Origin of the sequence: Faecalibacillus intestinalis (assembly GCF_003024685.1) — a bacterium.
GTDB lineage: Bacteria > Bacillota_I > Bacilli_A > Erysipelotrichales > Coprobacillaceae > Faecalibacillus > Faecalibacillus intestinalis.
The window spans coordinates 1-57,671 of sequence record NZ_PYLQ01000005.1 but is presented as its reverse complement, the minus strand read 5'-3'; the positions used below and the strand labels follow the sequence as shown (position 1 = coordinate 57,671).

Sequence of the window (57,671 nt, the reverse complement as noted above, 5' to 3'; positions counted from 1 at the left end):
CAGTATAATTATACATTTCACGAATTGCGTAAGCAATTAGAAAATCAAGTAGTCCAAATTCCATAAAATGAAATTTTAGGGCAAATTACAGACATTGGCTTGGCTGTAGTATTTTTAAACAACGTGTGTTAGACTACTGTTATACAAATCGAAATTTATAAAGGAGAATATTGATGAAACTGTTTTTATGTTCGCACTTTTCAAGTGTGGGAAGTCTGATAAAGGAAGAAATTGAAAATAAGAAAGTCGCATTTATTCCAACAGCTTCACTGCGTGAAGGCTACACCGGTTATGTCGGCTCGGCTCGAAAATTATTCAAAAAGTTGGGAGCAATCGTAATTGAAATTGATATTTCAACGGAGGCTTATTCAACGATACAGTCTGTTTTTGAAGAAGCAGATGTGATATATTTTACCGGCGGAAATTCTTTCTTTCTTATGGATCAGCTCCGTAAAACGGGAGCTGATGGGCTACTGAAAAAGGAATTGGCAAATGGAAAATTGATGATCGGCGAGTCGGCAGGCGCAATTATATGCGCTCCAAGCATCCAATATATCGAGCAAATGGATGAAAAGCCGGAGGACTACTCACAAGAAGATGATGCAGGGATTGATTTGATTGATTTCTATGTTCTTCCGCATTATCTTACAGCACCATTTAAGAAAGTTACCGAGAAAATAATGACTGAGTTTTCGGATTTGAATCTATGCCCAATTAACAACCGTCAGGGAATTGTAATTGATGGTGAAGATTCAAAGGTTATTTGCAAAGACTAATTTGAAAATTCCAATCTAATAAATTGCATGATAACTTAGAGTAAAAATGAATACCCATTAGCCGGAAATGAATAGAAAATGAATAAAAGAGTGGTGTTTCGTATAATTATGAGTTAGTATGCATCAGACACATTTTTGTAAAAAGGGAGTTAATTTATGTAAAAAAAATAATTTGGAATATATAGAAATAGATGTTCCGTCTTATCCAATAGCTATATCTTGTAAAGGAAACTATTATTTTAGAAGTGGGAGTACATCACAAAAGTTGGCAGGTATTGAATTAGAAAGTTTTATTTTACGTAAAAGAGGAGCAACTTGGGATAACGTTCCATACCCATTAGTAAAAATAGAAGATTTAGATCAAAACGCTATTCAAAAGTTTAAAGAACTTGCAATTCGTAAAAAAAGAATAGATGATACGATTTTAGAAGAAGATACGGAAACATTATTAGATAAACTTCATTTGATAAATAATGGTTATCTTACAAATGCTGCCTTACTTTTGTTTTCAAAAGATCCAGAGAGATATTTTACAGGTGCTTTTATAAAAGTAGGATTTTTTGAAACAGATGCTGATTTAATTTATCAAGATGAAGTAAGAGGATCACTTTTTGAACAAATTGATAAAGTTATAGAACTTATTTTCTTTAAATATATGAAAGCTAAGATTTCATATGATGGACTTCAAAGAGTTGAAGAATACTTTGTAAGTGAAGCTATATTAAATGCTATTGTTCATAAACAATATGAATCTGGTGTACCAATACAAATAAGTGTTTATAAAGATAAGCTCTATATTACAAATGTTGGAAAGCTTCCAGATCATTGGACAGAAGAAACTCTTTATCAAAAACATGGCTCTAAGTCCTATAATCCTAATATTGCGCATGTTTTCTATTTAGCAGGACATATTGAGTCATGGGGAAGAGGTATAGAAAAAATATTTGATTCCTGTATAGAAAATGATTTACCAATGCCAAAATATTATATTAATCCTACGGATATTATGATTGAATTTGATGCACCTCAAAGATTGGTGATTGATAACTTTTCAAAGATGACTAATAGGGTGAACGATACAATGAATAAGATACTAGAATCCCTATATGATGATCCTGGATATACAATTACCGAACTTGCAAATATTATGAAAATGAGTAGAAAGAGTATTTCAAATAATATTAAAAAGTTAAAGGATTTAGGAATTATTGAAAGAGTTGGAAATAACAAAAAAGGATATTGGAAAATAAAGAGATAGGAGAAGGTATGTTAAAAGTAAGTAATATTGCAGTTTCTTTAGATGAAAAAGATTACGCTAAAGTTATTGCGAATACATTAAATATAAGAAAATCACAAGTAAAGAATGTAAAGATTGCTAAAAAGGCAGTCGATGCAAGAAGAAAGAATAAAGTACATTTTAATATGGGCTTTACTTTTGAATATGTCGATGAAGATCAATTATTAAAAACACATAGTAAACAAGTAAGTAAAGTTAAAGAATATCATTATGACAAGTTAACACCAAATAATCAAACAATTATGGTTGTTGGAAGTGGGCCAGCAGGATTATTTTGTGCCTATAATTTAGCGCGTAGTGGGCAAAAGGTAATTTTGATTGAACAAGGTAAATGTGTTGATGAAAGAAAAAAAGATATCGATACTTATTTAGAAACAGGTAAGTTAAATACTCAAAGTAATGTTCAATTTGGAGAAGGAGGAGCAGGAACGTTCTCTGATGGAAAGTTGACGACAGGTATTAAGGATTATCGTAAACAATTTGTATTGAATACTTTTTATGAACATGGTGCAAGTGAAGATATTCTTTACTTAAATAAACCACATTTAGGAACAGATGTTTTAATTAATGTGGTTAAAAATATTAGAAAAGATATTGAAAAATGTGGAGATGTTCGTTTTGAAACAAAATTGGTAGATATTATTATTGAAGATAATCAATTAAAAGAAGTTGTTTTAGAAAATAATGAAGGAACATATAAAGAAAAAGTAGATCAACTGGTATTGGCTATTGGTCATAGTGCGAGAAAAACATATGAAATGCTTTATCAAAAACAATTAGAAATCTCTCAAAAAGCTTTTGCAGTGGGAATGCGTATTGAACATAGTCAAGAATTTATTAATAAAAACCAATATGGAAAATTCTATGATCATCCTGCATTAAAAGCGGCTGATTATAAATTGGCGGTGCATACAAGTCAAAAAAGAGGAGTCTATACTTTCTGTATGTGTCCTGGTGGTTATGTCATGAATGCAGCCAGTGAAGAAAAAAGACTGGTTGTTAACGGGATGTCTAATTATAAACGTGATAATAAATACGCTAATAGTGCTATCTTAGTCAATGTGACACCTAATGATTTTGGTAGTTCACATCCGCTTGCAGGGATGTATTTTCAAAGAAAATTAGAAGAAAAAGCTTTTGAACTAGGAGGAAGTGATTATTCAATTCCAGTTCAAAGAGTGGAAGATTATTTAGAAAATAAAGAAAGTAAAGAAAAAATAGAGACAAGTTTAAAAAGAGTTAAAAATGCTAATCTCAATGCATTACTTCCTGAAATCCTGAATATAAATTTAAAAGAAGGACTTCTTTTAATGAATAACAAGATTAATGGGTTTACAAGTGATGCCACATTACTCGGAGTAGAATCAAGAAGTTCAGCACCAATTCGTTTTTATCGTGATGACAATATGGAAAGTAATATTAAAGGGATTTATCCAATTGGTGAAGGTGCAGGATATGCAGGTGGTATTATGTCAAGTGCAATTGATGGTTTGAAATGTAGTGAGGTATTACTCAAAGGAGAGAGATAATGTGTCATTATTTGAACTTGTTGTTATTTCAATTTCATTAGCGATGGATGCTTTTACTGTTTCGATGATGTATGGTATTTCTATGCCAAAAGGAAACATCAAGAAACAAAGCTTCATTGCTTTTTATTTTGGCTTTTTTCAGGCATTGATGCCTTTTTTAGGATATCATTTAGGATGTGTATTTTCAAAAAAGATACAAGCCTATGATCATTATATCGCTTTTATCTTTTTAATGATTGTTGGTATCAATATGTTAAAAGATGCTTTTAGTGAAGAAGAAACAAATTATAATTTTAAATTATTAGATTTAACAATTCTTGCTTTTGCAACAAGTATTGATGCTTTTGCTATTGGTATGACTTTTGCTTTTTTAGAAGTTGCTATTTATCAAGCTTTATTGATTATAGGAATTATTACTTTTCTATTATGTTTGTTTGCTTTACAAATTGGACGTTATTTAAACAATAAGTTTCAAAATAAGGCACTTATTTTTGGGGGCGTTGTTTTGATTTTAATTGCTTTTAAAACATTGTTGGAGCATCTCTTTTGAAAAAAGTATATAATGAAATAGGTGACAAGTATGAAAGAAGAAGAAAAAATTATAAAAAATACTATAAAGAGAACAAAAGAATATGATCGAACACTTTCTCCCTATGCTTGTAAAACAAGTGAATGTCAAAAATTAAGAAAAGAAGAAAGTGAACATGAAGAGTTTGATATTCGTTGGCCTTTTGAAGAAGATATTGATCGTATTTTATATTGTAAATCTTATCAACGTTACACAGATAAAACACAGGCTCTTTCATTTTTTCAAAGTGCCCATATTTCTAAACGTTCAATCCATGTTCAATGGGTTTCACGTATTGCCAGACAAATAGGAAAAGGTTTGAATTTAAATTTAGATTTAATTGAAGCGGCTGCTTTAGGACATGATTTAGGACATGCTCCTTATGGTCATGTAGGAGAAAGAGCGTTGAATGAAAAACTACAAGAAAAAGGTTTTGGATATTTTTGTCATAATGCTAATAGTGTACGAAATATTCTTTATTTAGAAAGAAATGGGAAAGGCTATAATGTTTCTTTACAAGTCTTAGATGCTATTTTGTGTCATAATGGTGAAATGCTTTCTAAAAAATATGAACCAGACCGTAAAAAAACAAAAGAACAATTCTTACAAGAGTATCATGATTGTTGGCATAAAGAAAATGCCAGTCTTGAATTAAAACCAATGACTTTAGAAGGATGTGTGGTTCGTATTTCAGATGTTATTTCTTATATTGGAAAAGATATTGAAGATGCTATGAGTGTAGGTATCTTACAAAAGAAAGATCTTCCTGAAAATGTAGTAAAAGTATTAGGAGATAATAATAAATCAATTATGAATAAATTAATTGGTGATTTGATGATTCATAGTTATCAAAAACCATATTTACGTTTTTCTCATGAAGTCTTTGAAGCATTATCATCCCTACTCTTCTTTTTAGGAGAAAAAGTCCATCATCATCCAGTTTTAGAAAAAGAAAATGCTAAACTTTCAAGAATGGTTAAAGAACTCTTTGATGTTTATTTAGAAGAATTGGAAAATAATGATCAAGATTCGAATATTGTTAAGTTTAAAAATAAGATGGTAGAAAATTATCAAAAGACGCCCAATCCACTGATTGTCTCTGATTATTTATCAATGATGACAGATACTTATGTTTTAAATGATTATGAAAGAAAATTTTTACCAATTCTTCATGGCGAAAAACTTTAATAATTATTTTATTTGGTGTAAAATATAAATATACAGGAGGGATGGCTTATGAAATTAATTATTGCTATCGTAAATTCTGATGATAGTTCATCAGTACAAGCCGCACTTACAGAAGAAGGATACTTCGTTACAAAATTATCAACAACAGGTGGATTCTTAAAGAAAGGAAATACAACATTCTTTATTGGAACAAATGATGATAAAGTTGAACATGCTGTAGGTATTATTAAAGAAAATTCTAAAAAACGTGTAGAAAAAGAACCTACTGTTCCACCTACTGAAATGGGAGAATTTTTTACTCCAATCATGGTAGATGTACTTGTTGGTGGAGCAACAGTTTTTGTATTAGATATTGAACAATTTGAAAAATTTTAGAAAAAGGACATTGTCCTTTTTTTTTAATCCTTTATAATGTTTGTGGGTGAAATTATGTCTATCAAATTATTAAATGAAAAAAGAATGGATGAATTAATACAATTTATCCATCAAGAAGAAATAACAAAAGAATATTTAAAACAAAATCAAAAGATTATTTATGTCAATGAAAATCAAAATATCAATGGGGTTATTATTTTTGATGTTATCAAAAATGAAATAGAACTTTGTTTAGGAACTGATGAAATTAAACAACAATTAATAGCAGTCATTAAAAAAATAGCTCTAAAAGATATCATTTATCAAAATAAAATCATACAAATAAAAACAAAAAAACAATTTAAACACTATGAAGAAGTCTATGACTTTATTCATCAACAAAAAGATCGTGTCTATAGTTTAGATAACTTTAAAAAATATATGCAAGAATTTTATAATATCCAACATGCTTTAAAATGTATCCATGTTTGTGGAACAAATGGGAAAGGTTCGACTGTTAATTACATGAAAGAAGTTTTAAAAAAACAGGGATATACTGTAGGAACTTTTACTTCACCAGCACTTATTTCTAGGTTAGATGTCGTACGTATCAATGATGAATGGATCAAGGAACAATTTATTGTTGATGTTGCTAATAGATATGTGGATAATTGGTTAAAGTATGAGATTTCTTTATTTGAAATAGAAGTCTTTATTTCAATTCTTTACTTTATTTATCAAGGTGTTGACTATGCCATTTATGAGGTTGGATTAGGTGGAGAATTAGATGCAACGAATATTATTTTACCAATGGTTTGCGTCAATACGAATATTGGTTTAGATCATATGGATTATTTAGGTGATAGCTATGAAAGTATTGCTAGAGCGAAAGCGGGAATTATTAAAGAGCATGTTGATTTTATTACAGGAGAACATAAACAAGAATGTGTTGATATTTTTAGAGATACTTGTGAAAAGCATCATAGTCATTTGATTCGTTTAGATCGTATTCATGATTTACAAGATGGTGAAAATGTTAAATATACATATAAGGATTATAATGTTGTTTTAAATACACCAGCTCTTTATCAAATTGAAAATAGTGCTTTAGCATTAGAAACCTTATTATATTTAAAGGAACATCATTTTATTGAATTAGATGAATCTTCAATTGTTGAAGGTTTATTTGAAGCTAAGTGGGCAGGACGTTTTGAAATCATAAGTGAAAAACCACTGATTATTTTAGATGGGGCCCATAATCGAGAAGGTGTTGATGAACTCTATCGTTCTGCACGTAAATTACATAATTTAAAAATCATCTTTTCAGCATTAAGAGATAAAGATACGGACTATATGATTGAAAGATTATTAGATTTGACGTATGATATAACCGTCTGTGAATTTAAACATCCACGTAGTCAAAGTGCAAAATTATTAGCAGGGGACTATCCGGTAAAAATTGAACCGGACTTTAGAAAAGCTTTAGACGATATTTATTTACAAGAAGGAACATTTTTGATTACGGGATCATTGTATTTTATTTCTGAAGTAAGGAAATACTTATTACAAAAGATTCATAGCAAATAATAAAGAAGGAGGAGTCTACTTTTAGTAGCAATTGTGTACGGTTTTATATCGGAATTAACGCCCGTGGACTAGCAAGAGGACGAAGCGGGAAAGCATATGTACGGTTTTATATCGGAATTAACGCCCATGGACTAGAAAGAGGACGAAGTGGGAAAAAACATATGTACGGTTTCTTACCGGAATTAACGCCTGTGGACTTATAAGAGGACGAAGCAGGAACAATTGGTTTTTTTAAGTAGCAATCAAACGATGATTCAAATTATTTTAGGGGTTATTATTGTTTCGATTGGGATATTTGTTTTTTATAAATATCCAATGAAAAGCGATGTGCGACAAATGACATTGGGGGCTTTATTTGTCATTCTAGCTATTATTTTAAAAAGGTTAGCTGTGATGGTACCTTTTCTTGGCTTTCCAAGTTTAAAAATTACATTAGAGGTATTACCTTTAATCGTTGCTGGTTTAACATTACAACCAGGGTATTGTTTTATAGTTTCTATTGCCACAGATTTTCTAGGTCTTGTTCTAGCAAATGCTGGAGGATTTCCATTTTTAGGATTTACTTTAAATGCGGTTTTACAAACTGAAATACCATGTCTATTAAAGATTTATTTAAATGAAAAAAATGAAAGATTATTAGAAAGAATTGTAAAAATAGTAATGGTCATTATTTCGTTACTAGGATGTCTTTATGTTTTTAAAATCAATGAAGTTAATATTTCAGGATCTTCATATCAAGTAACATTACCAATTAAATTTACAATCTTTGTCATCATTGCAGCAATGCTTACTATTCTCTTTATTTTTATAAGATATTATAAAAATAAACTCAAAGAAAAAGATTTATGCTTATTTCATTTAAGTATTCTATCAGTTGTGGCTATTGAACTAACAGTAACGATGTTTTTAACACCATATTGGTTACAAACAATGTATGGAATACCATTCTTTGCATCACAATTTGTAAGAATTTTAAAATCATGTGTGATGATACCTGTAGGTATTATCATTGTATATACAATGAATCGAATGATTCAAAAAGTTATTAGATAAAGTTTTGGATATTGTCCAAAGCTTTTTATTTTGTACCAAAAATAAAAGATCAAATTAATAAAGAAAATTTGATAATTTTTGACAAATTTATAGCAAAAATTACAAAACGGGCAATTTGTTGTATTTAAAATTAAAAAACAGGACAATTGGTGTATTGTATAGATGGAGGTGTTGCTTTATGCATAGAAAAAGTTCGATTTCTATTAGAGAATGGCTTGAAAATTCTAATAAAGCACTTTTAGTAACGGGTATAAGACGTTGTGGGAAATCTATTTTGCTTAAGCAGATTATGGATGAAATGAAAGAGGATCAAGGTGTTACCGATGATCATATTATATATATGAACCTGGAAGATATGAAATACGCATTTATAAAGAATGCGATGGATTTGTATGGGTATGTGGAGAAACTTATCGTTGATGAAGAAAAGTATTACATTTTCTTAGATGAGATTCAGATGGTTGAAGAATTTGAACGGGCTATAAATTCTTTTCACGCAACAAAAAATGTAAGTATTTTTATCACGGGTTCCAATAGCTGGCTGTTGTCGGGAGAATTAGCAACATTGTTATCCGGAAGATACGTGAATTTTCGGGTGATGCCGTTTCGTTTTCAGGAAATGTTTGAGATGTTGGGAGTAAAGAAAGAAGAAGCGTCTGAAAAAGAATTTATGGGCTATATTACATGGGGCGTAATGCCACAGCGCTTTTATTTTAAAACCGAAGAAGAAACTAAAGTGTTTATGACAGATTTGTATGATTCTATTGTGTTGAAGGATATTTTCTGGCGAGGTCAGGTGAGGGATGTAGATGCACTGAACAGACTGTTGGAATACATTGTATTGAACTCTTCGCAGACATTTTCTCCAACATCGATTGCCAAGTATTTTGAAAGTGTAAATCGAAAAGTAGCACCGGATACTATAATAATTATATGGAAAAGATAGTTGCAGCGACGGTCATGAATAAAGCAATGCGCTATGCTATCCGAGGAAAAAGGGTATTGACCAGGTTTGATAAATATTATCTGACAGATGTAGGGTTTGGAAAAATCAAAAATACAGATTCAAGACAGAAATAGGTGGTCTTATAGAAAATGTTGTATATAATGAGTTTTTAGTTCGGGGATATGAAGTATATGTGGGAAAAACGACAAAGGGTGAGATTGATTTTGTAGCAGTGAAAGACGGAAAGAGTATTACCAGGTCGCATATTTGCTAGCAACGGAAGATGTCATAGAAAGAGAATTTGGGGCATATAAGGATATTCAAGATCATTATCCGAAATATGTACTTTCCATGGACAGATTTGATTTTTCAAGAGAAGGAATCATACATCAGAATATAATAGATTATTTGATGGAAAGGTAAAAAACCCGTTGACAGATTCGAAAGAATCGACTATATTAACTTTAATAAAAGGGAGTAACTGGCGCCTGTAAGTCTTGCAAAGTAGAAAATCAGGCGTTTGCGATGTCGTCAGTACGATGAGTGATCATCCGTATCGTAATGAAATGGTGAGACTTTTATTGCATATTTTTGGTGTGCAATAAAGGTCTCTATTTTTGTACACCAGATGAGCCATAATAGGAAAAAGGAGGTACAAATTATGTTGACAAATGAGCAGGCGAAGGAAAATCTAAAGAAATACGGACCGAATGAACTGGAAGAGGGAAAGAAAAAAAGCGTCTTTCAAATATTTTTAGAACAGTTCAAGGATTTTCTTGTAATTATTCTGATCATCTCCGCGGTGATCTCAGGATTTCTTGGAGATGTGGAGAGTGCGATTGTAATTTTTGTAGTTATTACGATGAATGCGATTCTTGGAACGGTGCAGACGGTGAAGGCAGAGCAGTCGCTGAATAGTTTGAAGCAGCTGTCGGCACCGGATGCGAAAGTTGTGCGTGACGGGCAGTTGATGCAGGTGCCGGCGAAAGAAGTGACCGTCGGTGATGAAGTGATTGTGGAGGCAGGAGATTTAATTCCGGCAGATGGAAAGTTACTTACAGTTGCAAGCCTTAAAGTGGACGAAAGTGCACTGACAGGTGAGAGTCTTCCAGTGGAGAAGTCTTTAGATGAAGTGCCGGAGGGCGCAGCACTCGGAGATCAGACAAATCGTGTATTTTCCGGAAGCTTCGTGACTTATGGGCGAGCATCTTTTGAAGTAACGGAAGTCGGAATGAGTACGGAGGTCGGTAAGATTGCCCGACTTCTGAAAAATGCATCAGAGAAGCAGACACCGCTTCAAAAGAATCTGGATGATTTTGGTAAGAAGTTGTCTATTACAATCCTTGTATTTTGCGGAATTTTATTTGCCATCAGCGTGATTCGCGGAGAATCGATTGTAAATGCATTTCTATTTGCGGTAGCGCTGGCGGTGGCAGCTATCCCAGAGGCGCTTAGTTCTATCGTGACCATCGTGCTTTCCTTTGGTACACAGAAGATGGCGAAGGAGCATGCAATCATCCGTAAGCTTCAGGCGGTTGAAGGACTTGGCAGTGTGTCAATCATCTGCTCTGATAAGACGGGAACTTTGACGCAGAATAAAATGACTGTGGAAAATTATTATGTAAATGGAGAGAGTGTCTGTTCCGAAGAGATTGATCTGAAGGATCCGGCACAGCGAGAGTTACTGATGTTCAGTATGCTTTGCAACGATTCTACAAATCACGATGGTCAGGAGATTGGGGATCCGACGGAGACAGCTCTTATTAATCTTGGCAGCCTTTTGGGAGAAGATTATGCACAAGTACGTGATGAACACCCAAGGCTTTCCGAGGTACCGTTCGACAGTGACAGAAAACTTATGTCCACGGAACATTTTATAGACGGACGGTACGTTATGGTCGTAAAAGGTGCGGTCGATGTGCTGCTTGATCGCATGAGTCACATTCAGGATGGAGATACTCTAAGAAAGATTACAGAAGAAGACCGCGTCAGAATTGAAGTGCAGAATAAACATTTTTCAGAAAACGGACTGCGAGTTCTTGCATTTGCATTTAAGACGATGGAACAGGAGCAAGGGCTTACATTAAATGATGAAAATAACCTGACATTCCTGGGACTGATTTCCATGATGGATCCGCCGAGAGTGGAGTCTAAAGATGCAGTCGCAGAATGCATCAAGGCTGGAATCAAACCGATCATGATTACAGGAGACCATAAAGTAACAGCAGCGGCTATTGCCAAACGAATCGGAATTCTGGAAAATATGTCGGAAGCCTGTGAAGGTGCGGTTATTGAGGATATGACTGATGAAGAACTTCAGGATTTCGTACCACAGATATCCGTCTATGCGAGGGTTTCACCGGAGCACAAGATCCGTATTGTGCGGGCATGGCAGGAGCGTGGAAATATCGTGGCAATGACGGGAGACGGAGTGAATGACGCTCCGGCACTGAAGCAGTCAGATATCGGAGTTGCCATGGGAATTACGGGAAGTGAAGTGGCGAAAGATGCGGCAGCTATGGTGCTGACGGATGATAACTTTGCAACGATTGTCAAGGCAGTGGAAAATGGACGAAACATTTTTCAAAATATTAAAAATGCGATTCAGTTCTTGCTTTCTGGAAATTTTGCAGCGATTCTTGCAGTTTTGTACGCATCACTTGCAAGTCTGCCGGTTCCATTTGCACCGGTACATCTGCTGTTCATCAACCTTCTGACAGACAGCCTGCCGGCGATCGCACTTGGACTGGAGCCGCACAATCCGGAAGTGATGAAAGAAAAACCGCGTGCCATGGGAGAGTCCATTTTGACAAAACCATTTCTTACAAGCATCGGAGTGGAAGGTCTGTGTATCGGAATCATGACCATGACAGCATTTATGATCGGATATCGCGATGGAAATGCAGTGCTGGCAAGTACGATGGCATTTGGAACACTTTGCAGTAGCCGTCTGGTTCACGGATTTAACTGTAAGGCAAACAAACCGATCATTTTTACGAAACGATTCTGGAATAACACTTATCTGATCGGAGCATTTGTACTTGGCTGGCTTTTGATTACAGGAGTACTGATGATCCCAGCACTTCAGGAAATGTTCAAAGTGCAGACACTGACGGTGGCACAGTTGATGACTGTATATGGACTGGCACTTTTGAATCTGCCGGTTATTCAGCTGCTGAAATGGATTAGAACACGAAAGAAATAGAGGATTTGACAGGATATTGAATAAAGGAAGGAATTGAATGGAACTGAATAAGGAAAATATGCGGAAAATCCGGAAGCTGATTTTGTTCACAGCACTGCTGATCGTGGTGCTGTGGAAATATGAAGAGGTGTTGGAGGTACTGGGATATGTGGGACATCTGATCTTTCCGTTTCTGCTTGGAGGAGCCATTGCGTTTGTATTGAATGTACCGATGAACTTTATCGAGCGGCACTTGTTTATGGAAAAAGTAAGAAAAAATAAAGTGTCAGATAAGCTTGCAAGACCGGTGAGTCTGTTGAGTGTACTTTGTATCGTAGTTGGCGTGTTGACGGTAGTAATCTTTGGTGTTGTACCTCAGCTTGTAAATACATTTGGAAATCTGGGGCAGAGTATTACCCAGTTCATCCCACATGCACAGGCGTGGGGGGAAAAGAGGTCTTTCATGGAAACAAGGAGGTTGTCGAACTGATCAACAGTGTACAGTTTGACTGGGACAAGATTGTGGAGACACTGATTGATTTCCTGAATAATGGTGCTGGAAATATGCTGAGTTCGACACTCACCGCTGCAAAAAGCATTATCAGCGGAGTTTCAACATTTGTCATAGCTTTTTTATTTGCAATTTATATTTTGCTGCAGAAGAAAAAGCTTGGGATACAGGCGAAAAAGGTACTGTTTGCATTCGTACGAAGAGGTCGTGCGGAGGCTGTGGTGGAAGTCTCTTCCCTTACTTACAGCACATTTTCAAGCTTCCTGACCGGACAGTGCCTGGAGGCTGTGATTCTCGGAAGCATGTTCGTATTGGCCATGACAATCTTCCGGCTGCCGTATGCACTGCTAGTGTGAATCTTTATCGCATTTACCGCACTGATACCGATCTTTGGAGCATTTCTTGGCTGTGCGGAGGGAGCATTTTTAATCTTCATGGTCGATCCGATGAAGGCACTTATGTTCATCGTGTTGTTTCTTGTGCTTCAGCAGATAGAAGGGAACCTGATTTATCCGCATGTGGTAGGTAATTCTGTAGGGTTGCCGTCCATCTGGGTGCTGGCAGCGGTCAGCATCGGAGGCAGCCTTATGGGAGTAGTTGGAATGCTGATATTTATACCGATTGTGTCGGTGGCATATGCATTGTTCCGGGAAATTGTGTATTTGAAGCTGAAAAAACAGGGTGTAGATCCGGCAGAGCTGGAGGTTTAATAAAGACAATTAAGTCAGACCATTGAAGTGCTTATGTGTAGAATAATGTAAAAAATTAAGAAAAGTTCGTGTAGTTTAGTGTAAAAAAACGATAAAAATACATTGATTTTTACACGAATAATTCATATACTACCTGACTTTAGAAGTTCAAGACAAAAAAATGGTGCTAACTCGTTAACCTAGCGAGCATGCATCATTTTTATTTGTCTATCTGCAAGATAGTAATTTGTAAGTGGCTGATTGAGTTTTTTGCCAAGTTCTGTTATGAATTCAGAAGCTCGAGTTATATTGATGTATTTTTTATCATTTACTTTGACTAGCCTAAAATTTCTATAGAATTCACATATTTTTGATGTGCTGTATTTATTATCCAGAACTTTGAACTGTAATATTCTTGTAAGTAAAATCGTAACATAACATATTAAGAAATGTCCCTTGATACTGTTTTCTTTTTGAAGATATACAGGACGTGCATCAAGTTCACTTTTCATTACTCTAAATGACTCTTCGATTCTCCACAAGTTATGATAGGCATCATATATTTCAACATCCTTCATTTTTATTTCAGAAGTAACAAGCATATTATATCCTGCAAGGTCTCTGTCTTTTTTTATTGCTTCTTCATTTAATGTTACTATAGGATGATCACCATCGTTTGATGTAATAGTTATATATTTTCCAGATTCTCCATATTCACTTTTTTTAGCGGAATATGTTTTTAAATTTCTTGCTTTTTCAACCATCTTATCGATTTCCATAAGTTTTTTTCTTGCAAGTTTTGGATTGTAGGTACAGACTCTTTTTTCTCTTATTGTTTTTTTGACAATCTTACCATCATCATCTTTATAAGAATAGTCAAAATCTTCAATACATGACTTGTATCTGTATACTGTATTTCCATATTCATCCTTTACATCTTTATAATCATTATTAAGAAGTACCCATACCTTTTCTTTTTCAGAAAGCTGTTTTACAGATTTTGAAAATATATATCCATCACTGTTATTGACTGCCTGTATTATATTTCTTGCGCAGTTCAGCCCTTTATCGGCTATCTGAATAGTTCTTCCAGAGATATTGTTTTGATTTTTCATATCCTGAATGATGTTTCTCAATATTGGTTTTTCAGATTCGTTTCCAGGATACATCTTCTTGCCGATAGGAATTATATTGGCATCAAGGAGGAGCCCCATACCAACAATAGAATCATTTTTATTCTCTTTGGATGGACCGCGTCTTTGAAAGTCATTTTCCTTATCGATTTCAAAGAAGAAGTTGGTACAGTCAAAAAAAGAATGAGAAGTATCCGTACCATAGTTTTCTTTGGTGGCTACAGTAAATATTTCAACCAGCTTTTCATATTCGCTGCCAACGAATTCTACAGCGTCAAGAAGCTGATCATAGGAATAGTTCATTTCCTTAAATAAAGAAGGAAGAACATCATGAAAAGTCTTGTATTTAGAACAGGGCGCAACAGCTCTGGCAAATACAAGTGATGAAAAAATGTCAAAGACATTGAACTGAAAATTCCTGTTGGACTGTAAGAAGCCAAAGTGCTGTTCAACATCCAGGTTATTAAGGATATTGGCCAGAGGGAAATAGACAAGATATTTTTCAGGAGAAATATCGGAAATAAGTTTTTCAGTTTTCTTTTGGACTTCTTTTTCCATTTTCTTTTCAGCATTTGGATTGTCTAATACAATTATTTCCATTTTATCTTTTAATTATGGAATGAAAGATAGAAAAAGAATAGATGAATGTATTAAGTTTGGTATTGTTGATACAATCATTGTTTCTTTAATGATTACTTTATTATTTGAACTTCTTGCTCATCCATTATCACAATTATTTGGATTATCAGGAAGTACACAAGAAATGATTGATATTTGTAGTACAGCTTTACATATAGCAAGTCTGGGATTTGTTTTTATGGGTATTTCTGTCGCGATTCAAGGTGTCTTACAATCTATTGGTTATGCCATTAGACCTTTAATTATTGCTTTACTTCGCTTGGTTATTTTTGTATTTCCAATAGCCTACTTCTTTACTTTAACAGAAAATGTAGCAACACTTGTTTGGTGGACATTTCCAATTTCTGAATTGTTGACAGTTATTGTTTCATTTATTATCTTGAAAAAATCATATAATGAAAGAATAAGTTCTATTAAAAATGAAATTATAACAAATAATTTAGTAATTGCTATTTCAAGAGAACATGGCACAAATGGAAAAGAAATTGCGAGACAAGTCGCTAAAGAATTAAACATTGAATTTTATGATAAAGAAAGAATCAAAGAATTTGCTCTTAAACATGGATTTGTAAGTAATAAAGAAAGTGAAGATTATATTTATAGTCAATTCTTATCATTAGACATCAATAAAAATTCAATTATTCTTTTATCAAATGTTATTAAAGAAATTGCGAAGAAAGGAAATTGTGTTATTGTTGGAAGAGCTGCAGATTATATTTTAAAAGAAGATGAAAAATTAGTAAGAATCTTCTTATATGCTCCTTTAGAATATCGTCTAAATAAAGTAATGGAAATTTATCATGATAGTCATGAGGATGCTCTTCGATATATTCATAAATCGGATCATTCTAGAAAAAGTTATTATGAAGTTATTTCTAATAAAACATGGGGTGATAAATCAAACTATGATTTATGTTTAGATTGTAAATTAGGAAATGAAACAATCAAAGATATTATTTGTAACTATGTTAAATCTTTAAATAAATAAAGAAGTCTTTCAAAAAATGAAAAGACTTCTTTTCTTTTAAAGATATTCTATATAATGTCTTTTACGAGGGAGGGCTTATATGAGTAAATTAAGAGATCATTATTTATTTCATGCAGGTATTTCATGTTTTTTTTATTTAGGGTATGGTGCCTTTACAGTTGTTTTGTCAATGTATTGTCAAGATATAGGAATGTCAGCCTCACAAATTGCTTACATTGTATCCTTTGCACCACTTTTATCTATTGCAACACAACCATTTTTTGGATACTTGGCAGATAAGTGGCAATCACCAAGAAAAGTATCTATTTTATTATCATTTGCGAATATACTTTGTATGTTTATTTTTGCAATTAGTCGTAATTTTTGGATTTTACTTTTATCATCAGGTTTAGCAGTATCTTTTATGAATGCTGTTACTCCTTTAACAGATCGTATTGGTGTTTCTTCACCTTATCAATTTGGTAAGATTCGTTTATGGGGTTCTGTAGGTTATGCCATTATGGCACAAGTCAGTGGACTTTTATATCAATATATTTCACCATTTGCTAACTTCATGGCTGGTATTTTAGGAACATTAATTACCATTATTTGTATTTATATGGTTTCTGATCCAAAGCTTTCAGAAGTTCCCGAAAAAGAAGAAAATAAATTATCGACAGTTGTTGTTATGAAAGGGCTTGTTCATAATATACCATTTATGCTCTTTCTAGTGATTTCATTTTTCTTTTGGGGAGCATGCTCCACAAACTTTAACTATTTATCATTATTTATTAAATCTCAAGGTGGAACAGCTTCACAAGTAGGAACCTACCAACTTTTTGCGACATTATTTGAAATTCCGATGATTCTAGCAACAGACTATATCATTAAAAAGATACCTTATCGTTATATCATGATGTTTGCGATTATCATGTCAATGATCAATTTTGCATGGTATGCAACTTTACCTTCTGTTAATATGATTATTTATGTTTTTGTATTTAAAGGTTTTTCTACTGTACTCTTTACGATGATTACTGTAAGATTAGTAATGGTTTTAGTAAAAGAAGAATATGTCTCTACAGCCTATGGAATTCAAGCTATGCTTGGTAAAGGCGTAGGTGCAATGCTTTTCCAATTAATTGGAGGTAGAATTATTGATTCCATAGGAATGAATGGTTTCTATTTATTCTTATTTGCAGGAATTACGATTGCTTTTGTAGTGACACTTTTCTTTAGAATGCCTAGGAAAGTGAGAGTGTAGTATGTTAGAATTAAATGCTGTTATTTTTGATATGGATGGTTTGATGATTGATACAGAACCTGTAGGAAAGATGTTAGTGAAAACATCTCATGAAAAATTTGGTTATGAAATTACTGAAGAAATGTTTTATCATTTGATTGGTACAAATGAAAAGACATCAAAAGCTTATTATCATAGTGTTTTTGGTGAAGATTATCCTTATCAAAAGATTAAAGATTATCGAGATCAATTAAGAAAAGAATATTTTAATAGTCATCCTTTAGAAGTAAAAAAAGGTTTATATGATTTATTAGAAGATTTAAAAAAGAAAAATATTAAAATGGCAGTGGCTTCTTCAACACGTTATGAACGTGTTTTATCTAATTTAAAGAGTATTAAAGTTGATCATTATTTTAATGCCATTATTGGTGGTGACCAAATACAACATGGGAAGCCAGCCCCAGATATCTTTTTAAAAGCAGTTGAGTTGCTAGGGGTAAGTAAAGAAGATGCCCTTGTTTTAGAAGATAGTAAAAATGGAATTTTAGCAGCACATGCAGGAAATATTCCTGTTATTTGTATTCCTGATTTGATTCATCATTCTAAAGATATTCTTGATTTAACTGTAGGATGTTATGATTCTCTTGATCAATTAATAGATGTTATTGTTAAAAAAGATGACAAAGCATAATATAGAACCCGTTTATAATCAAGATTCTAGGATTCTTATTCTAGGATCTTTTCCATCTGTAAAATCAAGAGAAGCAAAGTTTTTTTATCATCATCCTCAAAATCGTTTTTGGAAAGTTTTAGCTGCTTTATTTCAAGAAGAAGTTCCACAAACAATTGAAGAGAAGAAAACTTTTTTACTTAGAAATCATCTTGCTTTATGGGATGTTATTGAAAGTTGTGACATTAAAGGATCAAGTGATTCAAGTATTACCAATGTTAAAGTCAATGATTTAGATTTAATTGTTAAAAATTGTCCTGTTGAAAAAATCATTACTAATGGCAAAGCTGCCAATCGTTATTATCATCAATATTTCGATTATAATTTACCCGTTATTCAATTACCTTCTACTTCACCAGCGAATGCCATGTATTCACTTGAAAAATTAATTGAGAAATGGAAGGTGATTTTATGGAAAGAGATTTAACACAAGGAAAGATAGAAAAGTCTATTTTATTATTTTCTATTCCGATGATTTTAGGGAATTTATTACAACAATTTTATAGTTGATACTTATATTGTAGGAAAATATATTGGTAGTAATGCATTAGCTGCTGTTGGATCAAGTTATGCATTAATGACATTTCTAACTTCTATTATTATTGGTTTATGTATGGGAAGCGGTATTTTCAATGTATTTTGGAGCTAAAAAATAGGAAAAGATGAAAATGTCATTGATTCTAACAATTGTTTCACTTGGAACAAGAGTTCTTCTAGCCTACTTATTAGCGCCTTCATTTGGTTTAGAAATGATTTGGTGGGCAATTGTTATTGGATGGATTTTAGCGGATACAATTGGTATTGTATATGGTATAAAAATAGAAAAATGGTTCAAGTAAAAAATACTGCTTTTGCAGTATTTTTTATTAGCTATTTTGACTAGACAAGTGTATAATAATCTTTACCGTATGTGTCTACTTAGCATTATTTGGCATGATACGTAAGCGCTTACTAAAGGAGTTCGCTATGAAATATTTACAAAGATTAGGTAAATCACTCATGTTACCTGTTTCAATCATGCCTATAGCAGCACTACTTAAAGGAATTGGGTATTGGATTGATCCTACTGGATGGGGTATACATAACCCAATTGCTGCTTTACTCATTGCTGCTGGTGGAGCAATTATAGATAACCTTCCCATTTTATTTGCGATAGCTGTTGCTATGGAAATGTCTAAAAAAAGAGATACAGCAATAGTGTTAAGTGCTCTTGCTTGTTATATGATGATGACAACAATTCTATCATCTAAATGCATCGCATTAATATTGCAAATTCCAGAATATGCTGTGGATTTAGCTTTTCATAATACGCAAAGTGCTTTTATTGGTATTTTGGTAGGTTTGATTGTGGCTATTTCTTTTCAAAAGTTTGATCAAAAAAGATTACCTCAGTTTTTAGCTTTTTTTGATGGAAAGAGATTTGCTTCCATTGTTTCTATAGGAATTACACTTTTGATATCTTTAATATTTATTGATATTTGGCCAATGTGTTATCACTTTTTTATTTGGTTTGGAAAAGAAATCGCTAATTTTGGACCTCTAAGTGCAGGAATCTATGGTGTTTTAAATCGTTTATTGATTCCTACTGGTTTACATCATGCTCTCAATTCTGTATTTTGGTTTGATGTTACTGGTATTAATGATATTGGAAAATTCTGGGGAACAATTTCCGGTGGTGTTAAAGGTGTAACAGGAATGTATCAAGCGGGATTTTTCCCAGTAATGATGTTTGGTCTTCCTGGAGCTGCTCTAGCTATGTATCGTTGTGCTAGAAAAGAGAATAAGAAAAAAGTAGGTGCTATCTTATTTTCGGCTTCTTTAGCATCGTTTTTTACAGGTGTGACTGAACCACTTGAGTTTGCTTTTATGTTTGTAGCACCAACACTTTATTTAATTCATGCTTTACTTACAGGGATGATGCTTTTTATTGCAGCAACTTTTAAATGGATGGCAGGGTTTGGTTTTTCTGCAGGACTTATAGATTATGTTTTAAGTTTTAAATCACCATTTGCTAATAATATTTTATTTTTAATTCCTTTAGGAATTATATGCGGATTGATTTATTACATTGTTTTTAGAGTATTGATTACACGTTATAATATTATGACACCTGGAAGAGAAGAAAATGAGGTAAAGAAAGTAGAGAAAGTCGAAAATAATTTTGATGAAATTGCTATTCAATTATTTGAAGCATTAGGTGGTAAAAAGAATATTATAAGTGTTGATCATTGTATTACGCGTTTACGTGTAGAAGTTAAAGATATCTCAATAATAGATAAACAGACTCTATCAAAGATGAATTTTTCTCATATTGTTGAAGCAAGTGAGCATGAAATACAAATCATTATAGGAACTGAAGTTCAATTTATTGCTGAAATATTAAATGAAATACTAATGTAGGAGAAATGAAATTGAAGATTATAAAAATATTTAATAATAATAGTATTGCTGCTTTATCTGATGAATTAGGGGATATTATTTTAACAGGATCAGGAACCGGCTTTCAAAAAAAGATAGGTGATTTAGTTGATGAATCACGGATTGAAAAAACATATATCTTTAAAGAAAAAGGTGAAAAACGTATACGTAGAGGGATCAATGATATTGAACCTATTTATTATGAAATTACTAGTTTATTAGTAAGCAAAGCAACAGAACAATTGAATACCCAATTTTATGGGGAAATCTTTCTAGCAATCAGTGATCATATTGCTTTTGCTATTAAACGAAAAAAAGAAAATATTGATTTGCCAAATGTAGTTTTATCTGAAACAAAAGCTCTCTATAAAAAAGAATATCAGTTGGGTTTATGGATTATAAAAATGATTAAAGAAAAAACAGATATTCAATTAGAAGAGGCAGAAGCAGGGTATATTGCATTACATTTAGTTAATTTTTCTACTAAAAACAACGCACAAAATACTTCTAAAATTGTTAATTTTGTAAAAGATGTTTTTGATATTATTGAAAAAACAATGTGCATTAAATTAGAATTAGATTCTATCGATTATGCAAGATTATCTACACATCTTAAGTTTTTAGCTGAAAGAGTTTTTCGACATGATATAGGAAATACAATAGATACAACAGAAAATATAAGAGATATGTTAAAAGAAAATATTCGGTTATCTCTTTGTGTTAATCGGATAAAAAAATTAATTCAAAAAAAATATCATTATACATTAACACCAGATGAACAAACATATTTATGTATACATATCAAAAAGAATTGTCACATTTAATGTAAGCGCTTGACAAAAAGTAATGCTATTTGTTATTGTATAGACAAGGATTGTTACTTTAAGTAGGCAAGACCAAATATATTGACGGCATTTTAGAAATGTTGTTTTTATGTTTGGTCTTTTCTTTTTAAAGAGAAGGGAGAAAAATATGAAATTGAAAAAGAAAAGTGTTGTAGCTGTATTAACATTATCGATGTCAATGGGTTCAGTATTATCGATGGTACCAGTTTTTGCAGAAACATCTCAACAAAATTTAGCGTTAAACAAAACAGCTTATGTTTCAGCTGAATATGGCACAATGCCTAGAAAAAATTTAACTGATGGTAATGAAAAAACACGTTGGTCAACAGAAAGTGGACCTACTCAATGGGCATATATTGATTTAGGACAAGAATATGAAATGAATAAGTTTCAAATGTTTTGGGAAAATGAATCGACTTATGCCTCAGCTTATAATATTTATGTTTCTAATGATCTTAATTCTTGGGGTGAACCAGTACTTTCAAGAACAGATAATAAAAATGTTGTCAGTGAAGAATTATTAGGTAGTAAAGTAAGTGGTCGATATGTTAAGTTAGAAGTTACAGAAATGAAAGGGTATCCTAATGTTTCATGTTATGAATTTAAAATTTTTAATACAGATGAAAAAGTACAAGATCCAAATACAAATGTTGCATTAAAGAAAACAGCAATCGCAAGTTCTCAGGAAGCAGAAAGTGTTAAAGCTGCAAATGCAGTAGATGGAAATACATCATCACGTAGTTCTCGTTGGGGAAGTAATATTGGAAACGGACCAGATTGGATCTATGTTGATTTAGGTGAAAGAATGAATGTTAATACTGTTAAGGTATTCTGGGAAACACGTAAAGCAACAGCTTATAAGATTCAAATTGCTGATACTGAGTCTGCACCACAAGAAAGTGATTGGCAAACAGTTAAAGAATTTAAGGAACGACCAAAATCTCTTAATGAGAAAATTGTTTTAGATCAAATTTATAAAGCAAGATATGTGCGTTTATATGTTGATTCACATACTTCAGAAGATCCAGATGGTGGTATCGCTTGGAATACGATTTCTATTTATGAATTAGAAGTTTATGGTGGAAATCCTGATGAAAAAATGTCAATGAGTGATGTTTTAAATGGAATTCAAGTAGAAACACCAAAAACTGGAGATAAAAAGTTAAAAGTCACTTTACCAGAAGTTGAAGGATATACAGTTGAATATAATGGAACAGATTTTGAACAAGTTGTTGATGAAAATTTAACAATTTATCAACCTATTAGTGATAAAAATGTTAAAGTATCATTCAAGATTACAGATAATGATACAAATGATTATAAATTCAAAGAAATTGCTGTTACAGTTCCAGGTAGTCAAAAAAATGATGAAACAGCGAATAAAGCACCAAATGTTTTACCAGAATTAGCTGAATGGAATGGTGGACATGGAAACTATACAGTTTCTAAAGGGGCAAGAATTGTTTATAAAGATAGTTCACTTCAAAAAACTGCAGAAGCACTTGCTAATGATTATGAAGATATTACTGGAAAAAGTATTGCTGTTGTAAAAGGTGAAAGCAAAACAGGAGATATTACTTTAGCTCTTACAAAAGATAAATCATTAGGGTTACAAGATGAAGGATATTTAATGGATATTGATGATTCAATCAATATTAAAGCTGAAACAACAACAGGGGCTTATTGGGCAACCAGAACGATTTTACAAAGTATTAAACAATCAGGAAATGTTCCTTGTGGGACAACAAGAGATTATCCACTTTATAAAGTAAGAAGTTTTATTTTAGATGTTGGACGTAAAACATTTACAATGGATTATTTAAAACAAATCGTTAAACAAATGTCATGGTATAAAATGAACGATTTCCAAGTTCACTTAAATGATAATTTAATTTCAATTGAAAGTTTAGCTGATCCAATGACAGGTTATTCAGCATTTAGATTAGAATCAGATGTTAAAAAAGGTGGAAACAATGGTTTAAATCAACAAGATTTAACAAGTACAGATTTATTCTATACAAAAAAAGAATTTAAAGATTTTATTAAGGATTCAAGAGATTATGGTGTAAGTATTGTTCCTGAAATTGATACACCAGCACATTCATTAGCACTTACTAAAGTAAGACCTGATTTAAGACATGGAACAAATGGACGAGAAAATGATCATCTAGCTTTAAGAGATAAATATGATGAATCATTAGGATTTGTACAAAGTATATTTGATGAATATATGAAAACAAGTGATCCTGTTTTCGATGAACAAACTACAGTCCATGTTGGTGCAGATGAATATAATGCAGATAAAGAAGCTTATCGTCGATTCTCAGATGATATGTTGAAATATGTACAAGATTCAGGAAGAACAGCACGTATTTGGGGAAGTTTAACTCAATGTTCAGGAAAAACTCCGGTTAGAAGTAAAGATGTTCAAATGAATTTATGGAACTTTGGTTATGCGAATATGGATCAAATGTATGAACAAGGTTATGATTTAATTAACTGTAATGATGGTCATTATTATATTGTTCCTAATGCTGGATATTACTATGATTATTTAAATAACAATATTTTATATAATCAAGCAATCAACTCGATTAGTGGTGTCACAATTCCTGCAGGTGATGAACAAATGCTAGGTGGCGCTATTGCTGTATGGAACGATATGACAGACTATTTAGAAAATGGTATTAGTGAATATGATGTTTATGATCGTTTACAAAATGCAATTCCATTATTTGGTGCTAAATTATGGGGTAAAGGAGATAAAACATTAGATCAAGCTAATAGTTTAAGAACAACATTAGGAGATGCACCAGGTACAAATTTTGGTTATGAAGCAGCTAAAGATGAAAATGGTGTAATTGCACATTACAATTTAGATGAATTAAATCAATTAAATAATCACGAAAATGTTGAACTTGCTTCATTAGATAGTCATGATGCATTACGTTTGTTAGGAAATAAAAGTTATGCTACTACATCATTTAGTACTGTTGGTTTAAATAATGATTTACGTGTAAAAGTTAAACGTGAATCTTCAAGTGAAGAGGAACAAATTTTATTTGAAAGTAGCTATGGATCAATTAAAGCTGTTCAAAAAGAAACAGGAAAAGTTGGATTAAGTAGAGAAAATCATGATTATTCATTTAATTATGAATTACCAGTTAACCAATGGGTTGAATTAGAATTCAAAAATAGAAAAGAAGTTATTGATTTATATGTAAATGGTCAATTAGTAGATACTCTTGGTGATGATGAACAAGTAAGTGGTAGACCATTAAAAGCAACAATGATGATACCGTTTGAAAGAATTGGAAGTAAGAAACATGCTTTTAAAGGATATGTTGATGATATTCGTTTAGGTACACAAAAAACATATGCTTCAACAATGGAATTGGATTATTTAGTAACAAGTGCAAGTTATATAGCAGATGAATCACAAAATAAACAATTACAAGAAAAAATAAAAGAAGCAAAAGTAATTTTAAAAGAATATGATCCAAATGAACAAACAATTTTAACACTTACAAATGAAATTAAAGAATTAGTAAATGGAATTGATTACAAAAAAGCAAATTATACAAGAGTAGATCACTATTTAAATTCAATTCCAAAAGATTTATCTATTTATACAGAAGATTCTGTTAAAAACTTACAATTTGTTATTGATATGATTCAAAGAGAATTACCTAAATCAATGCAAGATACAGTCGATCAATATGAAGTAGAACTTACAAAAGCACTTACTAAACTACAATTAAAATCACAAGTTAATGTAAATTACATTGATAACAGCAAACTTACAGCAACTGCTTCATCTTATCAACATGATGGATCAGATCCTAAAAATGTATTAGATGATAATCCATCAACAATGTGGCATACAGATTGGAATTTATCAACACCTCATTGGATTGCTTTTGAAAATAAAGAAGAAATGAGTGTCAATGGTTTAACATATGTTCCTCGTCAAACTGGTAAAAATGGAAATGTTACAAAATATCGTATTGAAACAAGTGATGATGGTATTAATTGGAAAACAGTTAAAGAAGGTAATTTATCAAGTGATTCATCTACAAAAGTCATTGAATTTGATACAGTAAAAACAAAACATCTTCGTTTATACTACGTAGAAGCTGTTAATAATAACGGAAGTGCTGCAGAAATTAAATTACATCGTGCAGATATACCGGCAGATGTTGATGGTTTAAAAGATGTTATCAATAAAGCTAAAGCTATGGAAGATATTGGATATTTATCTACTTCATGGAATCATTTACAGGATACAATTAAAGCTGCTGAAGGTTTAGTCAATGCAGAAAATCCTGACGCTAATGAAATTGAAATTATGAAACGTCAATTAACAGATGCAATGGTAAAACTTGTATTATCTGTTGATAATGAACAATTAAAATCATTCGTTGATGATTTATCAAATCTTGAACAAAAAGATTATACAAAGGATTCATGGAAACAATTCCAAACTGTTCTTAAAGAAGCACAGGATGTTATAAGTAATCATGATGCAACAAAAGATGAAATCAATGATATGTATCAAAAATTATTAGATGCTTATAATGGACTTGTTACACTTAATGATAAATCTGGATTAACTGATTTGATTAGTAAAGCTGATCAACTTCAAGAAAAAGATTATACAAAAGATTCATGGAAACAACTGGTAGAAGCATTAACTCAAGCAAAAGAAGTATCTGCTAAAGAAGATGCTACAAAAGAAGAAATCAACGAAGCTATTTTTAATCTAGAAAAAACTATGAATGCTCTTAAAAAAGTAGATTCATCTACTAAAGATGATAATACTTCAAAAGGAAATACTTCATCTAAAGATAATCAAGTAATTACTTCTACTACTAAAAATGATAAAAAACAATCTTCAACTGCTAAAACAGGTGATGAAACAAATATTATTTTATTTGTATTAATGGCTTTCATGTCATGGTTAGGTATTAAAAAAGTAAAAAAAGAAGAATTATAAAAATAGATGCCACTATTAAGTAGTGGTATTTATTTTGTCTAGACAAATTTATTGTAAGCCCTTGCACAGACAAAGAGTGTATGTTACAATACAGGATGTAAATACGGATTGTTACTTTAAGTAGGCAAGACCAAATAACTTACATTTTTTTAGTGTATCTTGTTTGGTCTTTATTTTTTGGTTTGTATTTGCAAATTAAGATTACATTATTCATTTAAGGGAGCAGTAATGTAAATAAGAAAGGAAGAAGAATATGAAAGAAAAGGTAAAGAGAATTGTTTCTCTAGCACTTGCATTTTTAATGTCAATTGGATGTATTCACTCTTATCCAATCGTCAGTGCTTTGGAAAATGATTATGAAGTCTATCCAAATCCTCATATGATGGATTATCAAGATGGTTCATTTGATATGACATCTACTGTCAATGTTGTCTATGAAGATGGTATTGATGAATATACAAAGGATAGAATGAATGAAGTATTAGCTATTAAAAATATAAAAGCAAGTACTTCTGAAGAAGTAAAAGAAGGCCAAACAAACATTTTAGTAGGTATTAAAGATTCAAATCAATATGTTGATCAATATGTTGGTGAACATTATTCAGTAAAAACAACCCAATTATTTGATCAATTAGATTCATACTTATTAAAGGTTGATAATGGAACAATTACAGTATTAGGTAAAGATACAGATGCGGCTTTTTATGGTCTTACAAGTTTGTATCATATCTTTAAACAATTAGACGGAACAAATATCCGTAATTTTACAATAGAAGATTATGCTAATGTTGCTAGTCGTGGATTTATTGAAGGTTATTATGGAAATCCATGGTCAACTGAGGATCGTAAGAAATTAATGGAATGGGGAGGATACTACAAGTTGAATTCTTATTTCTATGCTCCTAAAGATGATCCTAAACATAACTCTAAATGGCGTGAACTTTATACAGATGAAGAAATTGAAACAAAAATCAAACCTCTTGCTGAAGCAGGAAATAAATCAAAATGTCGTTTTGTATTTGCATTACATCCATATATGTATAATGCCATCAGGTATAATAGTGAAGAAAACTATCAAGCAGACTTAAAAGTATTACAAGCTAAATTTGAACAAGTTATTAAAGCAGGTGTTCGTCAAATTGCTATTTTAGCAGATGATGCTGGAAATGTTGGTGGTGCTAACTATACAAAAACATTAACTGATATGACAGCATGGTTAAAAGAAATGCAAAAAACATATCCTGATTTAAAATTAACATTACCATTCTGTACACAAGAATATATGTCTAATGGACAAAGTTATTATCGTAATTTCCCAGCAAATATTCAAATCGTTATGACTGGTGGTAGAGTATGGGGAGAAGTTACAAATAACTTCACAACAACTTTTACAAATAATGCAGGGCGTGGCCCTTATATGTGGATCAACTGGCCATGTACAGATAACTCTAAAAAACACTTAATTATGGGTGGCTATACAACATTTTTACACCCTGGTGTAGATCCAAATAAGATTCAAGGAATCGTTTTAAATCCAATGCAACAATCTGAGCCAAGTAAAGTTGCAATTTTTGGGAATGCATGTTACTCATGGAATATTTGGCAAAGTGAAGAAGAAGCTCAAAAATGCTGGACTGCTTCATTTAAATATGTCGATCATAATAGTGCTATTGAAACTCAAGCATCAGCTGCTTTAAGAGAACTTTCAAAACATATGATCAATCAAAATATGGATGGTCGTGTAACAGCATTACAAGAATCAGTAGATTTAAAAGATCGTTTAACAAGCTTCAAAGAAGCTCTTACAAATGGAACAACAATCAGTGATGAACAATTTGAAGATTTGATCAATGAATTTACAATCTTAAAAAATGCGAGTGCTACATATAGAGCACAAGCAGGTGATACAAGAATAAAAGATCAAATTGTATATTGGTTAAACTGTTGGGATGATACAGCAGATGCAGCAATAAATTATCTTAAAGCTGTTAAAGCTGTACAAGATGAAGAAGCTAATGATAAGATTTGGGATCTATATTCTACTGGACAAGCTGCTTTTGAAAAATCAAAAACATATGGATTCAATTATGTTGATCATTTAGAATATGCAGAAGTAGGAGTACAACATATCGTACCATTTATTAAAGCAATGGATTCTTATTTAGGAGATATTGCTTCTACAATTGTAAATCCAAATAAACAAGTTACTAAATTTATTACAAATCGTAGTGATAGTCCAACAGGTAATATTGATAATGTATTCGATAATAAAGCCAATACAGAAATCGTTTATAAAACACCAAATACAATTAGTAAAGGAACTTATGTAGGCGTTAGTTATTCAAAAGCAATTGATATTGATAGAGTGACTTTTAGATTAGGAACAAATTCAAATTCAAAAGATACTTTTTCTAAAGCTAAAGTGCAATATACAACAGATGGTAAAAAATGGGTTGATTTAGATAATCAAGAATATACTTTACCAAATGATGTAGCTTTAACTGACTTAAATTTAAAAGGGGTTAAAGGTATTCGCATGATTGCTACTGAAGATAAAGCGAATACTTGGTTAGGTATTAGAGATATTGCTGTTAATGCAGATGAAGTAGTAACTGAAGAAGATCCAGGTACATTATCTGTTGATAAATTGACACTTAAAGGTGGTTCTTTAAATAATTTATTAGATGACAGTAATGCTACTTATGCTCATTTTGCTGAAAGTCCTTATAAAGGTGGAGAAATTAAAGATTATTTACCAGTTGATGCAAGTATTACATTAACTTTCAAAAAAGCAAAAACATTAGGTACAATTTATTTTGGACAAGATGCAGGAACAGATAAATCAACAAAATATGTCATTGAATATACAACGGATGGTCAAACATGGAAAGTATTAAAAGAATATAATGGTGATGCTTCTGTTGAATTAGATGTATCAAGTCAAAATATTAAAGCAAAAGCAGTTCGTATTAGAAACTTAGAATTAAATTTAAAAAGTAATACAGCAGGATATTGGTGGAAAGTCAATACATTTAAAATGGCTGATCCAGGACAAATCAATGCAACATTTATGTATACAGATACATGGGGAATTTATCGAGGAACAGTAGCTAATTTAACAGATGGTGATAGTTCAACAGCATTAGATTTTAGTACCTCAGGTGATAGAACAAGAAAAGGTGATTATATTGGTTGGGATTTAGGTAAAGAAACAGCTATTGGTAAAATTCATGCAGTTATCGGTGGAGACCGCAGTGCAGGAGATAAATGGGAAAAATATAGTTTACAATACTCTAATGACAACCAAGACTGGACTACTTATAAAACATATCAAGGTTTAGCTAGTGGAAAAGATACAATTGATGAAAATTTCTATGGTTTAAAAGCACGTTATGTTCGTTTAGTGAATGAAGAAGAGAGAGCTGTATGGGTTATTTTCTCTGAATTTACAGTAAATGCATATAATCCAGATGAGGATTTCAATAATGCTAATGTTTATACAAATACAGATTATAGATTAGCTTCACAAAGTGAAGAAGCACTTACAGAATTGATCTATAATCAAGAAATTACTTTAGAAAAAGGTCAATACGTTGGTGTTGATTTATCAAGAATCAAAGATTTAAGTACATTCAATATTGATTATGAAAATGGTCAAGGAGCAACTTTACAAGTTTCAAAAAATGGTGTTGAATGGACAACTGTAACAGGTCAAGAAAAAGAACTTCCAGATGGAAGATATGTAAGATTAATTAATAAAACAGACAAAGCTATTAAATTGACAATTAATCATTTTGAAGTACATTCAAATGAAATTACAGCACCATATTTATATAAAGCAACTATGAATATTAATCCTTCATGGGGTGTTGGTGAAGATACTAGAAATAATGGTGCTGCTTTTGATGGTAATATCGATTCAACAACAGAATTTGGTGATTTTCCACAAAAAGGACAATATATTATTTATGATTTAGGACAAGAAAGAACAATTTCTAAAATTCAAATGTATTGCCAAGATAGTGCAGTTAACTATATTAGAGATGCTGATATTTTAGTATCAGATGATTTAGAAAACTGGACAAAAGTTGTAACTATTGGAGATGGTAATGAAAATACAAATGATGCTGGGGTTAAATGTATTGATTCAGATGCAGGTTATAAAGCATCAAGCACATATCCAAATAAAGTCTATGTAGAAGGAACTGCTAATAATATTAAAGCACGTTACTTAAAGATCTTAATGACAGCAACAAATAATAATAGAGCTGTTGTTTTCAATGAAATCGTTATAAATGATGGAGAATATGTACCAGTTTCAAATGATCCAACATATACTTCTTCAACTGTAGAAGCAAATGGATTTATTCCTCAATATATGTTTGATGGAGATTTATCTACAGCTTATAGACCAGGTTCTAAAGAAGCTGGAAGCATTACTTATACATTATCAAGTGATTTAGATGTTAAGAAAATGCATATTATTCAAAAAGGTGAAATTTCAAATGCAAGAGTATCTGTTCTTGTAGATGGTGAAAATGGAAAGAAATGGGTTCAAGTTGGAACTCTTAAAAAATCATTAAATGAATTCTATATGCCTGAAGGAAACGTTTATGAATTAAAGATTGAATGGGATGAAAATAAAATTCCAACAATTTCAGAAGTTATTATGTTAAATGATGATGAATATGCTTCAACAGCAGCTAATGATTTACAAAAATATATTAATTCTTTAGATGTTAAAGAAAATAAATATACAGCAGATTCTTATAAAGAATTTGAAAAGGCATTAAAACAAGCTCAAAAAGTTTTAGATAAACAAGCGGGTGAATTAGATGCTATTACAAATGCAAAAGCTGAATTAGAAGTTGCTTATGCAAATCTTGTTAAACGTGGAGATATTCAAAGTGTTAAAGATGAACTTGATACAATTAACAAGTTAAAAGAAAAAGATTATACAAGTGAAACATGGGCTATTTTACAAGATCAAGTGAAACTTGCTCAAGAATTCATTAAAAAGGATGAAGCAACAATTACTGAAAAAGAAGTTATTGATATGGTAGATGCTTTACAAAAAGCAAAAGCTCAATTAGTAACAAAAGTATCAGTAAGTAAAAAAGAGTTAAAAGATTATATTGCATCAAATGAATTAGATAAGTTAGATACAAATAAATATTTAACATCTACTGCTGATTCATTTAAAGAAGCATTAAAGAATGCACAAACATTAATTGAAAAAGAAGATGCAACAAAAGAACAATTAGATGAAGCTTTAAAACAATTACAAGATGCAAGAACACAATTAGTTTTAAAAGCAACAGATGATGAAGTAAATGCATTAAAAGCATTAATGGATCAATATCAAGAAAAAGATTATACAGCATCATCATGGAAGAAATTTGAAAAAGTTTACAATGATGTTAAAGCTGCTTTAGAAAATGAAAACACAAGTGATGATGTTCAAGCATTAACTAATACTTTAAAAGAAGCTGCTCAAAAACTTGTTAAACGTGGTAATTTAGATGGTATCCATGGTTTATTAGATCAAATTAAACAATTAGATAGTAAAAAATATACAGAAGCATCTTATTCTAAACTAATAGATGTTGTTACTGAAATTTCTAAGAAGTTAGAAAATTCATCAGAAATGACACAAGAAGAAGTCGATGCCCTTGTAAGTGAATTACAAAACGCTATTAATGCATTAGAAAAAGCACCAACAGTCACTACAGATACAAATGAACCTGCTCATAAACCTCAAGTTGTAACAAATAACAAAGTGAAAACAGGTGATTCAACATCTGTATGGACATTTGCAACATTTGCATTAATGGCAGCAATCGTTTATGTATCTTTAAGAAAAAGAACAAAAGAAGACTAAAATAAAAGGTTTCTATTTTCAAGATTAAGAAAATAGAACCTTTTCATTTTAAAATCAAAAAAAGATAGCGTTTTCATAAGCGGAGACGCTTTTTTTATGTTATATTTAAAGAAGAGGTGAAAATCATGAAATTAAAAGCACTTGATCAAAGACAAGCTGGTATTTTGTTACCGTTATTTAGTTTACCAGGAAAACATGGAATAGGGGATTTAGGAAAAGAAGCTTATGAATTTGTTGACTTATCTGCTCAAGCAGGTTTTTCTATTTGGCAAATTTTACCATTAAATCCATCAAGCTCTGGGAATTCACCCTATACTCCTTATTCATCTTTTGCTGGTGATGAAATATATATTTCTTTAGAACTTTTAAAAGATTGGCATTTGTTAGATGAAGTTCCTAACTATTTACAAGATTTAAAAAGAGTTGATTATAAACGCGTACGTTTATTTAAAGATCGTTATTTAAGAAAAGCTTATCAAGTTTTCTTAAAAGATAAAGAATTAGAGAAAGAATATCGTACTTTTGTTAAAGGAACATTTTGGTTAAAAAAATATGCGCGTTTTATGGCTTTAAATAAAGCAAACGAAGGTTTACCTTGGGTAGATTGGAATGATGAAGATCAAAATATTAAAGGAAGTAATGAAGGATTAGAAGCAGAAATTGATTATATTCAATTTCTTCAATATATTTTTGTTAAACAATTTAATTTATTAAAAATACATGCACATCAAAAAGGAATATCTATCATGGGAGATTTACCTTTATATGTAGGTGATGCTTCTGCGGATGTTTATGAGTATCGTAAATGTTTTCAATTAGATGATAAATTTTATCCTAAATTCTTATCTGGAGCATCACCTGATTATTTTTCAAAAGATGGCCAACTATGGGGACATCCTTTATATGATTGGGATTATTTAAAGAAAACAAGATATAATTTTTGGATCAAAAGATTAAAATGGAATAATGAAATTTTTGATATTTTAAGAGTTGATCATTTTAGGGCTTTTGATACATATTGGTCAGTTCCTTATGGAAGTGCTACAGCAAGAGAAGGAAAATGGATAGAAGGACCAAGTTATCATTTTTTAGATTCAGTTTATAAACAATTGCCTAAACTTAATATGATTGTTGAAGACTTAGGAGAATTACGTCCACAAGTACATGAACTGAGAGATCATTATGATTTATTGGGAATGAAAGTTATGCAATTTTCTTTTGGTGAAGATGAAAGAAAAGTTAAATATAAAATTCCTCAACATTGTGTTGTTTATACAGGAACACATGATAATGCTACTCTTAAACAATGGTATGAAGAATTAGATGATAAAGAAAGAATGAAAGAAATTATGAAGGGTCTAGGATATACAGGAGAAAATCTTGTGGAAGATATGCTTGCATATACACTTGAATGTGATGCAGTGATTTCTATTGTTCCTTTACAAGATCTACTTGGCTATGGCCAAGAAGCTCGTATTAATTTACCAGGGACAGTAGGTCCACATAACTGGTCTTATAAACTTACTTCATTTGATGATTATCAAAATCAAATACAAATAATTCAAAAAACGTTAAAGAAAGCTAAAAGATAAATACCATACTTATTATTTATATATCCTAAAAAACCGCGATAAAAGCGGTTTTTTTCTGTTTTTTAATAATGTAATCGTTTTTATTTGATGAATTCGATTTAATAAATTGATTTTTATTTGTAAAAAAATATAATAGTTTTCGTAGACAAGTCATGGACAGGTTTTTCTTCCTTAAATATTTTTTTGACAACAACATTCTAAATTTGTACATTGACTTGAAGGTAAGACCAATCGGTCTTTTTTTATATTTTTATAAAAGATAAATACCATACTTATTATTTAAATATCCTAAAAAATAACGATAAAAGCTACTTTTTTTAATTTTTCAACAATGTAATCGCTTTTATTCGATGAATTTAATTTAATAAATTGATTTTTGTTTATAAAAAAATATAATAGTTTTCGTAGACAAGTCATGGACAGGTTTTTCTTCCTTAAATATTTTTTTGACAACAACATTCTAAATTTGTACATCGACTTGAAGTGTAAGACCAATCGGTCTTTTTCTTTTTATATAAATGTATAAAAAATAAAACATTACCTATTCGTGTTGACTTTATTTTTAAAACCGATTTATAATACACACAACAAGTGAAACCGATGAAGTGGAGATAAAAATAGAACGTGCACTTATAGAGAGTTTGGATGGTGGAAGCAAGCAGAACGCAGTCTATTAAATGGACCACAGAGGGCAAAAGGAAAGGCATTAGCTGAGTATTCTTTGACGTAAGGCTTACGTAAGTAGTCATAGATGTGATAGCATCTAGTAAAGTGCATGAGTGTATCATGAATCAAGGTGGCACCGCGGATATAACCGTCCTTGAAAGTTTAACTTTCAAGACGGTTTTTTTAATTATTAGGGGGAATTATATGTATTATCCAAGTTTAGAAATGTTAGAAAAATTAGATCTAAAATCTTATGATTTAGTTCCAATAAAAAAAGAAATCTATAGTGATATGATTACACCTATAGAATTAATGAGAAAATTAAAACAATATTCTAAACATGTTTATATGTTAGAAAGTCATGAAGATAAGACAAAATGGGGAAGATATACTTTTATAGGTTTTGATCCTAAAAGCGAAATTACTTGTTATAACAAGATGATGAAAGTGGATGATAAGATTTTTAAAGTGACACATCCCAAAGAATATATTAGAAAAGTTTTAAATGAACATCGTAGTTTAAAATTAGAGGGTTTTCCTACTTTTACAGGAGGCTTAGTTGGTTATTTTAGTTTTGATTATTTTAAATATAGCGAACCTTCAATTATTAAAAATCAAAAAGATAATGGTTTCAATGATGTTGATTTAATGTTATTTGATAAAGTTATTTGTTTTGATCATTTTAAGCAAAAGTTGATTTTAATTGTTAATATTGGAACAAATGATTTACAAAAGAATTATAAAGAAGGAATCAAAGAATTAGATGAATTAGATTATATTATTAGAAAACATGTTAAAACACTTGTTCAACCATTAAAATTATTAGAAGATTTTAAACCCGTTCTCTCTAAAAAAGAATATTGTCAAATGGTTGAAAAAGGTATTGATTATATTAAAGAAGGTGATATCTTCCAAGTTGTTTTATCAAATAGACTTTATGCAAAAGCAACAGGTTCATTATTTGATAGCTATCGTGTTTTAAGAACAACGAATCCATCACCTTATATGTTCTATTTTGCAAGTGATAATATTGAAGTAGCTGGAGCTTCTCCAGAAACTTTAATTAAATTGGAGGGAACAAAGTTAACAACTTTTCCAATTGCTGGAACGAGAAAAAGAGGAAAAGATGATCAAGAAGATCAACAATTAATAGATGATTTATTAAAAGATGAAAAAGAATTAGCTGAACATAATATGCTCGTTGATTTAGGAAGAAATGATTTAGGAAGAATTTCTAAATTCAATAGTGTACATGTGGTATCTTATATGGATATCTTAAAGTTTTCAAAAGTTATCCATATAGCAAGTATTGTTAGCAGTGAAATTAAAGAAAAATATGATGCTTTAGATGCAGTTGATGCTTTACTTCCTGCAGGTACTTTATCAGGAGCACCAAAGATCAGGGCATGTCAAATTATTAATCAATTAGAACAAAATAAAAGAGGTATTTATGGAGGAGCGATTGGTTATTTAGATTTTACAGGAAATATGGATCTATGTATTGGTATTCGTTTAGCTTATAAAAGAAATAATGAAATTTCTATTTGTAGTGGTGCAGGAATTGTTTATGACAGTGTTCCTGAAAATGAATATCAAGAATGTTTAAATAAAGCAGGTGCGGTTGTTGAAGCAATCAAGATGGCAGATGGAGGTATTGATTATGATTCTACTCATTGATAATTATGATAGTTTTGCTTATAACCTTTATCAATTGATAGGTTCAATCGATGAAGATATCAAGGTTATAAGAAATGATGAAATGACAGTTGAAGAAATAGAAGAACTTCAGCCATCATGTATTATTATTTCACCAGGTCCAGGGAAACCAAGTGAAGCGGGTATTATTGAAGAAGTTGTTCAAAAATGTTATACGAAATATCCTATTTTGGGAGTTTGTTTAGGGCATCAAGCAATTGTTGAAGCTTTTGGAGGAACAGTAAGTTATGCTCAAAGCGTCATGCATGGAAAGTCTTCGATAATTAAAGTAGATACTACAAATCCAATTTTTAAGGGAATCGAGAAAAAGACAGCAGTGGCTAGATATCATAGCTTAGCTGCTAAAAAAGAAAATTTACCAGAATGTTTGAAGATTATAGGAGAAAGCGATGATGGTGAAATCATGGCAATCAGTCATAAAAACTATCCTGTTTATGGGTTACAGTTTCATCCGGAGTCGATTTTAACAAAAGAAGGTAAAAAAATAGTTGAAAATTTTTTAAAGGAGATACAAAATGATTAGGGGAGCAATTATTAAATTATCAAAAAAAGAAGATTTAACATATCAAGAAGCTTATGAATGTATGAATGAGATCATGGATGATCAAGCTTCTGATATTCAAAAGGCTGCTTATTTAACAGCACTTTCATTAAAAGGTGAAACAATTGATGAAATAACTGCAAGTGCTAAAGGAATGAGAGAACATTGTGTGAAGTTATTGAATGATCAAGATGTTCTTGAAATTGTAGGAACTGGAGGAGATGGATCAAATTCTTTCAATATTTCTACAACTTCATCTATTGTGATTGCTAGTGGTGGTGTTAAAGTTGCTAAGCATGGAAATCGTGCAGCAAGTTCTAAAAGTGGAGCAGCAGATTGTTTAGAAGCTCTTGGAGTGGATATTACAATCAATGAAAAAAGAAGTAAAGAATTATTAAACGATATTAATATTTGTTTCTTATTTGCTCAAAACTATCATTTAGCGATGAAATATGTTGCACCGTTAAGAAAAGAACTAGGTATTCGTACAGTCTTTAATATTTTAGGACCACTTACGAATCCAGCAGGAGCGACTTATCAAGTAATGGGAGTTTATGATGAATCATTAGTTGAACCACTTGCTCAAGTTTTAAGTAATTTAGGGGTTAAAAGAGCTATGGTGGTTTATGGAAGAGATGGTTTAGATGAAATCTCAGCATCTAATGAAACTTTTGTTTGTGAAATTAATGAGAATCAATTTAAAACATATACAATTTCACCTGAACAATTTGGTTTACAAAGATGTTTAAAAGATGAACTTGTTGGAGGAACTCCAAAAGAAAACGCTCAAATTACACGAGATGTTTTAAATGGTAAACAAGGTGGATCTAGAACAGCTGTCTTAATGAATGCGGGGGCAGGTTTATATATTGGTGGTAAAGTTGATTCTTTACAAGCAGGAATTGATTTAGCAGCAGAGTTGATTGATAGTGGAAAGGCAAATGAAAAACTAGAAGAGTTTATAAAAGAATCAAACAAATAGGAGCGTATATTATGATTTTAGAAGATATTGTTGAAAGTACAAAAGAACGTGTTGAAACAAATAAAAAACGTCATTCAATTTATGAATTAAAAGAAAAAGCCTTTGCAATGCCTATTGACCAAAGTTTTCCTTTTAAAAAAGCTTTAGAAAAAGATGGAATGTCTTATATTTTAGAAGTTAAAAGACATTCACCATCAAAAGGACAAATTGTTTCCACTTTTGATTTTAAAGCAATTGCGAAAGAATATGAAATGATTGGAGCAGATGCTATTTCAGTAGTAACTGAACCTGATTATTTTAAAGGGGATGATGATTTTTTAAGAGAAATCAAACGTATTGTGAAAATTCCTGTTTTAAGAAAAGATTTTGTTGTAGATGAATATATGGTTTATGAATCTAAAATCTTAGGAGCAGATGCAATTTTATTAATTGCAGGTGTTTTAGATGAAATTACATTAATGCGCTGTGTTAATTTAGCGCATAATTTAGGTATGTCAGCAATTGTTGAAACACACAGTTCAATGCAAGTAAAAAAAGCATTGCGTGTAGGCGCTAAAATTATTGGTGTAAATAACAGAGATTTAAGAGATTTCAGTGTTGATTTAAATACAACATTAAAATTAAGAGATATGGTCGATGATGATGTTATCTTTGTCTCTGAAAGTGGTATTAAAACAAGAGAAGATATTGAATTATTAGAAAAACATCATGTAAATGCTGTCTTAATTGGTGAAGCTATGATGAAAAGCCATGATAAAAGACATACATTAGAAGTTTTAAAAGGTATTGATGAAGAAGATTAAAATTTGTGGTTTAAAAAGAAGCGAAGATGTTGATTATGTTAATACATATCAACCTGATTATGTTGGCTTTGTTTTTGCGGGGAAAAAAAGAAAGATTACTTATGATCAGGCAAAAGAATTAAAAAAAGATCTTTTATCTTCGATTCAAGTTGTAGGTGTTTTTGTAAATGAGGATATTTCTTTTGTTGAAAAATTAGTTAAAAATGATGTTATTGATCTTGTACAATTGCATGGTCAAGAAACAAATGAATATATAAAGATTTTAAAACAAAAAATAGATGTTCCAATTATTAAAGCAATTCAAATTAAAAATGATGATTCTTTCAATGTAGACTATGACGTTGATTATTATCTTTTCGATCATGGTTCTGGAGGAACTGGGGAAAGTTTTGATTGGTCTATGTTGAAAGAAGTCAATAAACCTGTATTTTTGGCAGGGGGAATCAATCTTTCTAATATTGATGAAGCTTTAAAAATGAATGTTTATGGATTAGATGTTTCAAGTGGTGTTGAAACAGATGGTTTTAAAGATAGGGAAAAAATTAAGGAAATCGTAAGGAGAGCTAGAAATGAAAGGTAGATATGGAATACATGGGGGACAGTACATACCTGAAACTTTAATGAGTGAAATTCATAAAATTGAAGAGGCTTATGAATTTTATAAAAATGATCAAGCATTTAATGATGAACTTAATACATTATTAAAAGAATATGCTGGTAGACCATCTTTATTATATTATGCGAAAAAGATGACAGAAGATTTAGGTGGCGCTAAAATCTATTTAAAAAGAGAAGATTTAAACCATACAGGTTCTCATAAAATCAACAATGTATTAGGACAAGCTTTAATGGCTAAAAAAATGGGAAAAACAAGAATTATTGCTGAAACTGGTGCTGGGCAACATGGTGTAGCTACAGCCACAGCAGCAGCCTTGCTTGGACTTGAATGTGAAATTTTTATGGGAAAAGAAGATACAGATCGTCAAGCTTTAAATGTTTATCGTATGGAACTTTTAGGAGCTAAAGTACATCCTGTAACTACAGGGACAATGACTTTAAAAGATGCGGTCAATGAAGCAATGAGAGAATGGACAAAACGTGTGGATGATACGATGTATGTTTTAGGTTCTGTGATGGGACCTCATCCATTTCCAATGATGGTGAGAGATTTCCAAAGTGTGATTTCTAAAGAAGCAAGAGAACAAATTCTTGAATATGAAGGTAAACTTCCTACAGCTGTGATGGCTTGTGTTGGTGGTGGAAGTAATGCGATGGGAATGTTCTATAATTTTATCAATGATAAAGATGTAAAACTTATTGGTTGTGAAGCCGCTGGTAAAGGTGTTAATACAGCTTTAACAGCAGCAACAATTGCGACAGGATCATTAGGTGTCTTCCATGGAATGAAATCTTACTTCTGTCAAGATAAATACGGTCAAATTGCACCTGTTTATTCTATTTCAGCCGGTTTAGATTACCCAGGTATTGGACCTGAACATGCTTATTTACATGATACAAAACGTGCACAATATGTACCAGTTACAGATGATGAAGCAGTGGATGCTTTTGAATACATTGCAAAAACTGAAGGAATTATTTGTGCCATTGAAAGTGCACATGCGATTGCACATGCAATCAAAATAGCACCAACTATGAAAAAAGATGATATTTTAATTGTCTGTCTTTCAGGTAGAGGAGATAAGGATGTTGCAGCGATTGCAAGATATAGGGGGAAAGAAATCTATGAATAGAATATATAAAGCTTTTGAAAATAAAAAAGCCTTCATTGGTTTTTTAACAGCAGGAGATCCTGTAATAGATAAAACAGTAGACTATATTTTAGATATGGAAGAAGCAGGGGCTAGTTTGATTGAAATTGGTATTCCCTTTTCTGATCCAATTGCTGAAGGACCAACCATTCAAGAAGCAAATGTACGTGCTTTAAAAAACAAAGTTACAACAGATGATGTTTTTGAAATGGTTAAAAAAGTAAGAGAAAAAAGTGATATTCCTTTATGTTTTATGACTTATTTAAATGTTGTTTTCCATTACGGTTATGATGAATTCTTTAAAAAATGTCAAGAAGTTGGCATTGATGGTATTATTCTTCCAGATTTACCTTATGAAGAAAGCCAAGAAGTCAAAGATGTTTGTTATAATTATGATGTTACTTTAATTTCAATGATTGCCCCAACAAGTAAAGATCGTGTTGAAATGATTGCAAAAGAAGCAAAAGGATTTATCTATCTTGTATCGTCAATGGGTGTTACAGGAACAAGAGATAATACTTCATTTGCAAGTAATTTAGAAGAAATCATAGAACATATCCATCAAGTAACAGATACACCAGTTGCTATTGGTTTTGGAATTAATAAATCAGAACAAGTAAAAGAATTTAAACAATATGCTGATGGCGTTATTGTAGGTAGCGCAATTGTTAATATTATTAAAGAACATGGAAATCATGCAGATCTACCTTTAAAAGAATATATCCAATCACTTACAAAAAAACTTTAAGGAGATAGTTGAAAAACTATCTTTTTTTACATTTTTTAATGTAACCATTGACGTTACATTAAAAGGATGCTACATTATTAATGTAATAAAGACGATTACATCGAGGAGGAGAAAGAAATGAATAAAGTAATTGAATTTTTAAATGCTAACCCAGTGCAATATCTTGCAACAGTAGGAAGAGATGGTAAAGCTAAATGTCGTCCATTTATGTTTGCTGGAGAAATGGATGGTAAATTATGGTTTTGTACAAACAACCAAAAAGATGTTTACAAAGATATGTTAGAAAATCCTGAAATTGAAATTAGTGTTTCATCACCAGAATATGCTTGGATTAGATTACATGGTAAAGCTATTTTTGAAAATAACATGCCTGTAAAAGAAATGTGTATTGCTAATCCTATCGTTAAAGGACAATATCAAACAGCTGATAATCCAATTTTTGAAGTGTTCTATTTAGAAGATGCACATGGTTTAATTGCTGACTTCAGTGGTAATGCACCTTACGAATTTTAATTATATTTTCTTTGGGATTTTAACCCAAAAGTTTCAATTTTAAGACTCAAAGATTTCTTTGAGTCTTTTACTTAAAGGAGAAAGACAATGGAAATAATGACAAAAAAAGTACTAACAACTAAAAATTTAACGATGATAGCAATGTTTTCTGCTATTTCTGCTGTATTGATGGTTTTTGAGATTCAGCTTCCTTTTTCACCTTCATTCGTTAAATTTGATTTTTCTGATTTACCGGTAATGCTTGGTGGTTTTTTAATAGGACCATTTGCTGGAGGGATCATTGTTTTTATGAAAATTTTATTACATTTTTTATTGAATGGAACAACATCCTTTTTTGTAGGTGATCTTTCAAATTTATTACTTACACTTTCGTTTGTATTACCTGCTTCGTTTATTTATCAACAAAAAAAGACTAAGAAAACAGCAATTCAAGGATTATTAGTAAGTATAATATGTACAAGCCTATTGGCGATTATTTTTAATTTATTTTTAATCTTTCCACTTTATTTAAAAGTGTTAAATTTAAAAATGGTGGATCTTATTAATATGATTCACGTAGTTAATCCTCTGGTAAAGGATGTATTTACGATGATTGTTTTTTCACTTTTACCGTTTAATTTATTTAAATATAGTATTGTATCAATGATTACAATGTTAAGTTATAAGAAATTAAGTATATTATTTAAGGAGTAAGAAAATGAATACACATGAAATCTTAAAAGTTTTACAAGAAGATATACATACAGTTATTATTGCAACAACAGATCAAAAAGGTTATCCCTATACGTGTGCAATTGATATGATGTTATTAGAAGATGAATCGCTTTATTTTTTAACAGCGAGAGGAAAAGCGTTTTATGATCGTTTGATGAAACAAAGTCATATTGCTTTAACAGGTTTAAAAGGAGAGGATACAATGTCTTCGGTTGCTATTTCATTGCAAGGAACGATTAAAAATATTGGTCATGAAAGACTTGATGAAATATTTGAAAAAAATCCTTATATGAAAGAAATCTATCCAGATGAGATTTCAAGAGAAGTTTTAGAAGTTTTTCAAATTGATAAATGCCAAGGTGAATATTTTGATTTGAGTCAAAAACCGATTTATCGTCAAAGTTTTGTTGTTAATGAATCTTTAAAAAAATCAGGATATTATGTAGGTGAAGGATGTATTGGTTGTAAGATGTGTTATCGTGTTTGCCCACAAAAATGTATTGATATATCAAGTAAACCAGTTGTTATTTTACAAGATCATTGTTTGCATTGTGGAAAATGTCAAGAAGTGTGTCCTAAACAAGTGATTTCTAGATACTAGGAGGTAAAGTTATGTTTTTAAAAAAGAATAATGAAGGATCAATAATACAATTGTCAAAGTGTATAGAAGAGTGTGATGCTATTATTATTGGTGCAGGTTCTGGGTTATCGACTGCGGCAGGTTTGACTTATGCAGGAGAAAGATTTGAAAAATATTTTTCTGATTTTATAAAGAAATATCATTTAAGAGATATGTATTCAGCTGGTTTTTATTCTTATGAATCCTTAGAAGAACATTGGGCTTATTGGTCAAGACATATTTATTATAATCGTTATATCAATTCTCCTAAAGATACGTATCAAAAATTACTTGAACTTGTTAAAGATAAAGATTATTTTGTTTTAACAACCAATGTTGATCATCAATTTCAAAGAGCAGGCTTTGATTCAAAAAGACTTTTTTATACACAAGGAGATTATGGTTTATGGCAATGTAGTGTACCTTGTCATCAAGAAACTTATGATAATGAAGAAATTGTAAGAGAAATGATTGAAAAACAAAAAGACATGAAAGTTCCTACGGAGCTTGTTCCTCGTTGTCCTCATTGTCATGCTCCACTTACAATGAATTTACGTTGTGATAATACCTTTGTTCAAGATGAAGGATGGTATCAAGCTTACAATCGATATGAAGATTTTTTAAGAAGACATGAAAATTGTAAAGTGCTTTATTTAGAACTAGGCGTTGGTGGCAATACCCCAGCCATTATTAAATATCCATTTTGGAAATATACAAGTCAAAATAAAAATGCAATCTATGCTTGTATTAATTATGAGGATATATCTTGTCCTATTGAAATCAATAAAAGATCACTTCTTATTAAAGGAGATATTGATCAAGTCATTAATAATTTATTGAAAGAAGGAAAATAAGATGAATCAAAATGAAAGATTAAACTATCTCATTAATTATTTATTAGAAGATCTTCATTTAGATAAAGATTTATTTTTTGGTGAAGATCTCTTTACAACTTATCGAAAACTTGTCAACATTCGTGAAGCAAAACCTGTTTCTAAAAAATTCTTAGAAATTCAAGATGAAATGTTACAAGAAGAAAATCGAAAAAAAGGGATTGTTTCTTTTGAAAATGATAATAATAAAATTATTTTATGGAAAGGGGATATTACCCGTTTAAAAGTAGATGCGATTGTTAATGCAGCAAATAATCAAATGGAAGGATGTTTTGTTCCTGGACATCATTGTATTGATAATGCCATTCATACCTATGCAGGTATTCAGCTAAGAGAAAAATGTCATCAAATAATGAAACAACAAGGAATATTAGAACCGACAGGGAAAGCTAAAATTACACTAGCTTATAATTTACCTAGTTGTTATGTTATTCATACTGTAGGTCCTATTGTAAGAGAATTTGTGACAAAAAAAGAAGAAACATTACTGGCTTCTTGTTATGAAAGTTGTTTGAATTTAGCGGAAAAATATGGTTTGAAAACAATTGCTTTTTGTTGTATTTCTACCGGTGTTTTTCATTTTCCTAATGATTTAGCGTCTAAGATTGCTATTGAAACAGTAAAAAAACACTTAGAACATTCAACAATAGAAAAAGTGATTTTTAATGTATTCAAAGATGAAGATGAAAGATTCTATAAACAAGTACTTCAAAAGAATCTGTAAGGATTCTTTTTTTGTTTATATTCATTATTTTTGTCTATCCTTAAAATATGGAGGTAAAATAATGAATATTAAAAGATATAATGAAATTGCAGATAAGAATAAACCTCAAAAACAAGTATTAAAGCATACATTAAGTGCTTTTTTAGTTGGAGGAATAATTGGAATGATCGGAGAATTTTTTTTAAACCTTTATCAAAAATTATTCTCTTTTAGTGAAAAAGAAGCAACCCCTATTATGCTTATTACCCTTATACTCATTGCAGCTATTTTAACAGGATTAGGTCTTTATGATCGTTTAGGAAACTTTGCTGGAGCTGGGTCTTTTATTCCTATTACAGGGTTTTCTAATGCAATGACTTCTAGTGCTTTAGAAGCAAGAACTGAAGGTTTAGTAACAGGTATAGGTGCTAATATTTTTAAATTAGGTGGTGCAGTAATTACTTTTGGAATAGTTGCATCATTTATTGTAGGAGGACTTAGATATGTCATCACGTATTTCTGGTAATAGCTTTATTTTTGAAAATGTCTATATTCAAAGTGTTGGTACAACTGCAGGAATTGTTGAACATCAAGGACCTTTAGGACATTATTTTGATAAGCATTATCCTGATCATTATCATCATCAAAAAAGTTATGAACAGGCAGAGATAGAGATGTTGAAAGATGCTATTTTGCTTTGTTTAAAAAAAGGAAAAGTCAAAAAAGAAGACATTGATTTGTATTTTGGTGGAGATTTAAATAATCAAATTACAGCCTGTTATTATTATGCAAGTCATTTATATAAACCTTTTATTGGCTTATATAGTGCTTGTAGTACGATTGGTCTTGCTATCGCTAATGCAAGTATAATGATAGAAAATCATAATATTCAAAATGCGATTGCTTGCACTGTTTCTCATAATGCAACAGCTGAAAGGCAATTTAGGTATCCTATTGAATATGGTATTCAAAGAAAACAAACCATGACTTTTACTGCAACGGGAAGTTGTGCGGTTTATTTATCTTGTAAGGTTAGTAAAGTAAAAATAGAATCTATTACTTTAGGAAAAGTGATTGATTATGATCAATATGATGCCAATGACATGGGACGAGCAATGGCTCCAGCAGCCTTAGATACGTATTTACAACATATGAAAGATTTAAAAAGAGATGGTACTTATTATGATTTGATTTTAACAGGAGATCTTTCTAATTATGGAAAAAAGATTATGAAAGATTTATTAAAAGAAGAAAATCAAAAATATAATGAATATGATGATTGTGGATGTCTTTTATATGATGTTACCCAAAATATTTATCAAGGTGGAAGTGGACCAGTATGTAATGCTTTAGTAAGCTTTGGATATATTTATCAAATGATTTTAAAAGGTAAATATAAAAGAGTATTAGTTCTAGCAACAGGAGCATTGTTAAATCCAGTAATGACAAATCAAAAATTATCTATTCCTTGTGTTTGTCATGGTTATGTATTGGAGGGTGTTTCATGAATTATTTATTATCATTTTTATTTTGTGGTTTTGTTTGTGTTATAGCACAATTAATCTACGAATATACAAAATTAACACCGGGGCATATTACTTGTAGTTTTGTTGTCCTTGGAGCACTATTAGATTTATTTCATATTTATGATCGTTTAATTAAAATATTTCATGCAGGAGCAATGCTTCCTATTACAAGCTTTGGACATTCACTAATGCATGGCGCTATGGCAATGACAAAAGAATATGGTGTTTTTGGACTGGCTATGGGAATGTTTGATTTAACGGCAGCCGGAATTGCTTCAGCTATTTTATTTGCTTTTTTAGTCGCAATCTTTTTTAAACCAAAATCATGAATAATAATTCATTTGATATCAATGTTAGAACACTTGATTTTCATAATCGAAAAATAGAAATCAATTATGTTTCAAGTCTCTGTTCTGATGAATTAATTGCTTATTTAGTTGAAGGAATTACGAATGCGAAAGGAAAAACTTTAAAAGATTGCTTAAATAATGGAGATGTCAAAGAAGAAACAGAGATAAGTCAATATGAATATGCGATGCTTACAGGATGTGCTATTGTTAAAGATATTCAAGAAAATAAAAATTATGTTTTAGATACAAGGCATTTTCCTACACGTTCAATTGAAGAACCTGATACAGAAAAAACAGTAAGAGGAAGTAAAGATGGTTTTAATGAAAATTTATTAAATTGTGCTGGATTAATTAGAAGACGTATTCGTACATTAGATTTAGTAATGGAAAAAGTAACGGTAGGAAAAACAAATAAATTGGATATTTGTTTATGTTATCTGCAAAGTAAAATAGACAAAACAATGTTAAAAAGTATTAAAGAAAGATTACAAGAAATTAAAAATGAAGATTTAATTATGACAGATCGGGCTTTAGAAGAACTGATCTTTGATCAAGGTTATAATCCTTTTCCACTTGTAAGATATAGCGAACGGCCAGATGTTGTGTCAACACATATTTATCATGGCTATCTTGCCATCATTTGTGATACTTCAAGTTCGGTTATGATGTTGCCCACAACTCTATTTGAAATTTTAGAACACGTAGAAGAACATCGCCAAACACCTATTATTGGAACTTTTATTCGTTTAATTCGTTTTAGTGCCGTTTTTCTTTCTATTTATTTAGTTCCTTTATGGATGCTGATTAAAAATCAAGGAAGTATCAGTTTTAAAACACTCTTTTCTATTATTTTGGTAGAACTGGCTGTAGAACTTTTAAGAATTGCGACTATTCATACGCCTGATTCTATTTCAAATACGATGGGGATGATTGCTGCAGTTTTATTAGGTGAATTTGCGATTGAACTGGGTTTCTTTTCAGGTGAGATATTGTTATTTGTATCTATAGGAAATGTTTGTGGTTTTGCAACTCCTAATTATGAACTCTCACTAACGAATAAATATGTAAAAATCTTTATGATTCTATTTTCAGGGTTATTTGGCTGGTTAGGTTTTATTGCGTATCAAGTTATTTTATATATGTATTTAATATCATTAAAACCTTTTGGCTTTTCCTATCTTTATCCATTAATTCCTTTTAATGGAAAAGATTTACTTCAATTCATTATTAGAGAACCTAAGAAATAGTGTATAAATTGTACATAAATCTTTTAAAATATATGTACGATTTATACATTTTTTATAAAACAAAAAAAACAGAAGTTATCTCCCGTTTTAAAATAAAGTAAAAATAATTAAACTACATGTAGCAATAGCAACAGCTGGTGGATCGATATGTGTTCCACAATCTGTGTTAAGCACCATGCCAAAAATCAATCCAATAAAATGAGCAATGACTCCAAAAACAACAGCAATGATAATATTACCTGTTTGTGCCATGGCATAACCTACAACAAGAGTTGTATGGTGTGTAGCAGGGAAAGCAGGATCACTTAAAGCAAAGATAAGTGTTAAAGCACTAATTGAAAAACCAATTGTATAAAGACCTGTTTCTTTTGCAAAATAAGCCATGACAGTTGAAACTGCAATTCCTATAAGTAATTGGAATAACCAAAAAGAATTAGGTGCTGTTTCTAAAAAATCTAAATTCTTTTGATTATATGTATTTTCTCTATTAAATAAACTTCTACCTAAAACTCCTACAAGAATAACCGAAACAGCTCCGGTATCTACCGGAAATGAAAAATAATTTTCAAAGGCAAAAATCAAATAACCTAAAACCCCACCGATAGCGCCTACGAGTAAAACCTTTGGATCATTGGTAAAAGCAAGTGATCTAGAAGTTTCAACACCTCTTATGTTATGTTTTGTTCCTGCATAGGCAGTTGCAAGTCCTGCAGCGTTAAAGATAATACATGGTAAAAATAAATTATTTGATAAAGCTTCATTTAAAAATGTGGTATCAACACCAACATGTTCTAATAAAAATATAAGGAGACCGACAAAACCTGTACAAATAAAGGTTTGTGTTCCACCAATTAGTGCTCCTAAAATTCCTGCAAAAAAAGCTAAAATAATAGATAATAATGAAAACATTTTATAACCCCTTTCAGGCGTATTATATAGGAAATAATCAACATAATAAATACAAAATATAAATTTATGTTATAATACCTAAGAGGTGAAACAATGGAATATCAAGTTATATTAGATGATTTTCAAGGCCCTTTAGATTTATTGTTACATTTAATTAAAGAAAAAGAGATGGATCTACAAACACTTGAACTATCAGTTATTACAGATCAATATTTACAATATATACATATGATGGAATCATCACAACTTGAAGTGATGTCTGAATATTTAGTCATGGCTGCACAGCTTATTGAAATGAAAAGTAAAATGCTTTTACCTAAAGAAAAAGTACAAATTGAAGATGAGTATCAAGAAGATCCAAGAGAAGCACTCATTAGAAGACTTATTGAATATAAAAGATATAAAGATGTTTTAGACGAGATTCAAGAAAAATATGAAAAAAGACAATCTATGTTGATTAAACCCTCTCATAATATGGAAGAATATGTCATTGATACTTCAACAATGATTCCAGAGGGGTTAGAAGTATATGATTTAATGAAGGCTATGCAAAAAATGTATCAAAGAAAAATGTTATCACGACCATTAGATACACATATTTCTAAAAAAGATATTTCCATTGAACAAAGAAGTGATCAAATTAGAAATTATTTTAAAGTAAGAGTTAATAAAAGGGTAAAATTAGATGAATTATTTGATAGAGGGGATCGCTATTATTTTATCGTGACATTTTTATCGATTTTAGTTTTAGCTAATGATAAAGAAGTTGAAATTATCCAAGAAGGATTGTTTGATGATATTTATGTAGAGGGGAAAGAGTAATGGAAGATTGTAATAATATTATAGAAGGTATCCTTTATCTAAAAGGTGATGAAGGTATTGATATAAAAGAATTATCACTGATTTTAGAAATTTCTAAAAAAGAAGCTGTGGAAGCTATGGATCATTTTATAGAAGCTTATTCAAAAAGAGGCTTTGATGGCCTACAAGTTGTTGATTTTGGTGGTAAATATAAACTTGCAACGAATCCTCAATATTTTCCTTATTATCAAAAAATGGTAGAACAATCAAAAACAACACTTTCTCAAGCAGCTTTAGAAACACTCGCTATTATTGCTTATAATCAACCAATTACTCGTGCTAAAGTTGAAGATATTAGAGGAGTTGGTTGTGATGGCATGATTAGAAAACTCATTGCTAAAGCACTTATTAAAGAAGTAGGCAGAGAAGAAAGTCCAGGACTTCCTATTTTATATGGGGTAACGAATGAATTCATGGATGCTTTTTCACTGGCTTCTTTAGATGAACTTCCTGAATTAGGGGATATTGTAGAAACTGAAAGTGATGAAGATATATTTACGACAAGATATCAAGAAGGTGATTTAAGTGAAACTGATTAATCATTTGAAAACAATTAATAAACATAAATACTATGTGACAATGCTTTGTTTTAAATGTGGTTTATATAAACAAGGATTACTACATGATTTATCAAAATATTCGCCAACTGAACTAAAAACAGGCGCTAAATATTGGGTAGGGACGCGTTCACCTAATTCAATTGAAAGAGAAACGATTGGTTATTCTACTGCCTGGTTACACCATAAAGGAAGAAATAAACATCATTGGGAATATTGGGTTGATTTTTCAAGAGAAGGGGTTGTTCCTGCCAAAATGCCTACAAGGTATGTTGTGGAAATGTTTTGTGATCGAGTAGCAGCAACAATGGTTTACCGTGGAGAAAATTTTGATGTATCGGCTCCTTTAGATTATTATAATAAGACACATGGTTATTATGTCATTCATCAAGAAACAGATGCAATGATTAAAGATATGTTAGTTCATTTATCTAAAAGTAATTTAGAAGAAACAATTGATTATATTAAAGAAACTTATTTATAAATTCTATGTTTTGCATAGAATTTTTTTATAGAAATGATATAATAGTTATATTATATTTAAGGAGCTTGAAGATGAATTTTTTACATTTAAAATATTTAATAGAAGTTGAAAAATATGAATCTATTTCTAAAGCAGCACAGCATCTCTATATTAATCAACCACGTTTATCTAAAATTATTAAAGAAATAGAAGAAGAAGCTAATATAAAAATCTTTGAAAGACATAATAAAGGGGTTGTTCCAACAACTAAAGGAAGAGAATTTTTATCACAGGCTAAAAAAATTGTTCAAGAAGTAGATTATTTAAAAAATATGTATCAGGATGATCCTCATAAATTGAATTTAGATATTTGTGTCCCTCGTTCAAGTTACATCTCAGAAGCTTTTATTGAATATTTAAAAATGGATAATAATATGAAAAAGGAATTGAATCTAAATTATCGAGAAACGAATTCATTTGATACGATTCAAAATGTTTATGATGGAGAAAATAATTTAGGAATTGTACGTTTTCCTTTAAGAGATCAAGATTATTATTTCAATATTTTAAATTTAAAAGAATTGACTTATGAAAAACTATTTACTTTTGATTATCAAATACTTATTTCAAAAGATAATCCTCTTAAAGACAAAGATATCTATATGAAAGATTTAAAGAAACAAATTGAATTAAAACATGGAGATATTCATATTCAAGAAGATCATCATAATCATAAGCATATGAACATTTATGAAAGAGGAATACAATTTGAACTTTTAAATGAGATTCCAGAAACTTATATGTGGGTTGCCCCAATGCCTAAAAAGCTTTTAAAACAAAATGATTTTGTTTTAAAAGCATGTAAAGATAAGAAAATACCATATGTTGATTATTTAATTTATCGAAAAGGATATGTTTTATCAAAAGAAGATCAAAATTTTATAGAATGTTTGAAAAATGTAATCGAACAAGTGAAGTGAAAAAATGCACATGTAATGTGAAAAAAATAACTTGATATATAAAAAAAGGCATATCACTATGCCTTTTTAGTATCTAACCAAAAATAAATGTAAGTGCTATCATTAGAGATAGGAAAAGAGGAGAATAAGTTATGCAAAGATTTACATTACCTAGAGATTTATATCATGGAAAAGGTGCTTTAGAAGCCCTTAAAACATTAGAAGGAAAAAAAGCTATTGTATGTGTTGGTGGAGGATCAATGAAACGTAATGGTTTTTTAGATCGTGCTGTTAACTATTTACAAGAAGCTGGAATGGAAGTTAAATTATTTGAAGGTATTGAACCAGATCCATCAGTTGAAACTGTTATGAAAGGTGCAGCTGTTATGGAAGAATTTAATCCAGATTGGATTGTTGCCATGGGTGGAGGTTCACCAATTGATGCAGCAAAAGCTATGTGGATTAAATATGAATATCCAGATATCACATTTGAAGATATGTGCAAAGTATTTGGTATTCCAAAATTACGTAAAAAAGCTCATTTCTGTGCTATCCCATCTACTAGTGGTACAGCAACAGAAGTTACTGCTTTCTCAATTATTACAGACTATAATAAAGGAATTAAATATCCTATCGCTGACTTTGAAATTACACCAGATGTTGCTATCGTTGATCCTGATTTAGCTGAAACAATGCCAGTTAAATTAGTTGCTCATACTGGTATGGATGCAATGACTCATGCTATTGAAGCATATGTTTCTACAGCAAACTGTAATTATACAGATCCACTTGCTATTCATGCAATTGAATTAATTCAAGCTAACTTAGTAAAATCATATAATGGAGATATGGCAGCAAGAGATACAATGCATGATGCTCAATGTTTAGCTGGTCAATCATTCTCTAACGCTTTATTAGGTATCGTTCACTCAATGGCACATAAAACAGGTGCTGCTTTCGTTGATCAAGGTGGACATATTATTCATGGTGCAGCTAATGCAATGTATTTACCAAAAGTTATTGCTTTCAACGCAAAAGATCCAACAGCTAAAAAACGTTATGGTGTCATCGCTGATTACATGCATTTAGGTGGAGCAGATGATGATGAAAAAGTTGCTTTATTAATTAAATATTTAAGAGGTATGAATGATGAATTAAATATTCCTCATGGAATCAATAAATATGGTGCAGATGGTATGCCAGCTGAAACTGGATTTGTTCCAGAAGATATCTTCTTAGCACGTGTTGATGAAATTGCTGATAATGCAATTGCTGATGCATGTACAGGATCAAACCCACGTATTCCAAACCATGATGAAATGGTTGCTTTATTAAAAGCTTGCTACTATGATACAGAAGTAGATTTCTAATAGAATAAATGAGGTCCTAAATAAAGGACCTCTTTTTTTATGTGTATATACTATAAATACGTTTTTTAGGTGTTTAATACATACTTATGAAAACAATATTTCTTTTATTTATCTATAATAAAGATAGATAAAGGGGGTAGCTATTATGAAGTATGCAATATTAGATGGAAAATTAACTCATATTTCTAAAGTGAAAAAAGGAACAATTGCCAGAGTTTTTGGATACAGTGATGATTTAGTAATAGCTGTAGGTGGTAGGGAAAGAAAATATTGGAAATATTTAGATGTGAAACGTACAAGAATGTATCAAGGATTATAGGAATAACATTGTTTATTCCTTTTTTTGTATGTATAATAGAATTATTGGAGGTTATAGGATGAAATATGGAAATGAGATAAAAAATATATGTCATCTTGCATGGCCTGCTATTATTCAAGAAGCAATGAATACGGTAGTAACTTATGTAGATACAGGGATGGTTGGTTCTATGGGAGCAACAGCTTCTGCAGCAGTTGGTTTAACATCTACTGTTACTTGGCTGTTAGGAAGTATTTCGGTTGCCTTTGGAGTAGGTGTCTTAGCCGTATGTGCTCAGTCAGATGGCGCTAAAGATTATAAAAAAGTACAGATTGCGGGTCAACAAGCCTTATTTATTTCTTTTATTATAGGATTGATAACAACTATTATTAGTATCATAATTGCTCCATTTTTACCTGGTTGGCTCAATGGTGCCAAAGAAATAAGGCATGATGCTTTTTTATATTTTTTAATTGTATCAGCACCATTTATATTTAGAACATTTATTATTATTCTCTCTTCAACTTTAAGAGCTGTTAAAGATATGAAAACACCAATGATGATCAATGTTTATATGAATATAATCAATATCGTTTTAAATTTCTTTTTAATTTATCCGACAAGAAAGATATTTGGTATAACTGTTTATGGAGCTGGTTTATCCGTAGCCGGAGCAGCGATAGCTTCAGCTATTTCTTATATTGTTGGAGGAATTTTGATTTTTAGACATTATTATCAAAATAAAATCTTTGATTTTAAACATACAGGATTTCATTTTCATAAACCAGTATGTTTAGAATGTTTAAAAATTTCTATTCCTGTTGTTATGGAAAGAAGTGTTATTTGTTTAGGACATGTTACTTTTGCTTCGTTGATTGCTAAATTAGGAGTTGTTTCTTTGGCAACACATTCGATAGCAATTCAAGCAGAACAAGCGTTTTATGCACCGGGGTATGGTTTCCAATCAGCAGCAAGTACACTTGTAGGAAATGCTGTTGGTGAAAAAGATGAATCTAAAGTTAAAAGAATGACGTATCTTACATGTGCAATTACTTTAAGTATCATGGCTATTGCTGGTGTTTTATTATTCATAAATGCTCAAAATATTATGTCGATTTTTACTCCTGATCAAAAAGTTATCGCTTTAGGAACTAGGGTATTAAGGATTGTTTCTATTAGTGAACCAATCTATGGTATCTTGATTATTTTAGAAGGAACTTTTAATGGAATGGGGGATACCAAAGCACCATTTGTATTTTCTTTGATTACGATGTGGGGAATAAGGATTTTTGGTTCAATGCTCATGATCAATGTCTTTTCATTTGGACTTGAAAGTGTTTGGATCATGATGGTTTTAGATAATATTTCTAGATGTTTATTATTATCAACCCGTTTTTTGAAAGGAAAATGGAAATATCGGGTTTATCAATAGGAGGAAAGAAAATGAAATATAAAAAATTTGAAAATACAATTATCGCAAGAATTGATAAGGGTGAAGATATTGTTGAACAAGTTAAAAATATTGCTTTAAAAGAAAATATCAAACTTGCAAGTATTCAAGCTTTAGGTGCAATTAATGATTTTACAGTTGGTGTTTTTAAAACAAAGGAAAAGAAATATTATGCTAATGAATTTAAAGGTGATTATGAAATTGTATCTCTTACGGGAACTATTAATACAATGAATGGTGAATATTATAGTCATATGCATCTATCTGCTGGAAATGATCAAGGAGAAGTTTTTGGTGGTCATTTAAATAAAGCAATTGTTTCAGCAACATGTGAAATGGTTATTCAAGTCATCAATGGACAAGTAGATCGTTACTTTGATGAAGAAATTGGTTTAAATTTATTAAAATTATAAAGGAGCTAACTATGGAATATTTAACATTACCACAAACGGATTTAAAGGTATCAAAGATTGCTTTAGGATGTATGAGAATTGCTGATAAAAGCATTGAAGAAGTGGAAGAACTTATCAAAACTGCTCTAGAATCAGGAATTAATTTTTTTGATCATGCAGATATTTATGGTGGAGGAAAATCAGAAGAATTATTTGGTGAAGCATTAAAAAGACATCCTGAATATAGAAAACAGATGATTATTCAAACAAAGTGTGGTATTATTCCTGGAAAAAGATATGATTTTTCTAAGGAACATATCTTAAAATGTGTCAATGAATCATTAGAAAGATTACATACAGATTATGTAGATATTCTTTTGCTTCATAGACCAGATGCTTTATGTGATCCTCAAGAAGTTGCTGAAACTTTTAATGAGTTATATGAAGCTGGAAAAGTTCATTATTTTGGTGTTTCTAACCACACACCTTTACAAATAGAATTATTAAAGAAATATTTAAAATATCCAATTATTATTAATCAATTACAATTATCAATCGTTCATTCAGTAATGATTGATTCAGGATTAAATATGAATATGAAAGAAGCATTTGCACAAGATAAAGATGGTGGTGTTTTAGATTATTGTCGTTTAAATGATATTACGATCCAACCATGGAGTTCAATCCAAGCTTCTTGGGCGGAAGGAACTTTTATTGATCATCCAAATTATCAAAAATTAAATGATGTTATGCAACAATTAGCTCATAAATATCAAGTAACTAAACCAGCAATAGCGATTGCTTGGTTACTTCGTCATCCTGCACATATGCAACCAATCGTAGGAACAACATCCTCTCAACATTTAAAAGAAACAATTAAAGCATGTGATTTTACGCTTACAAGACAAGAATGGTATGATCTCTATCTTGCAAATGAAAAACCACTACCATAGAAAGTTGCTTAGGCAACTTTTTATATACCTTATAATAAAAATAATATTTATTGAATAAATATAATATATTGATATAATAAAGATGGGTGATGTTTATGAAATATAAAAGAATATCTACAAAAGATTATTTAGTAAATGAAGATCAATTTATTGAATTATTAGAAAATAAAGCTTTAGAAGGTTGGTTTTTAAGAAATATAAGTCTAAATTTTTTAACATTTGAAAAAAGAACACCACAAAGAAAGCATTATAAAATATATTATAAACAAATAAATAAAGATATAAAGGAAGCAGGATGCCGTATTATTGTTAATTATTTTGGGTTACAAGTAGTAGAAGTTGAAGATCTTTTTGCTCAACCTTTAAAACAAGATGTAGGTGATAAAAAAGAAATCTTATCAACGATTTATAATTTTACAACTCATTATTTTTTAATGATCATGGCCATTGTTTTATTAATTGCTTATCAACCTTTTAAAATACATGGGTTGCCAAGTTTACCTTATTTGACTTTTTATTTTGGTACTTATTTATTTTATACTGCTGTAAGTCTTATAAGCCTCTCTTTGTTCTTTTTTGGCTTATGTAATCTATCACATTTAAAAAAAGTAATGAAAAATAAGCCCTTTTATTTAGAAAATATTTTTAATACTTTATCTAAAATAAATTTTTATGTTGGGATTATTTTGATTTTATTAGATTTATTAAAACAAAATGGTTTCAAATCATTTCTGATTTTACTTGTTTCTTGGTTAATTGGTTATCTTGGACATCTTTATAAAGAAAAACATCAAAAATCTAATGCGATTGTTTATCTTTGTGTTATTGCTACAATTGCTTTAAGTTTGTATGACCATCCAGCAGATGACGATCCTTATAGCGCTATTGAACCTGTCCAAAGCTTACAACAACCTTATAGCTATGAAGATGGTGGAATGTTATATCAAGGATATTCTATTGAAGGGGATCATGGAATAATGGAAGGCTATTATAAAGGATTTACGGCAGCTATTTCAAAAGGTATTTTTGAATATCAAGTAGAAAATATTTTTAAAAATAAAATGGCTTATAAAAAAATTATTCAGCAATATCCTCTGATAACTCAAAAAGATAGTGATTTATGTTTTAAATATAAACAAAAATATGTTGTATTAAAGGGTCAAGAAGTTTTTTACATCAATAACAAAGAAGGATTACCGCTTTCTAAATATATTAAATATTATCAACGATTAAAGGTCTAAGAATGGCGCTCTAAATAATCGAGTGCTTTAGCGAAATTCGCTCTAAATTATTAAGGGGGATATTGATGTGAAATCAGTATCCCCTCTAAAATATTCAGTGCTTTTTTAAGAGGAAAATTAGGATGATGTCTGGTCCTGGTGTTCCTCCTTTTATTTGTTTTCTATTTTTATTTTATTTTTTGTAGGTTCCTCTAGGATTTCCTATACGTTTTATTCTGTCTGTATGTTCATTCATTGTGTAAGTTTCATATTTATTTTGAGAATATAGGATTCTGTTTCTTGCACGTTGAAAATTGGACATA

General features: G+C 30.8%; 50 protein-coding genes and 2 pseudogenes (1 of these 52 running past the window's edge). 50 read left to right on the top strand and 2 right to left on the bottom strand.

Translation table 11 applies throughout. The features are described 5' to 3' along the window. The 13 genes and pseudogenes from C7U54_RS05325 to C7U54_RS15115 all read left to right on the top strand — a co-directional run. Window positions 1-8: the end of an AlbA family DNA-binding domain-containing protein gene (locus C7U54_RS05325; protein ID WP_048923617.1), read on the top strand. It extends 253 nt beyond the left edge of the window; only the last 8 of its 261 coding nucleotides appear in the window; the start codon falls outside the window, past its left edge; its stop codon occupies window positions 6-8. Window positions 9-173: 165 nt separating this feature from the next. After that, on the top strand, window positions 174-776 hold the full coding sequence (locus tag C7U54_RS05320) for a Type 1 glutamine amidotransferase-like domain-containing protein (protein WP_107029548.1): 603 nt from the start codon (window positions 174-176) through the stop codon (window positions 774-776). Between the two features lie 118 nt (window positions 777-894). Next, on the top strand, window positions 895-2,034 hold the full coding sequence (locus C7U54_RS05315) for an ATP-binding protein (protein ID WP_107029547.1): 1,140 nt from the start codon (window positions 895-897) through the stop codon (window positions 2,032-2,034). Window positions 2,035-2,042: 8 nt separating this feature from the next. After that, window positions 2,043-3,602 (top strand): NAD(P)/FAD-dependent oxidoreductase, encoded by a 1,560-nt coding sequence (locus tag C7U54_RS05310; protein WP_022000757.1) that lies wholly within the window; start codon window positions 2,043-2,045, stop codon window positions 3,600-3,602. Window position 3,603: 1 nt separating this feature from the next. Then, the gene (locus C7U54_RS05305) at window positions 3,604-4,152 is read left to right on the top strand and encodes a manganese efflux pump MntP (protein ID WP_022000756.1); all 549 of its coding nucleotides are present in this window, start codon (window positions 3,604-3,606) and stop codon (window positions 4,150-4,152) included. Between the two features lie 30 nt (window positions 4,153-4,182). Beyond that, entirely contained in the window at window positions 4,183-5,358 is a 1,176-nt protein-coding gene (locus C7U54_RS05300) for a deoxyguanosinetriphosphate triphosphohydrolase family protein (protein ID WP_022000755.1), read from the top strand. Between the two features lie 48 nt (window positions 5,359-5,406). Then, window positions 5,407-5,733: a cyclic-di-AMP receptor gene (locus C7U54_RS05295; RefSeq protein ID WP_022000754.1), complete on the top strand. Its 327-nt coding sequence runs from the start codon at window positions 5,407-5,409 to the stop codon at window positions 5,731-5,733. A gap of 54 nt (window positions 5,734-5,787) precedes the next feature. Next, window positions 5,788-7,299 (top strand): bifunctional folylpolyglutamate synthase/dihydrofolate synthase, encoded by a 1,512-nt coding sequence (locus tag C7U54_RS05290; protein ID WP_117574599.1) that lies wholly within the window; start codon window positions 5,788-5,790, stop codon window positions 7,297-7,299. 222 nt (window positions 7,300-7,521) lie between these two features. Next, on the top strand, window positions 7,522-8,352 hold the full coding sequence (locus C7U54_RS05285) for a folate family ECF transporter S component (protein ID WP_227408354.1): 831 nt from the start codon (window positions 7,522-7,524) through the stop codon (window positions 8,350-8,352). Between the two features lie 178 nt (window positions 8,353-8,530). Continuing rightward, window positions 8,531-9,298, top strand: coding sequence for an ATP-binding protein (locus tag C7U54_RS05280; protein ID WP_107029545.1), 768 nt, complete (start codon window positions 8,531-8,533; stop codon window positions 9,296-9,298). Window positions 9,299-9,959: 661 nt separating this feature from the next. Then, window positions 9,960-12,503, top strand: a complete 2,544-nt coding sequence (locus C7U54_RS05275) for a cation-translocating P-type ATPase (RefSeq protein ID WP_107029544.1) — start codon at window positions 9,960-9,962, stop codon at window positions 12,501-12,503. A gap of 37 nt (window positions 12,504-12,540) precedes the next feature. Further along, window positions 12,541-12,972, top strand: a complete 432-nt coding sequence (locus C7U54_RS14920; RefSeq protein ID WP_199676956.1) for an AI-2E family transporter — start codon at window positions 12,541-12,543, stop codon at window positions 12,970-12,972. Beyond that, window positions 12,924-13,703 (top strand): annotated as a pseudogene (locus C7U54_RS15115) (AI-2E family transporter). Before C7U54_RS14920 ends, C7U54_RS15115 begins: the two are co-directional and overlap by 49 nt. Before the next feature lie 179 nt (window positions 13,704-13,882). On the opposite strand, the pseudogene C7U54_RS05265 reads toward C7U54_RS15115, so the two are convergent. Next, window positions 13,883-15,388, bottom strand: a pseudogene (locus tag C7U54_RS05265) (IS1634 family transposase); the annotation flags it as partial. Window positions 15,389-15,392: 4 nt separating this feature from the next. Here C7U54_RS05265 and C7U54_RS05260 point away from each other — a divergent pair. The 27 genes from C7U54_RS05260 to C7U54_RS05135 all read left to right on the top strand — a co-directional run bounded on the left by C7U54_RS05260 (window position 15,393) and on the right by C7U54_RS05135 (window position 47,916). Further along, window positions 15,393-16,442 carry a cytidylate kinase family protein gene (locus tag C7U54_RS05260; RefSeq protein WP_107029542.1) on the top strand — a complete coding sequence of 350 codons (1,050 nt, stop codon included), beginning with the start codon at window positions 15,393-15,395 and terminating at the stop codon, window positions 16,440-16,442. Between the two features lie 79 nt (window positions 16,443-16,521). Continuing rightward, window positions 16,522-17,685 (top strand): MFS transporter, encoded by a 1,164-nt coding sequence (locus C7U54_RS05255; RefSeq protein WP_107029541.1) that lies wholly within the window; start codon window positions 16,522-16,524, stop codon window positions 17,683-17,685. A gap of 1 nt (window position 17,686) precedes the next feature. Next, window positions 17,687-18,355: an HAD family hydrolase gene (locus C7U54_RS05250; RefSeq protein WP_107029540.1), complete on the top strand. Its 669-nt coding sequence runs from the start codon at window positions 17,687-17,689 to the stop codon at window positions 18,353-18,355. Then, on the top strand, window positions 18,342-18,821 hold the full coding sequence (locus tag C7U54_RS05245) for a DNA-deoxyinosine glycosylase (RefSeq protein ID WP_022001876.1): 480 nt from the start codon (window positions 18,342-18,344) through the stop codon (window positions 18,819-18,821). Before C7U54_RS05250 ends, C7U54_RS05245 begins: the two co-directional genes overlap by 14 nt. A 57-nt stretch (window positions 18,822-18,878) precedes the next feature. Further along, on the top strand, window positions 18,879-19,043 hold the full coding sequence (locus C7U54_RS15110; RefSeq protein WP_318025948.1) for an MATE family efflux transporter: 165 nt from the start codon (window positions 18,879-18,881) through the stop codon (window positions 19,041-19,043). A 19-nt stretch (window positions 19,044-19,062) separates the two neighbouring features. Continuing rightward, the gene (locus C7U54_RS14560) at window positions 19,063-19,233 is read left to right on the top strand and encodes an mATE efflux family protein (RefSeq protein ID WP_022001874.1); all 171 of its coding nucleotides are present in this window, start codon (window positions 19,063-19,065) and stop codon (window positions 19,231-19,233) included. Window positions 19,234-19,360: 127 nt separating this feature from the next. Next, the gene (gene nagE, locus C7U54_RS05235; RefSeq protein WP_022001873.1) at window positions 19,361-20,794 is read left to right on the top strand and encodes an N-acetylglucosamine-specific PTS transporter subunit IIBC; all 1,434 of its coding nucleotides are present in this window, start codon (window positions 19,361-19,363) and stop codon (window positions 20,792-20,794) included. Between the two features lie 5 nt (window positions 20,795-20,799). Next, complete coding sequence (locus tag C7U54_RS05230) at window positions 20,800-21,636, top strand: PRD domain-containing protein (RefSeq protein ID WP_241522568.1); 837 nt, start codon at window positions 20,800-20,802, stop codon at window positions 21,634-21,636. A gap of 148 nt (window positions 21,637-21,784) precedes the next feature. Further along, window positions 21,785-26,653: a discoidin domain-containing protein gene (locus C7U54_RS05225; protein WP_162297491.1), complete on the top strand. Its 4,869-nt coding sequence runs from the start codon at window positions 21,785-21,787 to the stop codon at window positions 26,651-26,653. 253 nt (window positions 26,654-26,906) lie between these two features. After that, on the top strand, window positions 26,907-32,534 hold the full coding sequence (locus C7U54_RS05220) for a beta-N-acetylglucosaminidase domain-containing protein (protein WP_107029537.1): 5,628 nt from the start codon (window positions 26,907-26,909) through the stop codon (window positions 32,532-32,534). A 116-nt stretch (window positions 32,535-32,650) separates the two neighbouring features. Further along, complete coding sequence (gene malQ / locus C7U54_RS05215; RefSeq protein ID WP_256179688.1) at window positions 32,651-34,126, top strand: 4-alpha-glucanotransferase; 1,476 nt, start codon at window positions 32,651-32,653, stop codon at window positions 34,124-34,126. Window positions 34,127-34,996: 870 nt separating this feature from the next. Further along, on the top strand, window positions 34,997-36,469 hold the full coding sequence (locus C7U54_RS05210) for an anthranilate synthase component I family protein (RefSeq protein WP_107029535.1): 1,473 nt from the start codon (window positions 34,997-34,999) through the stop codon (window positions 36,467-36,469). Beyond that, window positions 36,453-37,031 (top strand): anthranilate synthase component II, encoded by a 579-nt coding sequence (locus C7U54_RS05205; protein WP_022001867.1) that lies wholly within the window; start codon window positions 36,453-36,455, stop codon window positions 37,029-37,031. Before C7U54_RS05210 ends, C7U54_RS05205 begins: the two co-directional genes overlap by 17 nt. After that, window positions 37,024-38,031, top strand: coding sequence for an anthranilate phosphoribosyltransferase (trpD, locus tag C7U54_RS05200; RefSeq protein ID WP_107029534.1), 1,008 nt, complete (start codon window positions 37,024-37,026; stop codon window positions 38,029-38,031). The genes C7U54_RS05205 and trpD overlap by 8 nt, the downstream gene beginning before the upstream one ends. 11 nt (window positions 38,032-38,042) lie before the next feature. Then, complete coding sequence (trpC, locus tag C7U54_RS05195) at window positions 38,043-38,834, top strand: indole-3-glycerol phosphate synthase TrpC (RefSeq protein ID WP_107029533.1); 792 nt, start codon at window positions 38,043-38,045, stop codon at window positions 38,832-38,834. Further along, a complete protein-coding gene (locus C7U54_RS05190) occupies window positions 38,821-39,414 on the top strand; it encodes a phosphoribosylanthranilate isomerase (RefSeq protein WP_107029532.1) in 594 nt (197 codons plus the stop codon). The genes trpC and C7U54_RS05190 overlap by 14 nt, the downstream gene beginning before the upstream one ends. Next, window positions 39,404-40,585, top strand: coding sequence for a tryptophan synthase subunit beta (trpB, locus tag C7U54_RS05185; RefSeq protein WP_107029531.1), 1,182 nt, complete (start codon window positions 39,404-39,406; stop codon window positions 40,583-40,585). Before C7U54_RS05190 ends, trpB begins: the two co-directional genes overlap by 11 nt. Continuing rightward, entirely contained in the window at window positions 40,578-41,351 is a 774-nt protein-coding gene (trpA, locus tag C7U54_RS05180; RefSeq protein WP_107029530.1) for a tryptophan synthase subunit alpha, read from the top strand. The genes trpB and trpA overlap by 8 nt, the downstream gene beginning before the upstream one ends. A 117-nt stretch (window positions 41,352-41,468) precedes the next feature. Next, entirely contained in the window at window positions 41,469-41,864 is a 396-nt protein-coding gene (locus C7U54_RS05175) for a pyridoxamine 5'-phosphate oxidase family protein (RefSeq protein WP_107029529.1), read from the top strand. 87 nt (window positions 41,865-41,951) lie between these two features. Further along, window positions 41,952-42,557 carry an ECF transporter S component gene (locus tag C7U54_RS05170; RefSeq protein ID WP_107029528.1) on the top strand — a complete coding sequence of 202 codons (606 nt, stop codon included), beginning with the start codon at window positions 41,952-41,954 and terminating at the stop codon, window positions 42,555-42,557. A 4-nt stretch (window positions 42,558-42,561) separates the two neighbouring features. Continuing rightward, window positions 42,562-43,179, top strand: coding sequence for a 4Fe-4S binding protein (locus tag C7U54_RS05165; protein WP_107029527.1), 618 nt, complete (start codon window positions 42,562-42,564; stop codon window positions 43,177-43,179). 11 nt (window positions 43,180-43,190) lie between these two features. Beyond that, window positions 43,191-44,051 (top strand): SIR2 family NAD-dependent protein deacylase, encoded by an 861-nt coding sequence (locus C7U54_RS05160; protein ID WP_022001857.1) that lies wholly within the window; start codon window positions 43,191-43,193, stop codon window positions 44,049-44,051. Between the two features lies 1 nt (window position 44,052). Next, entirely contained in the window at window positions 44,053-44,814 is a 762-nt protein-coding gene (locus C7U54_RS05155) for a protein-ADP-ribose hydrolase (protein WP_107029526.1), read from the top strand. A 61-nt stretch (window positions 44,815-44,875) separates the two neighbouring features. Further along, window positions 44,876-45,319 carry a stage V sporulation protein AC gene (gene spoVAC / locus C7U54_RS05150; RefSeq protein WP_107029525.1) on the top strand — a complete coding sequence of 148 codons (444 nt, stop codon included), beginning with the start codon at window positions 44,876-44,878 and terminating at the stop codon, window positions 45,317-45,319. Beyond that, window positions 45,297-46,301 (top strand): stage V sporulation protein AD, encoded by a 1,005-nt coding sequence (locus tag C7U54_RS05145; protein WP_107029524.1) that lies wholly within the window; start codon window positions 45,297-45,299, stop codon window positions 46,299-46,301. Before spoVAC ends, C7U54_RS05145 begins: the two co-directional genes overlap by 23 nt. Further along, complete coding sequence (gene spoVAE, locus C7U54_RS05140) at window positions 46,298-46,648, top strand: stage V sporulation protein AE (RefSeq protein ID WP_022001853.1); 351 nt, start codon at window positions 46,298-46,300, stop codon at window positions 46,646-46,648. Before C7U54_RS05145 ends, spoVAE begins: the two co-directional genes overlap by 4 nt. Further along, the gene (locus C7U54_RS05135; protein ID WP_107029523.1) at window positions 46,645-47,916 is read left to right on the top strand and encodes a spore germination protein; all 1,272 of its coding nucleotides are present in this window, start codon (window positions 46,645-46,647) and stop codon (window positions 47,914-47,916) included. The genes spoVAE and C7U54_RS05135 overlap by 4 nt, the downstream gene beginning before the upstream one ends. 87 nt (window positions 47,917-48,003) lie before the next feature. On the opposite strand, the gene C7U54_RS05130 is transcribed toward C7U54_RS05135, so the two are convergent. Further along, window positions 48,004-48,825 carry a hypothetical protein gene (locus tag C7U54_RS05130; protein WP_107029522.1) on the bottom strand — a complete coding sequence of 274 codons (822 nt, stop codon included), beginning with the start codon at window positions 48,823-48,825 and terminating at the stop codon, window positions 48,004-48,006. Window positions 48,826-48,918: 93 nt separating this feature from the next. Between C7U54_RS05130 and C7U54_RS05125 the strand changes: the two genes are divergently transcribed. The 10 genes from C7U54_RS05125 to C7U54_RS05085 all read left to right on the top strand — a co-directional run bounded on the left by C7U54_RS05125 (window position 48,919) and on the right by C7U54_RS05085 (window position 57,369). Further along, window positions 48,919-49,647, top strand: a complete 729-nt coding sequence (locus C7U54_RS05125) for a segregation and condensation protein A (RefSeq protein WP_107029521.1) — start codon at window positions 48,919-48,921, stop codon at window positions 49,645-49,647. After that, window positions 49,647-50,225, top strand: a complete 579-nt coding sequence (scpB, locus tag C7U54_RS05120; RefSeq protein WP_107029520.1) for an SMC-Scp complex subunit ScpB — start codon at window positions 49,647-49,649, stop codon at window positions 50,223-50,225. The genes C7U54_RS05125 and scpB overlap by 1 nt, the downstream gene beginning before the upstream one ends. Then, entirely contained in the window at window positions 50,212-50,727 is a 516-nt protein-coding gene (locus C7U54_RS05115) for a DUF5662 family protein (RefSeq protein ID WP_022001848.1), read from the top strand. The genes scpB and C7U54_RS05115 overlap by 14 nt, the downstream gene beginning before the upstream one ends. Before the next feature lie 71 nt (window positions 50,728-50,798). Then, a complete protein-coding gene (locus C7U54_RS05110) occupies window positions 50,799-51,686 on the top strand; it encodes a LysR family transcriptional regulator (protein WP_107029519.1) in 888 nt (295 codons plus the stop codon). Window positions 51,687-51,817: 131 nt separating this feature from the next. Further along, the gene (locus C7U54_RS05105) at window positions 51,818-53,035 is read left to right on the top strand and encodes an iron-containing alcohol dehydrogenase (RefSeq protein WP_022001846.1); all 1,218 of its coding nucleotides are present in this window, start codon (window positions 51,818-51,820) and stop codon (window positions 53,033-53,035) included. A gap of 145 nt (window positions 53,036-53,180) precedes the next feature. Beyond that, entirely contained in the window at window positions 53,181-53,354 is a 174-nt protein-coding gene (locus tag C7U54_RS14775; protein ID WP_167389338.1) for a hypothetical protein, read from the top strand. A gap of 58 nt (window positions 53,355-53,412) precedes the next feature. Further along, window positions 53,413-54,765 carry an MATE family efflux transporter gene (locus C7U54_RS05100; RefSeq protein WP_107029518.1) on the top strand — a complete coding sequence of 451 codons (1,353 nt, stop codon included), beginning with the start codon at window positions 53,413-53,415 and terminating at the stop codon, window positions 54,763-54,765. An 11-nt stretch (window positions 54,766-54,776) separates the two neighbouring features. Further along, window positions 54,777-55,196 (top strand): PPC domain-containing DNA-binding protein, encoded by a 420-nt coding sequence (locus C7U54_RS05095; protein WP_022001844.1) that lies wholly within the window; start codon window positions 54,777-54,779, stop codon window positions 55,194-55,196. Between the two features lie 11 nt (window positions 55,197-55,207). Continuing rightward, complete coding sequence (locus C7U54_RS05090) at window positions 55,208-56,128, top strand: aldo/keto reductase (protein ID WP_107029517.1); 921 nt, start codon at window positions 55,208-55,210, stop codon at window positions 56,126-56,128. Window positions 56,129-56,223: 95 nt separating this feature from the next. Beyond that, window positions 56,224-57,369 (top strand): DUF2812 domain-containing protein, encoded by a 1,146-nt coding sequence (locus C7U54_RS05085; RefSeq protein WP_162297490.1) that lies wholly within the window; start codon window positions 56,224-56,226, stop codon window positions 57,367-57,369. The last annotated feature ends 302 nt before the right edge of the window (window positions 57,370-57,671 follow it).

Excerpts from the sequence above, each read along its gene's own strand:
- C7U54_RS05320 (WP_107029548.1), top strand. The coding sequence starts at position 174 with ATGAAACTGTTTTTATGTTCGCACTTTTCAAGTGTGGGAAGTCTGATA.
- C7U54_RS05315 (WP_107029547.1), top strand. The coding sequence starts at position 895 with ATGCATCAGACACATTTTTGTAAAAAGGGAGTTAATTTATGTAAAAAA.
- C7U54_RS05310 (WP_022000757.1), top strand. The coding sequence starts at position 2,043 with ATGTTAAAAGTAAGTAATATTGCAGTTTCTTTAGATGAAAAAGATTAC.
- C7U54_RS05300 (WP_022000755.1), top strand. The coding sequence starts at position 4,183 with ATGAAAGAAGAAGAAAAAATTATAAAAAATACTATAAAGAGAACAAAA.
- C7U54_RS05295 (WP_022000754.1), top strand. The coding sequence starts at position 5,407 with ATGAAATTAATTATTGCTATCGTAAATTCTGATGATAGTTCATCAGTA.
- C7U54_RS05290 (WP_117574599.1), top strand. The coding sequence starts at position 5,788 with ATGTCTATCAAATTATTAAATGAAAAAAGAATGGATGAATTAATACAA.
- C7U54_RS05280 (WP_107029545.1), top strand. The coding sequence starts at position 8,531 with ATGCATAGAAAAAGTTCGATTTCTATTAGAGAATGGCTTGAAAATTCT.
- C7U54_RS05275 (WP_107029544.1), top strand. The coding sequence starts at position 9,960 with ATGTTGACAAATGAGCAGGCGAAGGAAAATCTAAAGAAATACGGACCG.
- C7U54_RS14920 (WP_199676956.1), top strand. The coding sequence starts at position 12,541 with ATGGAACTGAATAAGGAAAATATGCGGAAAATCCGGAAGCTGATTTTG.
- C7U54_RS05255 (WP_107029541.1), top strand. The coding sequence starts at position 16,522 with ATGAGTAAATTAAGAGATCATTATTTATTTCATGCAGGTATTTCATGT.
- C7U54_RS05250 (WP_107029540.1), top strand. The coding sequence starts at position 17,687 with ATGTTAGAATTAAATGCTGTTATTTTTGATATGGATGGTTTGATGATT.
- C7U54_RS05245 (WP_022001876.1), top strand. The coding sequence starts at position 18,342 with ATGACAAAGCATAATATAGAACCCGTTTATAATCAAGATTCTAGGATT.
- C7U54_RS14560 (WP_022001874.1), top strand. The coding sequence starts at position 19,063 with ATGTCATTGATTCTAACAATTGTTTCACTTGGAACAAGAGTTCTTCTA.
- nagE (WP_022001873.1), top strand. The coding sequence starts at position 19,361 with ATGAAATATTTACAAAGATTAGGTAAATCACTCATGTTACCTGTTTCA.
- C7U54_RS05230 (WP_241522568.1), top strand. The coding sequence starts at position 20,800 with ATGAAATTGAAGATTATAAAAATATTTAATAATAATAGTATTGCTGCT.
- C7U54_RS05225 (WP_162297491.1), top strand. The coding sequence starts at position 21,785 with ATGAAATTGAAAAAGAAAAGTGTTGTAGCTGTATTAACATTATCGATG.
- C7U54_RS05220 (WP_107029537.1), top strand. The coding sequence starts at position 26,907 with ATGAAAGAAAAGGTAAAGAGAATTGTTTCTCTAGCACTTGCATTTTTA.
- C7U54_RS05210 (WP_107029535.1), top strand. The coding sequence starts at position 34,997 with ATGTATTATCCAAGTTTAGAAATGTTAGAAAAATTAGATCTAAAATCT.
- C7U54_RS05205 (WP_022001867.1), top strand. The coding sequence starts at position 36,453 with ATGATTCTACTCATTGATAATTATGATAGTTTTGCTTATAACCTTTAT.
- trpD (WP_107029534.1), top strand. The coding sequence starts at position 37,024 with ATGATTAGGGGAGCAATTATTAAATTATCAAAAAAAGAAGATTTAACA.
- trpC (WP_107029533.1), top strand. The coding sequence starts at position 38,043 with ATGATTTTAGAAGATATTGTTGAAAGTACAAAAGAACGTGTTGAAACA.
- C7U54_RS05190 (WP_107029532.1), top strand. The coding sequence starts at position 38,821 with ATGAAGAAGATTAAAATTTGTGGTTTAAAAAGAAGCGAAGATGTTGAT.
- trpB (WP_107029531.1), top strand. The coding sequence starts at position 39,404 with ATGAAAGGTAGATATGGAATACATGGGGGACAGTACATACCTGAAACT.
- trpA (WP_107029530.1), top strand. The coding sequence starts at position 40,578 with ATGAATAGAATATATAAAGCTTTTGAAAATAAAAAAGCCTTCATTGGT.
- C7U54_RS05175 (WP_107029529.1), top strand. The coding sequence starts at position 41,469 with ATGAATAAAGTAATTGAATTTTTAAATGCTAACCCAGTGCAATATCTT.
- C7U54_RS05170 (WP_107029528.1), top strand. The coding sequence starts at position 41,952 with ATGGAAATAATGACAAAAAAAGTACTAACAACTAAAAATTTAACGATG.
- C7U54_RS05165 (WP_107029527.1), top strand. The coding sequence starts at position 42,562 with ATGAATACACATGAAATCTTAAAAGTTTTACAAGAAGATATACATACA.
- C7U54_RS05160 (WP_022001857.1), top strand. The coding sequence starts at position 43,191 with ATGTTTTTAAAAAAGAATAATGAAGGATCAATAATACAATTGTCAAAG.
- C7U54_RS05155 (WP_107029526.1), top strand. The coding sequence starts at position 44,053 with ATGAATCAAAATGAAAGATTAAACTATCTCATTAATTATTTATTAGAA.
- spoVAC (WP_107029525.1), top strand. The coding sequence starts at position 44,876 with ATGAATATTAAAAGATATAATGAAATTGCAGATAAGAATAAACCTCAA.
- C7U54_RS05145 (WP_107029524.1), top strand. The coding sequence starts at position 45,297 with ATGTCATCACGTATTTCTGGTAATAGCTTTATTTTTGAAAATGTCTAT.
- spoVAE (WP_022001853.1), top strand. The coding sequence starts at position 46,298 with ATGAATTATTTATTATCATTTTTATTTTGTGGTTTTGTTTGTGTTATA.
- C7U54_RS05135 (WP_107029523.1), top strand. The coding sequence starts at position 46,645 with ATGAATAATAATTCATTTGATATCAATGTTAGAACACTTGATTTTCAT.
- C7U54_RS05130 (WP_107029522.1), bottom strand. The coding sequence starts at position 48,825 with ATGTTTTCATTATTATCTATTATTTTAGCTTTTTTTGCAGGAATTTTA.
- C7U54_RS05125 (WP_107029521.1), top strand. The coding sequence starts at position 48,919 with ATGGAATATCAAGTTATATTAGATGATTTTCAAGGCCCTTTAGATTTA.
- scpB (WP_107029520.1), top strand. The coding sequence starts at position 49,647 with ATGGAAGATTGTAATAATATTATAGAAGGTATCCTTTATCTAAAAGGT.
- C7U54_RS05110 (WP_107029519.1), top strand. The coding sequence starts at position 50,799 with ATGAATTTTTTACATTTAAAATATTTAATAGAAGTTGAAAAATATGAA.
- C7U54_RS05105 (WP_022001846.1), top strand. The coding sequence starts at position 51,818 with ATGCAAAGATTTACATTACCTAGAGATTTATATCATGGAAAAGGTGCT.
- C7U54_RS14775 (WP_167389338.1), top strand. The coding sequence starts at position 53,181 with ATGAAGTATGCAATATTAGATGGAAAATTAACTCATATTTCTAAAGTG.
- C7U54_RS05100 (WP_107029518.1), top strand. The coding sequence starts at position 53,413 with ATGAAATATGGAAATGAGATAAAAAATATATGTCATCTTGCATGGCCT.
- C7U54_RS05095 (WP_022001844.1), top strand. The coding sequence starts at position 54,777 with ATGAAATATAAAAAATTTGAAAATACAATTATCGCAAGAATTGATAAG.
- C7U54_RS05090 (WP_107029517.1), top strand. The coding sequence starts at position 55,208 with ATGGAATATTTAACATTACCACAAACGGATTTAAAGGTATCAAAGATT.
- C7U54_RS05085 (WP_162297490.1), top strand. The coding sequence starts at position 56,224 with ATGAAATATAAAAGAATATCTACAAAAGATTATTTAGTAAATGAAGAT.